Genomic DNA, 57671 nt, shown 5'->3' on the forward strand with positions numbered 1-57671 from the left:
GCCCGCACTCGCGGAACTGGCCGCCGAGCGCTGGGACGACGGCAACGAATACTTCCCGCCCACCACCTGGCAGGTGTCGAACCTGCACGGCGGCACCGGCGCGACCAACGTGATCCCGGGCCACGTCACGCTGCTGTTCAACTTCCGCTTCTCGACGGCCAGCACGGTCGAAGGCCTGCAGTCTCGCGTGCATGCGATGCTCGACAAGCACGGCTTCGACTACGAACTGAAGTGGTCGATCAGCGGCCACCCGTTCCTGACGCCGCGCGGCGAGCTGTCGACGGCGCTCGAGAACGCCATTCGCGACGAAACCGGCCTCACCACCGAACTGTCGACCACCGGGGGCACCTCGGACGGCCGCTTCATCGCGCGCATCTGCCCGCAGGTCATCGAATTCGGCCCCCCCAACGGTTCGATCCACAAGATCGACGAGCATATCGAGCTGCGCTTCATCGACCCGCTGAAGAACGTTTACCGCCGTGTGCTCGAACAACTGATCGCCTGACGCAACGGAACCCGCCATGACATCTTCTGCCACGCCCGCCACCACCTTCACGACGATCCGCGATGTGGTGCGCTATGCGGTGACGCGCTTCTCGGCCGAACAGCTGTCGTTCGGCCATGGCTCGGACAATGCCTACGACGAGGCCGTCTACCTGGTGCTGCACGCGCTGCACCTGCCGCTCGACACGCTCGAACCGTTCCTCGACGCGCGCCTGCTGCCCGACGAGCTCGATGCGGTGCTGCAACGCGTCGAGCGCCGCGCCACCGAACGGCTGCCGGCCGCCTACCTGACCAACGAAGCGTGGATGCACGGCCACCGCTTCTATGTCGACGAACGCGTGATCGTGCCGCGCTCGTTCATCGGCGAGCTGCTCGACGACGGCCTGCAACCGTACGTGGCCGACCCGGAACAGGTGGGCGCGGTGCTCGAACTGTGCACCGGCTCGGGTTGCCTCGCGATCCTGGCCGCCGAAGCGTTTCCGAACGCCGACATCGATGCGGTGGACCTGTCCGAGGAGGCGCTGGAAGTGGCCGAGATCAACGTGACCGAATACGGCCTCGACCATCGCATCGCGCTGCATCACGGCGACCTTTACGCGCCGCTGCCGACCGAACGGCTCGACAACCCGGACCTGCGCTACGACGTGATCCTCAGCAATCCGCCGTACGTGAACGCCGAATCGATGGCCGCGCTGCCCGAGGAATACCGCCACGAGCCCGAAATGGCGCTGGCCGGCGGCGAGGACGGCATGGACATCGTGCGCCGCCTGCTGCGCGAGGCGAAGAAATGGCTCAAGGACGACGGCGTGCTCGTCGTCGAAATCGGCAACGAGCGGCACAACGTCGAAGCCGCGTTCGGCGGGCTCGACCTGATCTGGCTGCCGACCAGCGCCGGTGACGACAGCGTGTTCCTGATCCACGCCGCCGATCTGCCCTATTCGGCCTGAGCGTGCGCCGAATCGGCCGCGTATCTGCAGAAAATCCGCCGTGAATTCGCTGTGAACCCGGCCAAATCCGCCACCACACGGGCGGATCCGGCCGCCGGTTCTGCATCGGGCCGCCCGGTTCGCTAAGATGCCGCAGGCGGGCGGCACGGCGCGCTTCGCCGCCGGGGCCGCCCGCCGCCCGACACCGCAACCGTCACGAACCGCTCGGAACTCACGCAACGATGCATCTCGACTGGCTCCATCTCGGCACTCTCGTCGCACTCGCCCATTTCCTCGGGCTGATCGCCGCCTGCCACGCGATCCTCAATACCCGCACCTCGCAGGGCGCGATCGCCTGGGCGGTGTCGCTGACCGCGATGCCCTACCTCACGCTGATCCCCTACCTGTTTCTCGGCCGCAGCAAGTTCTCCGGCTACGTGGACGCGCGCCGCACCGAAACGGCCGCGCTGCGCACGCACTCGCGCCCGGCCGGTTGGGACACGCACGGCAGCTCGCTCGGCGTGCCCAGCGACATGCTCGGCGCCTCGCCCGTGCGTGCGCTGACGCAACTCGGCGGGATGCCGTTCGTGGGCGGCAATGCCGTCCGGCTGCTGGTCAACGGCGAGGCCACTTTTGCGGCGATCCTGTCGGCGATCGAGGGCGCCCGCCACTACGTGATCGTGCAGTTCTTCATCGTGCGCGACGATGCGCTCGGCGCGATGCTGCGCGATGCGCTGCTGGCCTGCGCCGCGCGCGGCGTGCGCTGCTACCTGCTGTACGACAGCATCGGCAGCTTCGACCTGCCGCACCGTTACGTGAACGCCTTGCGCGCGGGCGGCGTGGAAGTCCACACGTTCGCCACCAACAAGCGTTTCGTGAATCGCTTCCAGCTCAACTTCCGCAACCACCGCAAGATCGTGGTGGTGGACGGCGAACGCGCATTCGTGGGCGGCCACAACGTGGGCGTGGAATACCTCGGCGGCAACGTGAAGCTTTCGCCGTGGCGCGACACACACATCGAGCTGCGCGGACCGGTGGTGGCGAACGTGCAGTACGTGTTCGCCGAGGACTGGCACTGGGCCACGCAGTCGCTGCCGGTTGGCGCTCCCGCGCAACCGCCCGTGGGCGACGAGGACATGCATTGCCTGGTCGTGCCGATGGGGCCGGCCGACAAGCAGGAAACCGGTTCGCTGTTCTTCGTCGAGGCGATCCACGCGGCGCACGAGCGCGTGTGGATCACCACGCCCTACCTGGTGCCCGACGAGGCCGTGATCTCCGCCCTGAAGCTGGCCGTGATGCGCGGCGTGGACGTGCGGATTTTGATTCCGAGCCGGCGCGACCACTACGTGGTGTTCGAGGCCTCGAAACTGTATGCGCGCGATCTGGTGGATGCCGGTGTGCGGATCTTCCGCTACCGGCCCGGCTTCCTGCACCAGAAGGTGGTGCTGATCGACGACGCGGCCGCCGCGATCGGCAGCGCGAATCTCGACAACCGCTCGTTCCGGCTGAACTTCGAAATCATGGTGCTGACGGTGGACGCCGGCTTTGCGGCCGACGTGGACGCCATGCTCGAACAGGATTTCGCACTGGCCGACGAAGTCGACCTCGGCGAACTCGATCGCACCGGCGCCTGGCGGCGCGTGGTGATGCACGTCGCCCGGCTGTTCGCGCCCATCCTCTGAACGTCGACGCCGCCGTTCGGCGGCGATGCGCCGCGCGGTGGCTCAGAGCAGCGCCTCGATGTCGGCCGCCACATCCGCCGGCTTGGTGGTGGGTGCATAGCGCTTGATCACCTTGCCGTCGCGACCGATCAGGAATTTCGTGAAATTCCACTTGATCGCCTTCAGGCCCAGCACGCCCGGTGCCTCCTCGGTCAGCCAGCGAAACAGCGGATGTGCCTGGTCGCCCTTGACATCGATCTTCTCGAACAGCGGAAAGCTCACGCCGAAACGCTGCTCGCAGAACGCGCCGATCTGCGCGGCGTCGCCCGGCTCCTGCTTGCCGAACTGGTTGCACGGAAAACCGAGCACGGCCAGGCCGCGGCTGCCGTAACGCGTATACAGCTCCTGCAAACCGGCGTACTGCGGCGTGAATCCGCATTCGCTCGCGGTATTGACGATCAGCAACACCTTGTCGCGGTAATCGCCGAGCGACACGTCGCGGCCGTCGAGCGCCTTCGCGGTAAATGAATAAACGGTATCGGTCGGCATCGGATTCTCCGGGGCACAGGTTCGGTGGGTGGGTTCTGGCGTGCTGCAAGCCACCGCGGCAGTCTATGCGAAACCGCCGCAGCGCGTGAGTCGTCCGAACGGACAGTGCCCCGCGCCGGGCTGCCGGTCTAGAATAGCGGTTTTCCCTTGCCCTTCCCGTCGTGATTCGTTTCAACCAGTTCAGTCTTGCGCGCGGCACCAAGCCGCTGTTCGAGGGCACCACCTTCGCGCTCAACCCCGGCGAAAAGGCCGGCCTCGTCGGTGCGAACGGCGCGGGCAAATCCACGCTGTTTTCGGTGCTGCGCGGCGAATTGCACGCCGACGGGGGCGATTTCTCGATGCCGCCGTCTTGGCAGATCGCGCATGTGTCGCAAGAAACGCCGGCCGTCGATCGCACCGCACTCGATTACACGCTCGACGGCGACGCCATGCTGCGCCGCATCGAGGCCCGTATCGCGGCGGCCGCCGCCGCGCACGACGGCTCGGCCGAAGCCGAGGCGCACGTGGCGTTCGCCGATGCGGACGGCTACACCGCGCCGGCGCGCGCCGAGGCGTTGCTGCTCGGGCTCGGTTTCACGCTCGCGCAAACGCGTGAAAGCGTGGCGAACTTCTCGGGCGGCTGGCGCATGCGCCTGAATCTCGCGCAGGCGCTGATGTGCCGCTCCGACCTGCTGCTGCTCGACGAACCGACCAACCACCTGGATCTCGACGCGATCGTCTGGCTGGAAGATTGGCTGCACCGCTACGCGGGCACGCTCGTCGTGATCTCCCACGATCGCGAATTCCTCGATGCGATCTGCAACGTCACGCTGCATCTCGAAGCGCGCCAGGTGAAGCGCTACGGCGGCAACTACTCGCAGTTCGAAGTGCTGCGCGCGCAGCACATGGCGCTGCAACAGAGCGCCTACGACAAGCAGCAGAAAACCATCGAGCACCTGCAAAGCTTCATCGATCGCTTCAAGGCCAAGGCCTCGAAGGCCAAACAGGCGCAAAGCCGCGTCAAGGCGCTGGAGAAGATGGAGCGGCTCGCGCCCACCCAGGCCGGGTCGGCGTTCAGCTTCGAATTCCGCACGCCCGATTCCGCACCGAACCCGATGCTGATCATGGAAGACGTGGTGTGCGGCTATCACGGCAACGACGGCACGGCGCTGCCGATCGTCGAGCGCGTCGCACTGTCGATCCAGAACGGCCAGCGCATCGGCCTGCTCGGCGCCAACGGCCAGGGCAAATCCACGCTGATCAAGACCCTGGCCGGCACGCTCGAACCGCTCGCCGGCGACGTGCGCGGCGGCAAGGGCCTGACGATCGGTTATTTCGCCCAGCATCAGCTCGAAACGCTGCGTCCCGACGATTCGCCGCTCGCGCATCTGGCGCGCATCGCGCCGGACACCCGCGAGCAGGAGCTGCGCGATTTCCTCGGCGGCTTCAATTTCTCGGGCGACATGGCGTCGTCGCCCATCGCGCCGTTCTCGGGCGGCGAGAAGGCCCGGCTCGCGCTGGCGCTGATCATCTGGCGCAAGCCGAATCTGCTGCTGCTCGACGAACCCACCAACCACCTCGATCTCGAAACGCGCGACGCACTCACGCTGGCGCTCGCCCAGTTCGACGGCACGCTGATCCTCGTCTCGCACGATCGTCACTTGCTGCGTGCCACCACCGACCAGTTCATGCTGGTTGCCAAGCACCGTATCCAGCCGTTCGACGGCGATCTCGACGACTACCGCGACTGGCTGCTGCAACACGCGGCCGACCAGCGCGCGGCGGCGCGCGGCGATGCCGCCGCGGCGGCCGACAGCGGCGCCGGTGCGGCGAACCGCAAGGATCAGAAACGTCAGGAAGCGGAAGCGCGGCAACGCCTGTCGCAGGTCAAGAAACCGCTGCAGACGAAGGTCGCGAAAATCGAGAAGGAGATGGAAAAGCTCAATGCCGACAAGGCGCAGCTCGATGCCTTCGTGGCCGATGCGGGCAGCTATGCCGCCGAGAAGAAGGCCGAGCTGACCGAAACGATCCGCAAGCTCGGCGATGTCAACGCCAAGCTCGAAGCGCTGGAAATCGACTGGCTCGATCTGCAGGAGCAGCTCGAACAGATCGGCTGACGCACCAAGGCCAGGCGCGTCAGCCGCGGCAGGCCGGCGGTATCGGCCCGCGCGCCGTTCAACGGCGCGGCAAGGTCTCGCGCGGCATCTGCTCGTCGTCGTGCATCAGGTAGCGGCGCCCGTCGAGCGGGCGGCGGATGGTCTCCACCACTTCGGCTTCGGTCACATGCTCGGCCACCACGCGCCGCGCGATCCGCCCCTCGTCATCGACCCACTCGATGATCCGGCAGCCACCGCCGAACGGCGGCCGGATTGGCTCCGAAACACGGCAGCCACGCAGATTGTAGAGGCGCTGATCGATGATTTGCTGGAGCTGTTTCAAGGCGGGATCTTCCATTCACACCTGCGGGACGCATTGCGGCCAAGCATAGGGGAAAACCACCGCGAGACGAGTTACAGCCCGGCCCGGAAACGTTACATGGAGTTACGCGTGCAGCAGGGCTGCGATGGCCCTCATTCGAGGCCGCGCACGCGATCGATGGCCTGCTCGATGCGCTCGACCGCAATCACGGTGAGCCCCTCGATCGGCTGCTTGGGCGCATTGGCCTTGGGAATCAGGGCGGTGGTGAAGCCCAGCTTGGCGGCCTCGCGCAGCCGGTCCTGACCCCGCGGCGACGGCCGGATCTCGCCGGCCAGGCCCACTTCCCCGAACACGACCAGCCCCTTCGGCAACGCTTTGTTACGCATCGACGAGTGGATCGCCAGCAGCACCGCGAGGTCGGCCGCCGGCTCGGTAATCTTGACGCCCCCAACAGCGTTCAGGAACACGTCCTGATCGAAGCAGGCGATGCCCGCATGACGGTGCAGCACGGCGAGCAGCATGGCGAGCCGGTTCTGTTCGAGGCCGACCGCGAGCCGGCGCGGGTTCGGCACGTTGGCCGTGTCGACCAGCGCCTGCACCTCGACCAGCAGCGGCCTCGAACCTTCCTGCGTCACCATCACGCAGGAGCCGGGCACCACCTCTTCATGCTGCGACAGGAACAGCGCCGACGGATTCGACACGCCGCGCAGGCCGCGCTCGGTCATCGCGAACACGCCCAGTTCGTTGACCGCGCCGAAGCGATTCTTGATCGCGCGCACCAGCCGGTAGGACGAATGGGTGTCGCCCTCGAAATACAGCACGGTGTCGACGATGTGTTCGAGCACGCGCGGCCCGGCCAGCGCCCCTTCCTTCGTGACGTGGCCGACCATGATGATCGCGGTGCCCGATTGCTTGGCGATGCGCGTGAGCTGCGCCGCGCATTCGCGCACCTGCGCGACCGAGCCGGGCGCGGAGGTCAGCGCTTCCGAATAGACGGTCTGGATCGAATCGATCACGGCCACGTCGGGCCGCTCGGCGGCGATCGTCGCCTGGATCTTTTCGAGCTGGATTTCGGCAAGCAGCTTGAGGTCGGCCGCATCGCCGCCGTGATCGAGCAGCGCCAGGCGCTGCGCGCGCAGCGCGATCTGGGCCGCCGATTCCTCGCCGCTGATATAGAGCGCGCGGCGTTGGCTGGCCAATTGCGCCAGAGATTGCAGCAGCAGCGTGGATTTGCCGATGCCCGGGTCGCCGCCGATCAGCACCACGCCGCCGGCCACGAGGCCGCCGCCCAGCACGCGATCGAATTCGCCGATGCCGGTCGAGAAGCGCGGCACGTCGGCTGCGTCGATGTCGGCCAGCCGCTGCACCGGCGCGCTCTTGGCGAGCGCCTGAAAACGGTGCGTGGAAGGCGCCTCGGACGCCGATTCGACCAGCGTGTTCCAGGCATGGCAGGACGGGCACTGGCCGGCCCACTTCGGCGACTGTCCGCCGCATTCGGTGCAGGTATAGACGGTTTTCTGTTTCGCCACGGATGCGCCCTTATTCCGCACGCACGGGCACGCGCGGTGCGACGGCGCACATCAGCTCGTAGCCGACCGTGGAACAGTGCGCGGCGACGTCGTCGATCGGCAGCGCCTCGCCCCACAGCTCGACGCGCGCACCGATGCCGGCGCCGGGCACCGGTGTCAGATCGACCGTGATCATGTCCATCGAGACGCGGCCGACGATCCGGGTGCGCACGCCGTCCACCACGATCGGCGTGCCTTCGGGCGCGATGCGCGGATAGCCGTCCGCATAGCCGCAAGCCACCACGCCGATCCGCATCGGCGCGGGCGCGACGAACGCGCCGCCGTAGCCCACCGCCTGCCCCTTCGCGATGTTCTGCACCGCGATCAGTTGCGAGGTGAGCGTCATGGCCGGCTGCAGACCCGCGCCGGCGATATCGGCCGCGCGGCCCGACGGCGAGGCGCCATAGAGCAGGATGCCGGGCCGGACCCAGTCGAAATGCGTGTCGGGATGCCACATCACGGCGGCCGAATTGGCCAGGCTGCGTGCGCCGGCGATGCCTTCCGCGCCGCGCGAGAAGGCGGCCATCTGGTCGGCCACGCCGCGCTCGCCGTCGGCGTCCGCGAAATGGGTCATCAGGGTGATCTGGCCGATGCCGGGGCAGGTGCGCGCCCGCTCCCAGGCGGCACGGTATTTCTCCGCGCCGTAGCCGAGCCGGTTCATGCCGCTGTTCATCTTCAACTGGATATTGACGGGCTTGGACAGCCGCGCCGTTTCGAGCATCCGCAGTTGATCGTCGTTATGGACCGTGGTGGTCAGGCTGTAACGGTCGATCACGTCCACGTCGGTGGAGCGGAAGAAGCCCTCGAGCAGCAGGACCGGCCCCGCCCAGCCCAGTTCGCGCAGCCGCACCGCCTCTTCGAGGTCGAGCAGGCCGAACCCGTCGGTGCCGCGCAGGCCCGGGAACGCTCGCGCGAGGCCATGCCCGTAGGCATTGGCCTTGACGACGGCCCACACCTTGGAACGAGGGGCGAAGCGGCGAGCTGCCGCGAGATTGTTAACGAGTGCAGCAGTGTGAATCGTGGCGGAAATCGGGCGCGGCATAGGGAAATTTCATAAACACGCAGGCGAATCAGCAGCTTACCGCACCTTGTGGGTGCCGTGCCGTGACGAACCCGGAGCGATCGGGGATTCTTGCTAGTCGGATTTGACGTATTTTCGTGATATAAAGCCGTGCGCACAACCTATTTTGCACGGGATAGTCCGAATGCACGGCCCCTGCGGCCGAGCCGCAGCGAGGAAAGCATCGCTTCAGATGAAAAAAGGTTTTTACTCCATCATGGCCGCGCAGTTTTTCTCGTCGCTGGCCGACAGTGCGCTTCTCATCGCCGCCATCGCCCTGCTGAAAGATCTGCATGCGCCGAACTGGATGATTCCGCTGCTCAAGCTGTTTTTCGTCCTGTCGTACGTGGTTCTGGCCGCCTTCGTCGGCGCGTTCGCCGACTCACGGCCGAAGGGCCGCGTGATGTTCATCACGAATTCGATCAAGGTGGTCGGTTGCCTGATCATGCTGGTCGGCGCACATCCGTTGATCGCCTATGGCATCGTCGGCTTCGGCGCGGCCGCCTATTCGCCCGCCAAATACGGCATCCTGACCGAACTGCTGCCGCCTGACCGGCTGGTTGCGGCCAATGGCTGGATCGAGGGCACCACGGTCGGTTCGATCATTCTCGGCACGGTGCTCGGCGGCGCGCTGATCAACCCGCATATCGCCGCGCACGTGATCGCCTACACGCCGGCCGCGGTCAATACGCCGGCCGAAGCCGCGATGCTCGTGATCATGGCGATCTACGTGGTGGCCGCGCTGTTCAATCTGCGCATTCCCGATACCGGCGCGCGCTACCCGAAGCAGCAGCAAAGCGTGATCCGCCTGGTGACCGATTTCGCCGAATGCTTCAACGTGCTCTGGCACGACAAGCTCGGCCAGATCTCGCTGGCCGTCACCACCCTGTTCTGGGGCGCCGGCGCCACGCTGCAATTCATCGTGCTGAAGTGGGCCGAGGTGTCGCTCGGCATGTCGCTGTCCGAAGGCGCGATCCTGCAGGCGGTGGTGGCGCTCGGCGTGGCCGGCGGCGCCATGGCCGCTGCCAGCAAGATCCCGCTCAAGAAATCGCTGAAGGTGCTGCCGGTCGGCATCGTGATGGGCCTGGCCGTCATGATGATGGCGTTCTACACGCGCGATCTGCTGCCGCATCACTGGGTGCTGCATTTCGGCAGCATCCGGATTCCCGGCTATCTGATGATCGCCTACCTGTTCCTGATGATAGTGGGCGCGCTGTCCGGCTTCTTCGTGGTGCCGATGAACGCGCTGCTGCAGCATCGCGGCCACGTGTTGCTGTCGGCCGGCCATTCGATCGCGGTGCAGAACTTCAACGAGAACCTGTCGGTGCTCGTGATGCTGTGCCTCTACGCGATGCTGGTCTGGCTCGATGTGCCGGTCGGCGTCGTGATCGTGCTGTTCGGCACCTTCGTGTGCCTGACCATGTGGCTCGTGATGCGTCGCCATATCGCCAATCAGCGGCAGTTCGATTCGGTCGCGCTGATCGGCGAACCACGCCACTGAGCCACCGCTGTTCACCCGGCGCGGCGCCGCTCGCCGCGCCGTCCGATCCTGCTTCCTGCAGCCGGCCTGCCCGGCCGGCACCCCAGCGATGACCCGCTCGCCCATCCCGAACGCCCTGACCATCGCCGGCTCCGATTCCGGCGGCGGGGCAGGCATCCAGGCCGATCTCAAGGCCTTTTCCGCACTCGGCGCCTACGGCGCGAGCGTCATCACCGCGCTGACCGCGCAGAACACGCGCGGCGTTACCGCCGTGCATGCGCCCGACGCCGGTTTCGTGACGGCCCAGCTCGACGCCGTGTTCGACGACATCCGCATCGACACCGTCAAGATCGGCATGCTGGCCAATGCCGATATCGTCCGCGCGGTGGCCCAGGCGTTGCAACGCCATGCGCCGCCGTTCGTCGTGCTCGACACCGTGATGATCTCGAAAAGCCGCCATGCGCTGCTCGCGCCCGAAGCCGTGGCCGCGCTGCGCGATACGCTGCTGCCGCTCGCCGACCTGGCCACGCCGAACCTGCCCGAAGCCGCCGCGCTGCTCGGCTGCGCAGAAGCCACCGACGAAGCGCAGATGATCGAGCAAGGCCGCGCGCTCGTCGCCCGCGGCGCGACGGCCGTGCTGATGAAGGGCGGCCACCTGCCCGACGCGGCCCGCAGCCCCGACTGGCTGATTCGCGCCGGCGACGAGCAACGCATCGACGGCGCGCGGATTCCGGTCGCGCATACGCACGGCACCGGCTGCACGCTGTCGGCCGCGATCGCGGCGCTGCGCCCGCAACGCGACGATCTGACCGGCGCGGTGGTCGACGCCAAGCACTATCTGGCCGGCGCGATCGCCGCGAGCACGCAACTGAGCGTGGGCCACGGCGTCGGGCCGGTTCATCATTTCCATCGTTGGTGGTAAGCGGGCAAGCCGGTAAGCGAGCGGGCGCCCGGCCGGAACCTCAGCGCGCGACCTGCGCGAATGCGCCGGCGCGTTGCGGCCAGTCGTCGTCGACGATGAAGCCGCGACGCGTCTCGTGCCAGACACCATGTTCGCCCGGCACCAGCGCCGCAACGAGCGACGGCGCGGCGCGCGCCGCCACGGCGTCGAACAGCGCGGACGCCTCGACCGGCGCCAACGGATCACCGGCTTCGAGGCGCCGTGGCGCGAGCCACGCGAGACGCGGCAACACCACCCAGCGCGTCGCCACCGGTTCGCGCGCCGCCAGCGCCGGCCAATCGCCGCGCGTGGCCCAGAAGCCGCGCGGGTGCGCCGCGTCGAGTTCGGCCGGCGACGCCGGTGCGCTGCCGTCGAGCGCGACGCCGTCATCGCGATAAAACAGCCAGCCCTTGACGAACATGCGCGCCGCCCACGGCCCGGGCTGCCCCGCGAACGCGAACTCCTCGCGCGCGCTGAGCGGCAATTGATGCTCGACGAGACGCCGGAACTTGAGATCGAAACGGTCCGCCAGATTCGGGCCGACATAGTCGCGCAACGCGGCCTCGCCCACCGTGGCGGCACACAGATAGCACTTCACCGCCAGCTCCCAATGCAGCCGTTCGCCGTCGGGCGCGACCAGCAGGAAATCGCATTCGCCGAGCGTGCGGCCGCTGACGCGCACCGGCAGGTTCGCGGCCACCAGCGTCCAGGCGGGGCCATGCGCGGCAAAGAACGCCAGCAGCGTTTCGGCGTAACGGCCGAGGCGGGTCGGCTGCGCGGCTTCGACGGCCTGCCGCAGCGGCGCCGGCTCGGCATCGAGGGCGGCAAGCCACGCCAGCACGCGCGCGGCCTCGGCATCGCCCTGCCACGGCCGGGCCAGCGGCGCGGCGGCCGAGTCCGTCAGCAGGTCGGCACTGGCCAGCAGCCACGCGAGATCGCGCACCGCCACATCGCGCAGCCCCACCCACGGTGCGGACCGCGCGGCCTCCGTCATGCGTCGCCCGGGTGGCCGTCTTGCGCGGCGCTGCCGGCCTGGCCCGCGTCGCGATAGGTATCGCGCGCGAGGCACAAGTCGGCCCAGGATTTGGCCTTGTCCGGCAGGCTGCGCAGCAGGTAGGCCGGATGGTAGGACACGATCACCGGCACGCCTTCGTACCGATGCACGCGCCCGCGCATCGAGGCGATGCTGGCGTCGGATTTCAACAGGGTTTGCGCGGCGAAGCGGCCCAGCGCGACGATCAGCTTCGGCTTGACCAGCGCCACCTGCCGTTGCAGATACGGCTCGCAGCGCGCCACTTCGTCCGGCTCGGGATTGCGGTTGCCGGGCGGCCGGCACTTGATCACGTTGGCGATATAGACGTTCTCGCCACGCTTGAGCGACACCGCGTGCAGCATGCTGTCGAGCAGCTTGCCGGCCTGGCCGACGAACGGCTCGCCCTGCTTGTCCTCGTTCTCGCCGGGCGCTTCGCCGATCAGCATCCAGTCGGCCTCGCGATCGCCCACGCCGAACACCGTCTGCGTGCGCTTCTCGCAGAGACGGCAGCTCTCGCAGGCCGATACGCGCGATTCGAGTTCGTCCCAGCCGAGATCGGCGACCGATGCACGCGCGGCGGACGGACGGACTGGCTCGGCCGGTTCGAAGCCATGCGGCGGCAGATCGGTAGCGGGGGCGAGATCGAACCAGGCGGAATCGTCGGGTGCGGGCTCGGCCCCTGCTTCGGGCATGGCAGGCTGGGCGCGGCGTGGTTCCGGTTCGGCCTGGCGCGGTGCAGGTTCGGCATCGCGGCGCGACGTGGCGGGCATCGGTGCGCGATCCTGCGGCGCTTGCGCCCTGTCGCCCTGCGGGACATCGCCATCGCGCGCGGCCGGCAGCGGCTCCCGGCGTGGCGTGGCTTCGCGCGAGGCCGGCTGCACTGCGGCGACGCGCGCGTCGGCAACCACCGCCGCATCCGCGGCAACCGCCGTGTCGCCGCCGTTTTCCGCCCCGTCCACGCGACGCACCCAGCGCGGCCCGAGGCCCATTTCGTCGAGCGCCGAATCAAGCCAGGTCATGCGCGCCTCCTTGCGAGCCAAATGACAGCCGCATCACGATCGCATCCTCGCGCGTGCGGTGCCGGGCCGGGTAATAGTTCTTGCGGCGGCCGATCGTCTCGAAGCCGAAGCGTTCGTAGAGCCGGATCGCTCGCGGGTTGCTGGGTCGCACTTCGAGCAACACGCTGTCGAGCCGCTCGGCGCGCGCGATCCGCACCGCGTCGCGCAGCAGCGCCAGCCCGCAGCCGCCATGTTGCGCGGCGGGCGCCACGCACAGATTGAGCAGATGCATCTCGTCGACCACCGGCATCAACACGCAATAGCCGATCAGCGTGCCGGTCACGTGCCGCATGCAGACGCCGAAATAGCCGTTGCGCAGCGAATCCTCGAAATTGCCGCGCGACCACGGGAATTCGTAGGCCGCCTGCTCGATCACGACCACTTCGTCGAGATCGGCATCGGTCATCGGCGCGAGATAACGATCGGTCATCAGCACGCCGCTCATCGCTTCGCCTCCTGCGCCGCGCGCGCGGCGAGCCGTTCGGCCGTGGTTTGGGCGACCTTGTTGCGCACGTATTCGGGCGCGGCCTGATCGGCCGGCACCGCGCGGCCGGCGCGGAACGCGCGCAGCGCGACCTGCGCGACCGGCACCGCGTGCGGCAACGCCGCGCCATCCACCCGCGCCGCGCGCGTGGCGGCCGACAGCCGCTCGCCGAACGCCGCGGCGGCGTTGCCGGCCAGCGTGAACGGCGCGTCGGGCATGACGAGCGCATCGGGCGCGTCGAGCGAGGCCGGCTGCAGCGTGCGCCAGTCGCCGGCGGCGGCATCCCAGGCGTAATCAGCCCAGTAGGCTTCGTCCATGCGCGCGTCGAGCGCGGCCAGCACGCGCACGGGGGGCGCTTGGCCGGCGGCAAGCGCGTTGAGCCGCGCGTGTTCGGCGCAGGCCAGCAGCGTGCCGACCGGCACCACCGGCAGATCGCGGCCGAACGCGAGCCCCTGCGCCACGCCGGTGGCGGTGCGCAGGCCCGTGAACGAACCCGGCCCGGCGCCGAACGCGATCGCGGCGCAATCGGCCAGCGTGAAGCCGGCCTCGTCGAGCAATTCGCGCACGGCCGGCAGCACGCGCGTGCTGGAGACGGCGCCCGTTTCGTCGTGACGGAACCAGATGCGGGGGGCGGAAGAAGCGCTCGCGTCGGCGGGCGCGGCGATCAGGGCGACCGAGCAGAATTCGGTCGAGGTATCGATGGCGAGGAGCACTGTTTGCGTCATGGCCGACATTGTAATGCGGCGCCCCGCCGGTTCGGGCGTTTCCGGACAGCCGGCCGCACACGCGCCTCGCACCGGTTTGGAAGGAACGCTCGACCCGCCGCGCGGCGCCGCTTGCTACCATCTGCCGACCTGAAAACCCACGGAGACACCGCATGAGCGACATCACCGCCCAGTTCAAGCAAGCCCAGGACGACGTCCAGCAACTGACCGAGCGCCCCGGCAACATGACGCTGCTGCGCCTCTACGCGCTCTACAAGCAAGGCAGCGAAGGCGACGTGCACGGCGACAAGCCGGGCTTCACCGATATCGTCGGCAAATACAAGTACGACGCCTGGGCCGCGCTCAAGGGCACCGCGCAGGAACAGGCCCAGCAGCAGTACGTCCAGCTCGTCGAAGACCTGAAGAACGGCACCGCCTCGTAAGCCGCCGCGGTACGACGCCGCTGATGTGCGACATAAGTGGCGTCAAACGTAAGCAAACGTGTCGAACCGGCGCGCAACGCGCCGGCATTTCACAAAAACGCCATCCAGCAGTGGCGCGCCGCAGCAAATCCCGCTATACTCGCCTCCGCATCACGCACTGGCCGGCCATGTGCTCCCACCGCCTGATGCCTCGTACGTTTCGCTCCAATCCAGTTTAGAACCTGTCCCCTCCTGCCTCTCTGGGCCCCTGCGGCCATCAAAGTATCAGGCTGGCGGCGTGTTCGGCGATGTCCGGTTTCCGGGCTCCGCCGTGTGCCGCACCCGAAACAGCTTCTTGACGCCCCCGTGAGTGAGTCTGCGTTCTCCGAACGCGGACGTCCGTCACGTTCCCGATTTGCTCGATGCACTTGTCGACTTGGGCATGCACGATTGGCGCCGACGTTTAACCTACCGTGTTTCAAGGATTGATATGACTTCGAGCCAACCCCAAAGCCCCCTCACCGCGATTGCAGACGAAGCACTCGGCGTGACGACCCCCGACGCGCCGGCGCCCGTCGAGGCAGCCGCGCAACCGGTGATCGACGGCCCGACCTTCGAATCGCTCGGGCTGTCGCCGGAGATCGTTTCCGCACTGCAGGCCGCCGGCTATGTGAAGCCGACGCCCGTTCAGGAGCGTGCGATCCCCGCCGGCATCGCTGGCCGCGACTTGCTGGTGTCCAGCCCGACCGGTTCGGGCAAGACCGCCGCGTTCATGCTGCCCGCCATCGAGCGCTTCGCCCAAGTGCAGAAGACGCAGGCGCAACAGCCGCGTGAGCCGCAATCGGCCGACCGCCGCCAGCGTCGCCCGCAGCCGGTCGCAAAGCCGCAACTGCTGGTCCTCACGCCCACCCGTGAACTCGCGATGCAGGTCACCACGGCCGCCGCGAACTACGGCAAGCACCTGCGCCGCCTGCGCACCGTCAGCATTCTCGGCGGCGTGGCCTACGGCCAGCAGCTGATGCTGCTCGCCAAGAACCCGGAAATCCTCGTCGCGACGCCGGGCCGTCTGCTCGACCACCTCGAGCGCGGCCGTATCGATCTGTCGGATCTGAAGATCCTGGTGCTCGACGAAGCCGACCGCATGCTCGACATGGGCTTCATCGACGACATCGAAACGATCGTCGCGGCCACGCCGGCTTCGCGTCAGACGATGCTGTTCTCGGCCACGCTCGACGGCAAGATCGGTTCGCTGACGGGCCGCCTGCTGAAGGATCCGGAACGCATCGAAATCGTCCAGAAGCTCGAAGCGCGCACCAACATCGCCCAGACCGTCCACTACGTCGACGACCGCGATCACAAGGATCGTCTGCTCGATCACCTGCTGCGCCACGAGTCGCTCGACCAGGCGATCATCTTCACGGCCACCAAGATCGACGCCGACAACCTGGCCGGCCGTCTGGCCGACGCCGGTTTCGAATCGGCCGCCCTGCACGGCGACCTGCCGCAAGGCGCACGCAACCGCACGATCCGCGCCCTGCGCGAGCGCCGTGTGCGCGTGCTGGTCGCCACCGACGTGGCCGCGCGCGGGATCGACATCCCGGGCATCACGCACGTGTTCAACTACGACCTGCCGAAGTTCGCCGAAGACTACGTTCACCGTATCGGTCGTACCGGCCGTGCCGGCCGCACCGGCACCGCGGTGAGCCTGGTGCACCACGCCGAGCAAGGCGCGCTCAAGCGCATCGAGCGCTTCGTGCGTTCGCCGCTGCCGGTCAACGTCGTCGAAGGCTTCGAGCCGCGCAAGGCGCCCCCGCGCAATGGCGCGCCGAGCGGCGGCCGTGGCCGTCCGGGCAACGGCAATGGTGGCCGCCGCTTCGGCAGCGGCGCCGGCAAGCCGGCCGGCAGCCGTGAAGGCGGCTACGCTGGCGGCAACCGCGAAGGCGGTCGCAGCTATGGCAGCGGCAACGGTGGCGGCAATGGCGGCGGCTGGAGCGGCAAGTCGGCCGGCGGCAACCGTGAAGGCGGCTTCGGCGGCGGCAATCGCGAAGGCGGTTACGGTGGCGGCAACCGTCGCAGCGACGGCCCGCGCGGCCCGCGTCGCGGCACGGCCTGAGCGAATGCACGGGTGAACGAGCGGCCCTGAACGGCCCTCGCCTCGCCCGTCTCGCGGCTCGCGAATGAACAACCGGTGCTTCGGCACCGGTTTTTTTTCGCCCGCGCTCGAAATTTCACGATGCGGAAAATTTTTTTGCCTCGTAAAAAATCATGTTGCGTGGCACAAGGACGCGATTGCGAGATGGGAAAAGGCATTCCTCATTGCGAAACGAATCACACAAGCAATTGATTCATAACGATTAAATAATTTAGAGAGACGCATCCAAGCCGCTATCACCGCGCCCGCCGCTTCCCTAGACTCTTCTACAAGAGTTCACGAAACGCGGCGCCCGGTTCTCCACCCCGCCCGCCGACGTGACCCCGGATTCGATACTCATCCCGATTCACCCTCATTCAAGGAGTCGATCATGTCGCGTCAACAACAGGCGAAGGAACTGCAACAGAAGTGGGAAACCGATCCGCGCTGGAAGGGCATCAAGCGCGCCTATACGGCTGAAGACGTGATCCGCCTGCGCGGTTCGATCGAAGTCGAGCACACGCTGGCCAAGCGCGGCGCCGAAAAGCTCTGGAGCCTCGTCAACGACGAGCCGTTCGTCAACGCGCTCGGCGCGCTGACCGGCAACCAGGCCATGCAGCAGGTGAAGGCCGGCCTCAAGGCGATCTATCTGTCGGGCTGGCAAGTGGCGGGCGACGCGAACGTGGCCGGCGAGATGTACCCGGATCAGTCGCTGTACCCGGCCAACTCGGTGCCGCTGGTCGTCAAGCGCATCAACAACACGCTGACACGCGCCGACCAGATCCAGTGGTCGGAAGGCAAGAACCCGGGCGACGAAGGCTATGTCGACTACTTCGCGCCGATCGTGGCCGATGCCGAAGCCGGTTTCGGCGGCGTGCTCAACGCGTTCGAGCTGATGAAGGCGATGATCGAATCGGGCGCCTCGGGCGTGCACTTCGAGGATCAACTGGCCTCGGTCAAGAAGTGCGGCCACATGGGCGGCAAGGTGCTGGTGCCGACCCGCGAGAACGTCGCGAAGCTGACCGCCGCGCGCCTGGCCGCCGACGTGATGGGCACGCCGACCGTGCTGATCGCCCGCACCGACGCCGAAGCGGCCGACCTGATCACCTCCGACGTCGACGACAACGACAAGCCGTTCCTGACCGGCGAGCGCACCGTGGAAGGCTTCTACCGCACCAAGCCGGGCATCGAGCAGGCCATCTCGCGCGGCCTCGCCTATGCGCCGTACGCCGACCTGGTGTGGTGTGAAACCGGCAAGCCGGATCTCGAGTACGCGAAGAAGTTCGCCGAGGCGATCCACAAGCAGTTCCCGGGCAAGATGCTGTCGTACAACTGCTCGCCGTCGTTCAACTGGAAGAAGAACCTCGACGACGCGACGATCGCGAAGTTCCAGAAGGAACTCGGCGCGATGGGCTACAAGTTCCAGTTCATCACGCTGGCCGGCTTCCACTCGCTGAACTATTCGATGTTCAACCTCGCGCACGGCTACGCCCGTTCGCAGATGAGCGCGTTCGTCGAGTTGCAGCAGGCCGAGTTCGCTGCCGCCGACAAGGGCTTCACGGCGGTCAAGCATCAACGCGAAGTGGGCACCGGCTACTTCGACGCGGTCACGCAGACGGTCGAGCGCGACGCTTCGACCACGGCGCTGCATGGCTCGACCGAGGACGAACAGTTCTTCGACAGCAAGAAGGTCGCCTGAACGGCTGACCGGCAAGGAACCCGCTGGCACGGGTCAGGCGCATCCCCGATGCGCCGTTTCAGGGAGCGACAACAACAAGCCAGGACAAGCCGGGCGCGCGATGCACGCGTCCGGCAACGGAGACGCCCGACACGGGCCAATCCAGTTTCAAGATCGTTACGACCCGCGCGCCGGCTTCGGCGCGCGGTTTTTCCGTTTACGCCGCCGCAGCCATGCGACCGCGCCTGCCGACCCTCGCCGTCAGCCCCAGTATCCGGGCCGTTCGTAGGTGTGCTTGAGGAAATCGAGAAACAGGCGCACGCGCAGCGGCAGATGGCGGCGCTGCGGAAACACCGCGTGGATGCCGATCGGCGGCGCGGCGAACGCGTCGAGCACGCTGACCAGCCGGCCCGCCGCGATATCCGCGCCGACCTCCCACCACGAGCGCCACGCCAGCCCCTGCCCGGCCAGACACCATTCGTGCAGCACCGCGCCGTCCGAGCATTCCATCGTGCCATTCACGCGAATCGACACGGTCCGCTCGTCCTGTTGGAACACCCAGCCGCGCTGCTGGTTGGCGTTGGCGGCCAGCGCCAGACAGTGATGGCGCGCCAGATCGTCGAGCGTGGCCGGCGTGCCGGCCCGCGCCAGGTAGCCGGGCGAGGCCACGCACACGCGCCGGTTCTCGCCGAGCTTCAGCGACACCAGCGACGAATCGGGCAGCTCGCCGAGCCGCACCGCGCAATCGAAGCCCTCGTTGACGAGATCGACCACCCGATCCGACAGATCGAGCGTGATCGTCACGTCGGGGTGCGCGCCCGTGAACGCCGGGATCAGCGGCGCGACGTGCCGGCGCCCGAAGCCGGCCGGCCCCGACACGCGCAGATGGCCGCTCGCCTTCACGCCGCCGGCCGACACGCTGGCCTCCGCGTTCTGCATGTCGTGCACGATGCGCTGGCAATCCTCGAGGAAGGCCGAGCCCTCGAACGTCAGCGTGAGCTTGCGCGTCGTGCGCACCAGCAGCTTGACGCCCAGCCGCTCCTCCAGCGCATCGAGCCGGCGGCCGATGATGGCCGGCGCAACCCCCTCGGCGTTGGCGGCGGCCGACAGGCTGCCCTTCGCGGCAACGGAGATGAAAGTCTCGATCTGCTTGAAACGGTCCATGAGGAAAAACGGAAGCGGAAAGGAAGCGCGGAACGTCGCGCCCGCGATGACCGCCAGACTAGGTTGGTAAAAGTAAAAGATCAAGTGATCGTTAGCCGCCTTTTGAGCCGCTCGCATCACGAATAGAATCGGCTTCCGACCTCTCACCGGAGCGCATGGCCATGTCGCCCATCGCGGCCCCCTTCCCCAAAGCCATCCTGTTCGACGCCTACGGCACGCTGTTCGACGTGCACGCCGTGGTGGCCGCAGCCGAGCAATTGTTCCCGGGGCGCGGCGAGGCGCTCTCGCAGCTCTGGCGGCGCAAGCAGATCGAGTACACGCAGTTGCGCACGCTGTCGGCGCCGGACGGCGCGCGCTACCGCCCGTTCTGGGACATCACACTCGATGCGCTGCGCCATGCCGCGCGCTCGCTGGGCCTCGCGCTCGGCGCATCGGCCGAGAAGCGCCTGATGGACGAATACGCCTGCCTGTCCACCTATCCCGACACGGTGCCCGTGCTGCGCCGCCTGCGCGCACTGCCCGGCGCGCCGCGGCTGGCGATCCTGTCGAACGGCGACACGCGCATGCTCGACATCGCCGTGAAAAGCGCCGGCATGGCGGGCCTGTTCGATCGCGTGCTGTCGGTGGAAGCCGTACGCGCCTACAAGCCGGCCGCGGCCGCCTACCGGCTCGGCACCCGCGCATTCGACGCCGAGCCGCATGAAATCGCGTTCGTCTCGTCGAACGGCTGGGATGCCGCCGGTGCGGGCTGGTTCGGCTACACCACGTTCTGGCTCAATCGCAGCGGCGCGCCGGGCGAGGAACTCGGCATCGCGCCGGCCGCCACCGGCGCCGGCATGGACGACCTGCTCGCCTTCGTGACCGGCCTCGCCGCCTGAAGGCCACGCGCATCGCGCGGCAGCGCTCTTACAATGGCGGTCCGCCTTCGTTGCCCGACCGCATTCGATGAACCCGTCCGACGCCTCGATCACGATCGACATCCCGCCCGAATTCGCGCCCACGCCCGAGCACCCGTTGCGCGTGCGGCCCCGGCCGATGCCGGCCGCCACGCGCATCCCGCAGCACACGCACGCCTGGGCGCAGCTCGCCTACGCACCGCGCGGCGTGCTGCGCGTGACGACGGCCGGCACCACCTGGATGGTCCCGCCGTCGCGCGCAATCTGGACGCCGCCGCACGTCGCGCACGAGATCGTGGTGGTCGAGGACGCGTTCCTGCGCACGCTCTATATCGACGAATCCGCGATTCCCGACGGCCTCGCCGATTGCCGCGTGGTGGAAGTGTCGGGGCTGCTGCGCGAGTTGATCGTCGCGCTCGATGCGCGCGACCTGCCGCAGGCGCGTGAACGGATGCTGACCGCGCTGATCCTCGACGAACTGACACGCAGCGAGCCGTTGCCGCTTGCCGTGCCGATGCCGACCGAAAAACGGCTGCGCGCGCTATGCGAGGCCGTGCTCGCGCATCCGGCGCAGGCCGAATCGCTCGACTACTGGGCCGCCCACGTGGGCGCGAGCACGCGCACCATCGCGCGGCTGTTCCGTCAGGAGTTGGGGGTAAGTTTCACGCAATGGCAGCAGCAGGCGCTGCTCGCACGGGCGATCCCGCTGCTGAACCAGGGGCGGCCGATGTCGCACGTCGCGCAGGAGCTGGGCTATCAAAGCCAGAGCGCGTTCTCGGCGATGTTCCGGCGCGCGTTCGGAAAAAGCCCGCGCGCCTTCATGCTCGGCGACGCGGGCGCGCCGCCGCCCGATCCTGAAGATCCCGCCGCACAGGCCGAACTGGCCGCGCGCGACGATACGGACTGAGCACGCTCACGACGGCATCGGGATTGTCCTCGCCGCGCGTTCAGTTCACGCGCCGCACCATGTGACGAATCGAACCGAGTTGCGCGAGCCGTGGCCCCGCGAGCCGATAGCCCATGCGCAGATAGAGTTTGGCGGCCGGGTTGTCCACGAACACGCGCAATTGCGTTTCGCGCAGCCCGCGCGCCTGCGCCCAGCGATGCGCCGTGTCGAGCAGATAGCTGCCCGCGCCGAAGCCGCGATGCCCTGCGCTGATCTGCACGTCGCGGATATGCAGCGAATCGCCCTCCTCGGTCAGCCGCATCATGCCGACGCGTGCGCCGTCGCGCTCCAGAATGAAGTTCTCCGATTCGCACCAGCTCAGATAGAACAGATCGGCGCGCCACTGCAAACCGTGGCGGCGGTAGTAATCGCCCATGTTGGCGTGCGTGAGCATTTCGGCGAATTCGAAATCCGCCGGCTCGGCCGGGCGAAGCTGAAACAGCAGTCTGACGTCGATGGGATCGAACATGGCATCGTGAAATATCCCGGATCCCCGCCACGATAACCTAGCGCGCCGCCGATGCAATGCCGGATTGCCCCGATTTGCAGCGGCGCGCGAAATTCGGCGACAGAGCCGGCTTGCCCGAACGGCGTACCAAAGCAAAAAGCCCGTTCAGGACATCCTGAACGGGCTTTGCATTCTGGCGGAGCGGACGGGACTCGAACCCGCGACCCCCGGCGTGACAGGCCGGTATTCTAACCAACTGAACTACCGCTCCAGCTTTTCACTACCACCAGCAGGCGTTGGTCGCTCCTGCCGGCACATCGATCGAATCAATCTCGAACGACGCCTGTGTTTGGCGTCCCCTAGGGGATTCGAACCCCTGTACTCACCGTGAAAGGGTGATGTCCTAGGCCTCTAGACGAAGGGGACTGCGTACTGCTTCTATTGCCGCGTTGTTGGTGGAGGTAAGCGGGATCGAACCGCTGACCTCTTGCATGCCATGCAAGCGCTCTCCCAGCTGAGCTATACCCCCATGCACCGCGACAGCACTACTACCTGCTCATTTACAACAAAGCCCGTTCAACGAACAGCCGAACGGGCTTGACGTATCTGGCGGAGCGGACGGGACTCGAACCCGCGACCCCCGGCGTGACAGGCCGGTATTCTAACCAACTGAACTACCGCTCCAGCTTTTCACTACCACCAGCAGGCGTTGGTCGCTCCTGCCGCCACATCGATCGAATCAATCTCGAACGACGCCTGTGTTTGGCGTCCCCTAGGGGATTCGAACCCCTGTACTCACCGTGAAAGGGTGATGTCCTAGGCCTCTAGACGAAGGGGACTGCGTACTGCTTCGACTGCTTGCACCTTTAACGATAAAGCCCGTTCATCGAAACAGCCGAACGGGCTTTGCGTGTTGGTGGCGGAGCGGACGGGACTCGAACCCGCGACCCCCGGCGTGACAGGCCGGTATTCTAACCAACTGAACTACCGCTCCACACTATGCTTCCCGACTGACCGGCGCATTCTGCTGCCGGCCCATCAACATCGCGCCAACCGGGCACGACGCTTTAACTGGCGTCCCCTAGGGGATTCGAACCCCTGTACTCACCGTGAAAGGGTGATGTCCTAGGCCTCTAGACGAAGGGGACAAAATCTTTGCAGATTTGTCTTGCTGCTGGTTTTTGCTGTTTTGCGCATTCAGCAAAGACCGAGATTCTTACTGATTTTCAGCGTTTTGTGAAGGATTTTTTTCAACCCGTTCACGACAAGCGCTTTAACCAAGATACTGCATAAAACACTGTTCTGTTGGTGGAGGTAAGCGGGATCGAACCGCTGACCTCTTGCATGCCATGCAAGCGCTCTCCCAGCTGAGCTATACCCCCTTGCAGAACAGAAACGAGATTATAGAGAGCGACTTGGGGTTTGTAAATACCCTTTTTATCGGGATCACAAAATTTCCACCCCGCGTTCAGCCCGGAAACCGCCCGCCTCAAGCGCAGGCGACGGCCTCCGAAACCGCCCTCACCTCACGCCGCGAGACGCGACACGACGGCATCGCGATCGAGCAGCGCCAGCACCGCATCGATCGACGGCGTGTGCGTGGTGCCGACCACCAGCAAGCGCACCGGCATCGCGAGTTGCGGCATCTTCAGGCCGTGCGCGGCCAGCGCGCCTTTCAGCGCCGCGGCGATGCCTTCCTTGGTCCACTCGGCCGTTTTCAGCGCGGTGGCGAGATCGGCCAGCGCGGGCTTCACGGCGTCGGTCACGCGCTGCGCGAGCTCTTCCGCATCGGGCGCCGGCACGCGGTAGAACATCGCGGCGCCCTCGACGATTTCCTTGATGGTCGAGGCGCGATCCTTCATCAGGCCGATCACGGCCGGCAACGCCGCGCCGTTCTCGAGCGTGGCCTCGTCGATGCCGAGCGCCGCGAAGAACGGCTTGGCCAGCTCGGCCAGGCGCGCGTTGTCCGCTTCCTTGATGTAGTGGTTGTTGAGCCAGTCGAGCTTGGCCTGGTCGTACTGCGCCGGCGACTTGCCGAGGTGCGCGAGGTCGAACCACGACACGAACTGTTCGCGCGAGAAGATTTCCGCGTCGCCGTGCGACCAGCCGAGGCGCGCCAGGTAGTTGAGCACCGCTTCCGGCAGATAGCCTGCGTCGCGGTAGCCCATCACGCTCATCGCGCCGTGCCGCTTGCTCATCTTTTCGCCCTGCTCGTTCAGCACGGTGGGCAAGTGGGCGTAGACCGGCTCCTGGCCGCCGAGTGCGCGCAGGATATTGATCTGGCGCGGGGTGTTGTTGACGTGATCGTCACCGCGAATCACGTGCGTGATCTGCATGTCGAGATCGTCGACGACAACACAGAAGTTGTAGGTCGGCGTGCCGTCGGGGCGCGCGATCACGAGGTCGTCGAGTTCCTCGTTCGAGATTTCGATCGTACCCTTCACCGCGTCGTCCCACACCACCGAGCCGGTCAGCGGGTTGCGGAAACGCAGCACCGGCTGCACGCCGGCCGGCGGCTCGGGCAGCACCTTGCCCGGCTCCGGGCGCCAGGTGCCGTCGTAGCGCGGCTTTTCGCCGGCCTCGCGCTGGCGTTCGCGCAGCGCGTCCAGTTCCTCGCTCGACATGTAGCACGGATAGACGAGCCCCTTTTCGACCATCTGCGCGAGCACCTCGCGGTAACGATCCATGCGCTGCATCTGGTAGAACGGGCCTTCGTCGAAATCGAGGTCGAGCCACTTCATGCCTTCGAGGATCGCGTCCACCGAGGCTTCCGACGAACGCTCGACATCGGTGTCCTCGACGCGCAGCACGAACACGCCCTGCGTGCTGCGGGCGAATGCCCACGGATAGAGCGCGGAGCGGATGTTGCCGAGGTGGATGAAGCCGGTCGGGCTGGGCGCGAAACGGGTACGGACAGGACGGGTCATGGGCGGAAACTCGATGGCCGCTTGCGCGGCTCGGATGACAAGGCTCGGATGACAAACGACGCGGCCACGGCGCACGGTGCGCGCCATGCGCGCGGGCGCAGCCGGAGCCGGAACGAAATAAAAACGATCCGGAATTATACCCGCCGCGCGCCGGCTTCGAAGGGCTGGCGGACTGGGCCGAACGGCCAGGCCGAACCGGCGCGCGCAGCCGCCCTCGCCCTTCGCCGGTTCCCGCCCGCGCCCTGCCGCTTGATTTATGATGTGCGCGCCGCGGCGGGTCCGCCGCGCGCGAGGTCCGCCCGGGCGCCGTCAAGGCGCAGCCGCCTCGCCGTGTGTCCGCCTGCCCGCGCCTTGCCTGCGCCACCGTTCTAGCCGGAGAATCCGCCGATGTCGTCGTCCCCTCGCCTGTCCCGCCGCCAGTTCTCGCTGGCCGCGATGTCCGCCTCGCTGACCGCCTGCACCTCGTTCGGCGGCAAGTCCGACAACGGCAACACCCCGCCGCCGGCCGCCGCGACGCAGCGCCGCCCGCTCAAGGTGGCCGTCGCGCTCGGCGGCGGCGCGGCGCGCGGCTTCGCGCACATCGGCGTGCTCAAGGGCCTGGAAGCGCACAGCATTCCGATCGACATGGTGGCCGGCACCAGCGCCGGCTCGGTGGTGGGCGCGCTCTATGCGTCGGGCATGAACGCCTTCGACATCAACAAGCTGGCGCTGACGATGGACGAAGCCTCGATCAGCGACTGGGCGCTGCCGTGGCGCTCGCGCGGCCTGCTGATGGGCGTGGCGCTGCAAAACTACATCAACAAAACGCTGAACAACCGGCCGATCGAGAAGATGGCCAAGCCGCTCGGCATCGTCGCGACCGACCTGCAAAGCGGCCAGCCGATCCTGTTCCAGCGCGGCAATGCCGGCCTGGCGGTGCGCGCCTCGAGCAGCGTGCCTTCAGTGTTCGAGCCGGTGAAGATCGGCTCGCGCGAATACGTGGACGGCGGCCTCGTCAGCCCGGTGCCGGCCTCGTTCGCGCACAAGATGGGCGCCGATTTCGTGATCGCGGTCGACATCTCGGCCCGCCCCGAAGGCGCGGCCACCAACAACCCGATCGAGTTGCTGCTGCAGACCTTCACGATCATGGGCCAGACCATCAAGGCCTACGAACTCGACAAATACGCCGACATGGTGATCCGCCCGAACCTGGCCGCGATGAGCGCCAGCGATTTCACGCAGCGCAACGCCGCGATCCTGGCCGGCGAGGAAGCGGCCGCGAAGATCATGCCCGAGTTGAAGAGCAAGCTGGCCGCCGCTCAAGCGCGCGCGACGGCTTGAGCACGCCAAAGCACAAAACCCCGGGCTCCTTGCGGAGGCCGGGGGTGATTCGGAACCGATCCTGAACTCGGAACGACTGGCCGGGACGATCGGGAGGTCGACTGAAAACCTCCCGCGCGACCCTGCGCCTTATTGGTTGCCCGTGTTGAAATCCGAGCCGCTGACGCCGAGCGTCGCGCTCACGCGCTGACGCAGGTCGTCGGGCTTGCCGTCGAATTGCGATTCGATCCGGCGCGCGCCGTCGAAACGCTTCACCCAGTAGCTGTTTTCCATGTCGTCGACACGGATCGTGCTGCCGGTGGACGGCGAATGCACGAACTTGTTGTCGCCGATATAGATGCCGACGTGCGAGGCCGCACGGCGCATCGTGTTGAAGAACACGAGATCGCCCGGCTTCAGTTCGCTGACGCGAACCTTTTCGCCGACGCGGCTCATTTCCTCGGCGCGGCGCGGCAGCGACATGCCGAGCGTGTCCTGGAACACGTAACGCACGAAGCCGCTGCAATCGAGGCCCGAATCCGGCGAATTGCCGCCCCAGCGGTAACGCACGCCGATCATGTTCAGCGCGCCGACCACCACGTCGCCGGCCTTGCCGGCCATGCCGGACAGGAACGACTTCGCGCTGCTCGTGCTCGACGAGGCGGCAGCTTGCGTGGCGGGGGTATTTTGGGAGGCGGAAGACGAACCCGACGGGTTCGTGAGCGTGACATCCTGGCTTAAACGGACAGTATCGTCGGCGAACGCGCCGGAAGATGCCGAAACCAGAACGCCGACGACTAGCCCAGCGACGGCGCGCTTGCAGGCTTGAGTAAGAGATCGATGCTGCATCAGTCGGTAATTTTGTGCTTAAAAATCAGCTGATTGGCGGAAATTTCGGTCGATACTAGCTAGACGGTATTTGTTTGTCAAAACGAATTGAAAAAATCAATCACAATCTGCACATCATTGGGGCAACCCAGTCAAATCAACGGCTTCCAACAGCTTTCGCGTATAAGCATGTGACGGTTTCGTGAAGATTTTTCCGACTTCGCCGGTTTCGACGATCACGCCGTCCTGCATCACCGCCACGCGGTGCGCCATCGCCCCGATCACCTCGAGGTCGTGGCTGATGAAAACGTAGCCGAGGTTGTATTTCTGCTGGAGGCCGGCCAGCAGCTTCAGCACCTGCTGCTGGATCGACACGTCGAGCGCGCTGGTGGGCTCGTCGAGCACCAGCACGCGCGGCTCCAGCACCAGCGCGCGGGCGATCGCGATGCGCTGGCGCTGGCCCCCCGAGAATTCGTGCGGATAGCGGTGCAGCAGCGTGCGGTCGAGGCCCACCTCGCGCAGCACGGCCACCACGCGGTCGCGCCGCGCCGCCTCGGACAGCTCGGGGCGATGCAGCGCCAGGCCCTCGCCGACGATGCGCTCGATCGTGTGACGCGGCGACAGCGAGCCGAACGGGTCCTGAAATACCACCTGCATGCGCGCGCGCAACCGGCGGGCGTCGGTGCCGCGCCAATCGGCCAGCGGCCGGCCGTCGAACTCGATCGCGCCGCCCGCGATCGGCTGCAGGCCGAGCAGCGCCATCGCCAGCGTCGATTTGCCGGAACCCGACTCGCCGACCACCCCGAGCGTCTCGCCCTGCCGCACCGACACGCTCACGCCGTCGACCGCCGTGAAGCTGCCGCTGCGAAACCAGCCGCCGATGCCGGGCAGCTTCTGCCGGTAGCGCACCGTCACGGCCTGCGCGTCGAGCACCACCGGCGCGATCGGCAGCACCGGCGCCACCGTGCGCCGCGGCCGGCTGTTCAGCAGCTTGCGCGTGTACGGATGCTCCGGGTCGGCGAAAATCCGCTCGACCTCGCCCTGCTCGACCAGCCTGCCCTTTTCCATCACCGCCACGCGCTGCGCGAAGCGCCGCACCAGGTTCAGGTCGTGCGTGATCAGCAGGATCGCCATGCCGCGCGTCAGTTCGGCGTCGCGTTGCAGGTCGAGCAGCAGCTCGACGATCTGCGCGCGGATCGTCACGTCGAGCGCGGTGGTGGGCTCGTCGGCCAGCAGCAGGCGCGGCCGGCAGGCCAGCGCCATCGCGATCATCGCGCGCTGGCGCTGGCCGCCCGACAACTGATGCGGATAGCTGTCGACGCGGCGTTCCGGCTCGGCGATGCCGGTGCGCCCGAGCAGCGCGATCGCGCGGGCGCGCGCCTCGCGCTTCGACACGCCGTCGTGCAGCACGATGGTTTCCATGATCTGGTCGCCCACCGTGTAGAGCGGATTGAGCGCCGTCATCGGCTCCTGGAAGATCATCGCGATCTCCGAGCCGCGCAGGCCGCGCATCGCGCGTTCGCCGGCCGTGGCCAGATCGCGCCCGTCGAAACGGATGCGGCCCGTCACCTCGGCGTCGCGCAGCAGCCGCAGGATCGCCAGCGCCGTCACGCTCTTGCCCGAACCCGATTCGCCGACCAGCGCGACGCGCTCGCCGCGGCCGATCGCGAGCGACACGCCATCGACGGCGGCCGTCTCGCCGAAGCTCACGCGCAGGTCGTCGATCGACAGCAGCGGCTCGGCGGCGGGCGCTTGAACCTGCCCCTGCATGGGCGCCGGCGTCATCGCGCACCTCCCGCCGCACGCGAGGTGTCGGCGATCCGCGAATCAAGCGCATTGCGCAGCGCATCGCCCATGAAGGTCAGCAGCAGCAGCGTCAGCACCAGCACCACGAACGTGGCGAGCGAGATCCACCAGGCATCGAGGTTGGCCTTGCCCTGCGCCAGCAGCTCGCCGAGGCTCGGGGTGGGCGGCGGCACGCCGAGGCCGAGAAAGTCGAGGCTGGTCAGCGCGATGATCGAGCCGCTCATGCGGAACGGCAGGAACGTGATGACCGGCGTGAGGCTGTTCGGCAGCACGTGCCGCCAGACGATCTGCCAGTTCGACAGGCCCATCGCGCGCGCCGCGCGCACGTAATCCTGGGTGCGGTTGCGCAGGAATTCGGCACGCACGTAGTCGGACAGCCCGATCCAGCCGAACACCGACGCCAGCACGATCAGCAGCAGGAAGCTCGGCTCGAAGATCGACGCGAAGATGAACAGCAGGTACAGCTCGGGCATGGCCCCCCAGATCTCGATCAGGCGCTGGCCGACGATGTCGATGCGCCCGCCGTAGAAGCCCTGCACCGCGCCGGCCGCGATGCCGAGCAAGGTGCCGATCAGCGTGACCACCAGCCCGAATTCGACCGACACGCGAAACCCGTACACCAGCCGCGCGAGCAGGTCGCGGCCCTGCGCATCGGTGCCGAGCCAGTTGTCGCGCGACGGCGGCGCCGGGTTCGGCAGCGCCGAGAAGTAGTTCAGCGTGGTGTACGAATAGCGGTTCGGCGGATAGATCACGAAGTTGCCGGGCGCGTCGAGCTTGCGGCTCACGTACGGATCGAGATAATCGGCCGGCGTCGGGAAATCGCCGCCGAAGGTGGTTTCGGCGTAATCCTTGACGATCGGGAAGTAGTAATGCCCGTCGTAGCGCACCACCAGCGGCCGGTCGTTCGACCAAAGCGGCGCGGCGAGGCTGGCGGCGAACGCCACCACGAAGATCACGAGGCTCCAGTAGCCGAGGCGCTGGCTGCGGAAACGCCGCCAGACACGGCGGGCGGGCGACGGCGAGACGCGCGCGCGCGCCGCGTCGATCCGGGGGGAGACGGCGGCTCGGCTCACGTCATGACTCCAGTCGGTCGAATTGGATGCGCGGGTCGACCCACACATAGCAGAGGTCGGAAATCAGCTTGGTCACGAGGCCGATCAGCGTGAACACGTACAGCGTGCCGAGCACCACCGGGTAATCGCGGCGGATCATCGATTCGTAGGACAGCAGGCCGAGCCCGTCGAGCGAGAACAGCGTCTCGATCAGCAGGCTGCCCGAGAAGAACGCGCCGACGAACGCCGCCGGAAAGCCCACGATCAGCGGCACCAGCGCGTTGCGGAACACGTGCTTCCACAGCACGCGCCGCTCGCCGAGGCCCTTGGCGCGCGCGGTCAGCACGTACTGCTTGCGGATCTCGTCGAGGAACGCGTTCTTGGTCAGCATCGTGATGGTGGCGAAGCTGCCCACCACCGAGGCCGCGATCGGCAGCACCAAGTGCCAGAGGTAATCGAGGATCTTGCCGCCCACGCTCAGTTGCGCGAAGTTGTCCGAGGTCAGGCCGCGCAGCGGGAACCACTGCCAGAACGAGCCGCCCGCGAACAGCACCAGCAGCAGCACGCCGAGCACGAAACCCGGAATCGCGAAGCCGGTCAGCACCACGAGGCTCGACGCCACGTCGAACGGCGTGCCGTTGCGCACGGCCTTGGCGATGCCGAGCGGCACCGAGATCAGGTAACTGAGCAGAAACGTCCACAGGCCGATGCTGATCGACACCGGCAGCTTCGACACCACCAGCGACGCCACGCTCTGATGGTGGAAATAGCTCTGGCCGAGATCGAAATGCGCGAAGCGTTCGAGCATCAGGCCGTAGCGTTCGAGCGGCGGCTTGTCGAAGCCGTACAGCACCTTCAGTTGCGCGAGCTGCTGCGGATCGACGCCCGAGTAGCCGCGCAGGCCGAACGGCGCATGGCCCTGCTCCGCGCCCTTGCGCAGCTCCTGCGCCGCCTGTTCGACCGGGCCGCCCGGCACGAACTGGATCACCGCGAACGTGATGGTCAGCACGCCGAGCAAGGTCGGAATCATCAGCAGCAGGCGTTTGAGGATGTAGCTCCACATAGGCGAGATCGGGCGCGGTTGACTCAGGGTTGGCGGGACGACGGCCACGCGGGCCGCCCAGGGAACGAGACAACGACGGGGCAAGGCAAAGCGGTCGCGGCCATCGCTCAGTCGCCGGACGGCTGGCCGTGGGCGGGCGTGGCCCACCACATCGACGCGATCCAGTCTTCGGCGGAATAGTACAGCGGCAAGCTCGCCGGATAGGCCAGCGTGCGCTTGTAGGCAATCCGATGCACGGTGCTGTACCACTGCGGGATCGCGTAATAGCCGTGCATCAGCACGCGGTCGAGCGCGTGGGTGGCGTCGAGCAGTTGCGGGCGTGTCTGCGCCTGCACGAGCGAGCCGAGGATCGCGTCGACGCCCGGCGATTTCAACCCGATCATGTTGTCCGAGCCGGGCTGATCGGCATAGCGGCTCGCGAAGCGCGCGACCTGCTCGCTGCCCGGCACCTGCACGCCGGGGTAGCGCACGGTGGTCATGTCGTAGTCGAACGCGTCGAGCCGTTTTTGCAGCAGCGCGAAATCGGCCGCGCGGAAGCTCGCCTCGATGCCGAGCTTGGCGAGATTGCGCTGATAGGCGGTGACCACCGGCGCCATCGCACTGCCCGAATCGTCGAGGATCTCGAAGCGGAACGGCTCGCCCTTCGCGTTGCGCAGCGCGCCGTCGCGGTAGGTCCAGCCGGCGTCGGCCAGCAGCGCGCGGGCCTTCAGCAGATTGGCGCGCAGCGAGCCGGGCGCAGCGGTGGACGGCTGCTCGGGCATCGGCCCGAACACGGCCGGATCGAGCTGCTTGCGCAGCGGTTCGAGAATCGCCAGTTCGCCCTCGCCCGGCGTGCCGGTGGCCTGCAGTTCGGTATCGGCGAAATAGCTGTTCAGGCGCGTGTAGCCGCCGAAGAACAGTTGCCGGTTCAGCCATTCGAAATCGAACGCGAGGTCGAGCGCCTCGCGCACGCGCACGTCCTGGAACAGCGGCCGGCGCAGGTTCATGAAGAAGCCCTGCATGCCCGCGCCGTTATGCTGGCGGAATTCGCGCTTGACCAGCTCGCCGCTGTCGAAGCGCTTGCCGATGTCGCGCCGCACCCAGTTGCGCGCGATGTATTCCACCATCGCGTCGTATTCGCCGGCCTTGAACGCTTCGAGGCGCGCGACGCCGTCGCCGTACAGCTTGTAGACGATGTGCGCGAAGTTGTTGGTGCCCACCCGCACCGGCAGGCCGGCGCCCCAGTAGTTCGGATCGCGCCGGTAGTCGATGGTGCGGCCGCTGTCGTAGTGGTCGATCAGATAGGGGCCGCTGCCGATCGGCGTCTCGAACGCGAGCTGGTCGAACGCCACCTGCGAGCCATCCGGCTTGCTCCCCCACTTGCGAGAGAACACCGGAATCGCGCCGGCGATCAGCGGCAACTCGCGGTTCGCGCGCTTGAACTCGAAGCGGACCGTGGCCGCGTCCACCGCCACCGCCTGCGAAATATCGGAGAAATAGGCCGCGTATTGCGGGGCGGCCTTCGGGCTTTTCAGCGTGTCGAACGAATACTTCACGTCGGCGGCCGTGACCCGATCGCCGTTCGAGAAGCGCGCGCGCGGGTTGATGTGGAACGTCACCGACATCCGGTCCGGCGCGATCGCGATGTCGTCGGCCAGCAGGCCGTAGGCGCTGGCCGGTTCGTCGGCGCTGCCGGTAGTCAGGCTCTCGAACAGCATGCCGATGCCCGGCGCCGGGTTGCCGCGCAGCGTGAACGGGTTGAACTTGTCGAAGGTCGTGAGCCGGCTCGGATTCGCGAGCACCAGCGTGCCGCCTTTCGGCGCATCGGGGTTCACGTAGTCGAAGTGCTTGAAGCCGGCCGGATATTTCGGCTCGCCGTATTGCGCGATCGCGTAGACGGCATACGCGGGCTGCGCGGCGCAGGCGGCCAGCGCGAGCAGCCAGGCCGCACGGCGCGGGGCAACACGGCGGGCAGCCTGGCCCGTCACGGCATCGGCATCGGCCCCGGCCGACCGGGCCATCGCGGCGCGGGCTTTGGCGACATCGAACAGCGTGGCAAGCGCCACGGCGGCAGGTGCGACACGGCGGGACGCGGCGGTCCGGAACGACGAAATCGGCATGAGGCGGAATCGCTCGTGGATCGGTGGCTGTGTCGCGCATTCTACCGAGTCCGTTCCGGCGAGGGGGCGCATTCGCGCGCGCAGCGCGGCCGCCCGGCGCGCGCCCAAAGAAAAACCGCCCGGCATGCGGGCGGTTGCGGGCGGTTTTTTGATCAGGCGCGGCGGATCGTGCAACCCGCCTTCAGGCCTGACGGGTGAGGCAACCCACCCTGCCGGGCTTAACGGCGCCAGCCGTCGTGGCCGCCGCCGTGCCAGCCGCCACCACCGCCATGCCAGCCGGGGCCGCCGCCATGCCAGCCGCCGTGATGACGGTTCCATTCCTGACGGCCCCAGTAGCGGCGGCCATCCCAATAACGATCGCCATGCCAGCCGATGATGATGGCCGGCGGCGGCGCATAGACCGGCGCCGGTTGATAGTACGCGGGCGGCGGCGGTGCATAAACGGGTGCGGGCGCATACATCGGCGCGCCGAGGTTGATACCGACACTGACGCCAGCCATTGCGGCGCCCGATACGCACAGTGCGGCCAGACCGGTCACGAGCGAAGCAACACGCAAGCTTTTCATGGAGTCCCCTTCCGGTGGTTTCATTGAGTGGTTTGACTATAACGACTCAGCCCGCGTCCGCATATTTCCACTTTGTAAGAACTGATGCGCGGAATCGCATGATCGGTGCATCGCTAACGTCTTGTTACATTTGACGGCGCAATGGCAACGACGATGCGGGGACGGCGGGGCATGGGCCGAACGCGGCGCGCGTATTGTAGCGGCGCTTCGTGAAACCGCGTCGGGAAGCCGCCTTGCGATACGGCCCGGCGGCGCGTGAATGCGGCGCAGCGGCACCGAATCGGGACGCACGGCGCGGGTAGTGATACCGCGCGATATGGCGCGACGACGCGGCATGGCGCCGCTGCGCGATCGGGCGACGACCGCGCCCGTCTCTCGTTGCGCGTTGCGCTCAGGTGTTGCGCGCGTTCACCAGCGCATCGATCTCGGCGGCAAGCGGCGCCGTGGCCGGCCCGAAGCGCGTGACGGCCAGCGCGGCGGCGGCGTTCGCGCGACGTGCCGCGGCGAGTGGTGCATGGCCCTGCGCGAGCGACGCCAGCAGCACGCCGGTATGCGCATCGCCGGCGCCGTTGCTGTCCACCGCCTCCACCTCGAACGCCGCCACGCGCGTCACCGCGCCGCCCGATGCGACGAGGCAGCCGTGCCCGGCATCGCGCACCAGCGTCAGCCCATCGTCGCGCAGCTGCGCGGCGATCGCGGCCAGCGCCGCCTCGGCCGTCGCGCAGCCGGTGTGGCGCAGCGCCTCCTCGCGGTTGCCGGTCCAGATCCGCGTGCGCCGCATCACGCGCGCGAGCAGCGCGGCGTCGATCGTATCGACCAGCGGCCCCGGATCGAACGCGACCGGCACCGCGTCGTCGAGCGATTCGAGCCAGCCCGCCAGCACCTCGCCCTTGTCGGGCAGGCACAGCGCGTAGCCCGACACGTACACCACGTCGTGCGGCGTGACCGCCAGCGCATCGAGCACCGCGCGTTCGAGCACGGCCTCCGCGCCGAGATGCGTGACGAACGTGCGCTCGGCGGTGGCGTCGACGATCGCGACGCATACGCCCGTATCGCGATCCGCCACACGCGGCGCGGCCAGCTCGACGCCCTCGGCGGCCAGCGCCTGTCGCGCCAGCTCGCCGAAGCGCCCGGTGCCGTGGCCGCCCGCATAGACGCAGGCCATGCCGCTGCGCCGCGCGGCGGCCAGCACGTTGAAGCCGCCGCCCACCTCGAAGCGCGCCTCGGAGGCCAGCACGTCGCCGCCCGGCGCCGGCAAGGCGCCCACGCGCATGATCAGGTCGACCAGCACCTGTCCGGTATGAATCAAGCGGGGAACCGCCGCCGTCATGTCGTGCGCTCCTGCAGGCTGCGCGTGCGACGCGCGCCGCCGAGCAGCGCGTACAGGCCGCCGCCCACCACGAACGTGACGACCCAGCCGAGCCCGTTGCGGCCGAGCCAACTGCCGGCGAACGGCCCGTGGAACCCATGCTCGCCGATCGACAGGAAGCAGGCCCCGAGCACGATCGCGATCGCCCACGCACCGAACGCGCGCCATTCGATGCCGCCGCGATACCAGTAGGCGCTGGCCGGGCTGACGTCGAGCAGCGCGTCGGCCCGGTAGCCGTCACGGCTGGCCAGATCGACGATGAAGATCCCCACCCACGCCGTGATCGGCACCGCGAGCAGCGAGATGAAACCGATGAACGGGCCGTAGAAGCTGCCCTCGATCAGCATGAAGTAGACCGAGCCGGTCGAGATCACCACGATGTCCACCACCACCGCCTGCACGCGCTTGACCTTGAGACCGAGCGTCAGCGTGGTCAGGCCGGCCGAATACACCGACAGATAGTTCGACAGCAGCAGCCCGCCGAACGCGGCGATCAGATACGGAATCGCCATCCAGTGCGGCAGCAGATCGCGGATCGCCGCGATCGGATCGGTGGCCGAGGCCAGCGTGTCGTTGCCGACCGACAGCAGCGCGCCGAGCGTGACCAGCAGCACCAGCGGAATGCCCGCGCCGAACGCGGCCGACGCCACCAGCGCGCCGCCCTTCACGTCGCGCGCCTGGTAGCGCGACATGTCGGCGCCCGCGTTGGCCCAGCCGATCCCGGTGCCGGCCGCGATCGTGCCGATGCCGATGATCACCGCGCTGGCCGGCGCCGGCGCGGCCGCGAACACGGCGTGCCAGTCGATCGACTGCGCGAGGAAGCCGGCCACGATCAAATTCAGCGCGCCGAACACCCATGTCGACCACTTCTGGATCACCAGCAAGGTGGCATGGCCGAGGCCCGACACCACCAGCGTGGCGGCCACGAAGATCGCGATGAACACCAGCGTCAGCACCGGCTCGGCTTTGGCGTCGGCCGACGAGCCGAACAGGATCGAGCACAGCGACAGCAGCACGTAGGCGCCGGTGGTGGTGTTGACGGTTTCCCAGCCGAGCCGCGACAGCAGCGAGACGATGGTCGGCCCGATGTTGCCGCGCACGCCGAACACCGCGCGCGACAACGTCAGGCTCGGCGCATGGCCGCGCCGGCCGGCGATCGAGATCACCCCGACCAGCGCGAACGAGCCCGCCGCGCCGATCACCGCCACCAGGATCGCCTGCCAGATCGCGAGATGCTGGAACGCCACCAGCGTCGCGCCGAGCGGCAGCCCGAGGATGCTGATGTTGGCGGCGAACCAGACCCAGAACAATTGCAGCGGATGGCCGCGACATTCCTCGTCGGGCACGGGTTCGATGCCGCGCGCTTCGATCTTGCCGGCGGACGCGGGTTTGCGGGACGAAGCCATCTGTCGATCTCCTGGGTCGGGTCATGAGGTGCGCCGCGGCCGGGCAAGGCAGGCGCGGCCGCGTGAATCAGCCGTATCAGCCGCGCGTGGCGCGCAGCGTCAGCAATTGCAGGCACAGGGCATCGAGATCGAGCGCGCTCACGCGCCGCATCGTCGCCACCGCCTCGGCCGGCAGCGCGTCGTAGCCGGCGCAGGCGCCGAGCATCGCGCCGAGCATCGCGGCGATCGTGTCGGTGTCGCCGCCGAGGCTGGCCGCCGTGGCGAGCGCCGCCTCGATGCCGGTGCCGTGGCGCGCGGCGTCGTGCGCGAGCGCGAACGCCGCGACCACCGATTCCTGCGAGGCCACCGAGGTGCCGACCACCTCGTAGAGCCAGTCCGCCAGCGGCGCGCCGGTCAGCGTCGCGCCGGCCTCGGCCACCCAGCGAAGGCGGGCGCCGATGCGCGCGCCGGCCACCCAGTAGCCGCGCGTCTCGCCCAGCTCGGCGAAGCGCGCGCCGGCCTCCAGCGCCTCGGCCAGCGTCGCGCCGGCGATGCCGGCCGACACGGCCGCCGCCACCGCCGCCGCGCTCGCCACGCCGAGCGTGGTGTGATGCGTGACGAGGCACGACGCGAGCACCGCGTCGACGAACGCCTGCGGGTCGTCGAGCGGCGTGGCGATGCCGACCGGCGTGACCCGCATCGCGGCGCCGTTGGTGGTGCCGAAGCGGCCCGCGAGCGCCACGTCCTCGCCGTCGACGATCGCCTGCGTGGCGCGCCGCGTCGACGGCCCGAGCAGGTCGAGCGAGCCGCGCGCCTTCATGTCGGCTTCCCAGGCGATCAGCCGCCGCGCGAATTCGAGCGGTGCGATCGCGCCCTGCCCGTCCACCAGCAACTGCGCGACCAGCACGGCCTGTTCGGTATCGTCGGTGATCGCGCCGGCCGGCATGTTCGGCGCGATCGGCTGATCGGGGCCGGCCTCCGTCAACTGCGTGATGCGGCCGAAGCGCGCGCGGATCGTCTCGCGGCTCAGCGCCTGGGTCGGCATCCCGAACGCATCGCCGAGCGCAAGGCCGTAGAACGCGCCGCGCGCGCGGTCGAGCCGGGCCGCATGGTTCGAATCGGCGGGTGCGGCAGCGGGTGCGGCGGGAGCAGCATCGGTACGGGAGATCGACATCAGAATTCCAGGTGAAGTGCAAAGTGGGCCGGGTCGAGCAGGCTGACGACGTACTCGATGATCCGGTCGTCGCGATCGCGCGTGAGCCGCCGCGAGCGCAGGAACGGCGTGCCGGCGCGGCGCTTGAGCAGCTTCGCGTCGTCCGCCGCCAGGCCGACCACCTCGGCCCATTGCTCGCCGTGATCGGCCACCATGCCGTGCTCGGCCAGCGTGCGGTTCAGCGAGCCGCCCACCAGCCCTTCGAGCGGCAGCGCGGCGAGATCGTCGGAGAACGGCAGGCGGCTGCGCTCCAGCGAAATATGCGTGGCCGCCTCGCCGGTCACGCGCATCCGGTCGATCGCCACGAAGCGCGGCTGCGCGAGCCCGAGTTCGGCGGCCAGCGCCTCGTCCTCGATGATCGCGATCTGCAGCAGCCGGGTTTGCGCGCTGCCGCCGGCCTGCTCCAGCGCCGTGGTCCAGCCGAGCGAGCCGTCGATGGTCTGCCCGTGGAACGTCACGAACGAGCCGATGCCGCCGCGCCGCGTGATCAGCCCGCTGGTGGTCAGCAGGTCGAGGCCCTTGCGCACGGTGTTGCGGCTCACCGCGAAACGCTCGACCAGTTCGCTCTCGCTTTCGAGCTGCTGGCCGTACGGCAGCCGCCCGCTCAGAATGTCGCGTTCGAGCGCCGCCGCGACCTTGTGTGCCTTGGAACGCCCGACGTCGGACGCCTTGGCCGAGTTACGCACCATCTTCAGTCTCCTGTCAGCACGCGCCGCGCCCGCGCACCGGCTCGTACCCGGCGGCGCGGATCGCGTCGCAAAAGGTACAAGTATGCACAGGTTTGATCGCGGACGGCGGCGCGAGGCGGATCGGCGGGCGGACATGGCGATGGGGGGCAGGGGCGGCGCGTTCAGAAACGGTGGACGATGCCGAGCTGCACGCCGCGCGCATCGGCGCCGGGATAGGCCAGCGGCAAGCCCGCGTTGGCCGATCCGGCCAGCCGGTACGACGCGTTGCCGCGGTTCTGCAGGAACGACAGCGTGCCGTACAGCGTGGTGCGCTTGGACATCGTGTAGGTGTAGAGCGCGGCGATCTGCCTGGCGTTCGCGCCCTGGCCCGTTTCGTCGTGCAGGTAGGTGCCGCCGAGCGAGACGGCTTGCGCGCCCGTCACCTGGTACAGCGCCGACACGCCGTAGATGTTCGCGTCGAGGCCGATGTCGGCCCACTTCGCGCCGGCCCAGCCCACGTACACGGTGGTCTTGCCGAGCTGATACGACGCGCCGGCTTCGGCCGTGCGGTCGAGCGTGCCGTTGTCGGCGCTGCGCACGGCCTGCGCCGCCGCGATCGCGGCAAACGCGCCGTGCGTGTAGGTCACGTCGGCCTGATAGCTGGCGCCGCCCGAGCGCAGGCCGCCCGCGTCGCCGAAGCCCACATACACGCTGAATTGCAGGCCCGACAGCAGCGGCGACGTATAGGACACCGTATTGCTGGTGCGCACCGCGTAGGTTTCCATGTTGCTGAAACCGGAGGCCTGGGTGGCCGCGCCGAACGCGTCGAGGCCGCCCTGATCGTTGAACAGCGGCGAATTCTGGCGGCCGACGCGCAGTTCGCCCCAGTCGCCGCCGAGGCCCACCCAGGCCTGCCGGTTGAACATCGAGCCGGCCGACGCGAAGCTGCCGTCGTTCGGGTTGAAGCCGTTCTGCAGATCGAAGCCGACGTAGTTGCCGCCACCGAGATCCTCATGGCCGCGCAGGCCGATCCGGCTCGCCCACTGCCCGGACGAGCCGATCGCGGCCGTATAGCCGCTACCCGTGTTCACGTACTGGAAGAACTCGTCGACGATGCCGTACAGCGTGACGCTGCTCGAATCGGCATGGGCGACGAGCGGCAGCACGCCGAGGGCGAGCGCGAACGCGAGGCGCGACAGACGGAAGGACATCGTGGAATCCCGGTCGGTTGAAAGCGGTCGCCGAAACGACTGGCCTGTTCCCATAAAAAGAACATGTAGGAACAGGCGCAAAATTAAGGTTCCAATTTGAACAAGTCAAGCGCGAATCGATAGGGGAAAACCTGTGGTGCGCGAGGCGCAGAGACGATGGCGGGAGATCGGAACGTGGTACGCAGTCATCTGCCCCGGCGGCAACCGGTATCTCGATCTTTCATACCCGACGGCCTGATAAGATGCATATCATTTACCTGTTATTGCCGATATCGCCTTCCCCAACCCATTCAGAGGACTCGCCATGCCACGTTCGCTTTCCACTGCCCTGACCCGCCAGCTCGGCATCGCGCTGCCGATCGTGCAAGGCCCGATGAACGGCGGTTCGCCGCCGGGCATGGTGGTGGCCGTGTCCAACGCGGGCGGCCTGGGCTCGATCGGCGCGGCCGGGTTCTCGCCCGAAGCGCTGCGCCAGCAGGTCGCGACGATCCGCGCCGGCACCGCGAAGCCGTTCGCGGTCAACCTGTTCGTGCTCGATACGCCCGCGCCCACCGAAGCCGCCGTGCAGCGCGCGCTCGCGCAACTGCAGCCGTTTCGCGACGAGCTCGGCCTCGCGCCGATGCAGCCGCCGGCCCGCTACAGCGAGGATTTTCGTGAGCAATTGGAAGCGCTGATCGACTTGAAGGTGCCGGTGGCCAGCTTCACGTTCGGCCTGCTCGACGCGGCCTCGGTCGAGCGGCTGCACGCGGCGGGCAGCTTCGTGATCGGCACGGCCACCAATGTGGCCGAGGCGCGCGCCTGGGAAGCCAACGGCGCCGATGCGATCTGCGCGCAGGGCGCCGAGGCCGGCGGCCATCGCGGCACCTTCCTCGGCCATCCCGACGCCAGCATGATCGGCACGCTCGCGCTGGTGCCGCAAATCGCCGACGCGGTGCGGCTGCCCGTGATCGCGGCGGGCGGCATCATGGACGGCCGGGGCGTCGCCGCCGCGCTGGTGCTCGGCGCGCAGGCCGCCCAGCTCGGCACCGCGTTCCTGACCAGCGCCGAATCGCCGATCCATGCCGGCTGGCGCGAGCGGATCCGCGAATCGACCGACACGTCCACTCGCACCACGCGCACCTTCTCGGGCCGACCGGCGCGCGGCATCGTCAACGAATTCATGCTGCGCATGGCCGAATACGAAGTGGAAGTGCCGGCATACCCGGTGCAGAACGCGCTGACGACCGAGATCCGCAAGGCGGCCGGCGCGGCCGATCGGCCTGAGTTCCTGTCGCTGTGGGCCGGTCAGGCGGCCGGCCTGAGCCGGCGGCGCGAGGCCGGCATTCCGGCCGCTGCGCTCGTGCAGGCGCTGGCCGAGGAAACGGCGGCGGCGTTCGGCTGAAGCCGGCGCGGGGGCCGGTGTTGCGGCTGCCACGCTCGTGCGTGCGCTGGCCGAGGAAACCACCGTGGCACCCGGCCAGTTCACGACGCGGCGCGCACGAGGCCGGCTCAGCGGCCTCTCCCCGCTAGCCTCTCCCATCCCCTTTCCCCTCCCGCCCCTCCCCCGCGCACCAGCGCCGCTCCCGCTGCCCGCCACGAACCGCAAGCGCGGCAGCGAGGGTTACCGCTTATGCAACTTTACGTATTGTTGTTGACACGTCTGACCATTAGTCTTGTGCGCGCCCGTGTACCCCGGCTCCAGGCGCCTGCCTGAGGCCGCGCGCCCGACTACGCATCCCGTCCAGAACAAACCGCCATCACGGAGGAGACCCCGGTGATCTCTCGCATTTCCCGTTTTTTCACGCAAATCGTCCATCGGGTCCTGCCCGACCCGCTGATCTTCGCGATCTTCCTGACCGTCGTCACGTTCGTGCTGGCGTTCTCGCTGACGCCCAAGCCGCCCGCCGAGCTCGTGCTGCTGTGGGGCAGCGGCTTCTGGAACCTGCTGGCCTTCACCATGCAGATGGCGCTGATCCTCGTGACCGGCCACGCGCTGGCCAGCTCCGGGCCGGTCAAGCGCCTGCTGGTGGCGCTCGCCAGCGCCCCGAAAACCCCGGCCGGCGGCGTGATGCTGGTGGCCTTCGTGGCGTCGGTGGCCTGCGCGATCAACTGGGGCTTCGGCCTGGTGCTCGGCGCGATGCTGGCGCGCGAGGTCGCGCGGCGCGTGCGCGGCTCCGACTACCGGCTGCTGGTCGCCTCGGCCTACATGGGCTTCCTGACCTGGCACGGCGGCCTGTCCGGCTCGGTGCCGCTGGTGGCGGCCACCAAGGGCAATCCGATGGAGAAGGTGATCGGCCTGATCCCCGTCTCGCAGACCATCTTCACCGGCTACAACGCGTTCATCACGATCGGCCTGATCGTGCTGCTGCCGTTCCTGGCGCGGATGATGATGCCGAAGCCGCATGAGGTGGTGTCGATCGATCCGAAACTGCTCGAGGAAGAGCCGAGCTTCGAGCGCAAGCTCGGACCGGGCGCGAGCTGGGCCGAGCGGATGGAGGAAAGCCGCCTGCTGTCGCTGCTGGTGGCGGTTCTGTGCGTGGTGTTCCTGGTGATCCGCACCCGCGCCAAGGGCTTCATGCTCGACATCGACACCGTCAACCTGGTGTTCCTGGCCGCGGGCCTCGTGCTGCACAAGACGCCGATGGCCTATGCCCGCGCGATCGGCGCAGCCGCGCGCGGCGCCGGTGCGATCATGATCCAGTTCCCGTTCTACGCCGGCATCCAGGCGCTGATGGATCATTCGGGGCTTGCCGGCGTGATCACCAAGTGGTTCGTCGACATCGCCAACGTCCACACCTTCCCGCTGCTGGCGTTCCTGAGCTCGGCCGTGATCAATTTCGCGGTGCCGTCGGGCGGCGGCCACTGGGTCGTGCAGGGGCCGTTCGTGATGCCGGCCGCGCAGGCGCTCGGCGCCGATCTCGGCAAGTCGGCGATGGCGATCGCCTACGGCGAGGCCTGGACCAACATGGCGCAGCCGTTCTGGGCGCTGCCCGCGCTCGCGATCGCCGGGCTCGGCGTGCGCGACATCATGGGCTATTGCGTGACGGCGCTGCTGTTTTCGGGCGCGGTGTTCATTGCGGGGATCTATCTGTTCTGAGTGGCCCCCGGGCCGGGTGATGTCCTGCGCGACAGAGGCGATCGCCTCGCCCGGCCCGATGAATTGATCCGAACCGACCGGCGGGCTCGCCGGTCGGGCAGGCGCCGAGGCCTCGCGACGGCAACGCCCCCCGGCTTCCAGTTGCTTTGGCGCTTGTCGGCTGCTTTCCGGCTGCCCGTCCGGTGCTTGCCAGTGCTTGCCAGTGCTTTCGGCAGCTTGCTGCCGGCTCTTGTCGGTGCTCGTGGGCAACTTGCCGCCGGCATCCTGCGCCCCGGCCCCTTTCTCCCCCTCCTGCCCCTTCCCGCCCCATTTCCCCCCGCCACATCCGGCCCGGTCGCCCGCCGCCTCGCCATCAAACAAATTGACGGCGCTTTTGCCGTCATCTCGCGGCTTGGCCGCGAGCCGGCGCCCACGATAATTTGACAATCGATAACTATGTGCCGCCACCATGCCCAGCACGCTTGACTCCCTCGCGCGCGCGGTCGAGAAGCTCTCGTCCGACAGGTTCGACCCCGCCGTATTCGCGGAAACCGGCGTGTTCGTGATGCGCAATGCGATCCCGGCCGACGTGATGCGCGGCTGGCAGGCCGCCTGGCGCGAGTTCTACGACGCCCGGCTGCGCGAAAGGCGCGATGTGAGCCGCCGCAACCCCGTGTCGCTGACCGAGGACTTGCCCGACGCACTCGCCCACATGTACCGCGAGCCGGTGTTCGCCGACACGGTCAAGCAGATCTTCGGGCCGCACGTGGCGCTCTACAACCATCGCTTCGTGATCAAGGATCAGTTCAGCCCGGCCAGCGTGTTCCTGCACCAGGACAGCTGCTACCACCTCGGCAACCTGAACAAGTGCAGCCTGTTCGTGGCACTGAGCGAGGTCAACGAGGCCAACGGTGCGATGAGCTTCTACCCCGGCTCGCACCGGCTCGGCGTGCTCGGCGACGCCGGCGAGATCGACCCCGACGCGTTCGACATCCAATGGCCGAAAATCACGCCCGAACTGGCGCCCGGCGATTTCGTCGTGATGAACAGCTCGGTGTGGCACGAGTCCAGCCCGAACACCTCGGGCGTCGACCGGATCCTCGCCGACACGATCGTGCAACCGGCCGACGATCCGACCGGCATCGACCTGCTGTGCGGCGAATGGCAGACCGACATCTTCTATTCGCACCAGAACCATATCCGGTACTTCAAGAATTCACGTATCCACAAGCTGATCAAGTACGAGAAAGAACGCAACGCGGGCTGAGCGCACGTCGGGCCCTCCCTTACACGACAACGATCTGAGAGACCTCATGGCTCCCCAATCCAATACCACGCAGTCACGCCCTTCGGGAATGAGCCATATCCGTCCGACGCAATTGTTGTCGATTCCCGACGACCATCCGGAGGAGATCCGCTTCTTCATGCCGCCCGCGCAAGGCGCCGGCTCGCTGACGTCGCTCGAATCGATCGTGCTGCTCAAGCTGATGCGCGTGGTCGAACCGGCCCGGCTGTTCGAATTCGGCACCTACAAGGGCTACACCACCCGGCTGCTGGCCGAGAACCTGACGCCGCACGACGCCCAGGGTGAACGCATCTACACGCTCGACCTGCCCGATCTCGACGACGTGGCGTTCCAGGGCGACGATCGCCATCTCGCCAACGAAGCGCTCGGCTTCGAGCGCAAGTATCTGAAATCGTCGAACCGTCATCTCGTCAAGCAGGTATTCCAGGATTCGATGAAGCTCGACCCGGCGCCGTACGCGGAACAGTTCCAGTACGTCTTCATCGACGCCAATCACGAAGTCAACTACGTCCGCAAGGACACCGAGAACGCCCTGGTGATGCTGGCCCCGGAAGGCCGCGCCTGCATCGCCTGGCACGACTACGGCAATCGTCAGTTCCCCGAACTGACGCAATACCTCGACGACCTCGCTCACGACATGCCGCTGTATCACGTCGAGAACACCATGATCGTGTTCCATCTTCGCGATGTCGCCGTGCCGGAACGCAAGACCCCACCCAACCCAGCCTCGTGACGCACAGGCAAGCAGCCCGCAACGACAGGTAACCCCATGGCCATTCCTTCGCAATTCGACAACGACACCTTCTCGCTGGCGCGCGACCACCTCGCCGCCTTCGTGCGGCGCACCGCGCAGAAGCTCGCCGGCGAGCCCGGCCGCCTGCTGGAAGTCGGCCCGCAGGATCGCACCTTCGTGCGCGAGTGCTTCGGCAACTTCGCGGTCGACACGTTCGACGTGGTGGATACCTACGCGCCCGACATCGTCGGCGACATCACCCGCCCGAACGTGCAGATCGCCGACAGCACCTACGACTGCGTGGTCTGCATGGAAGTGATCGAGCACACGCTCAATCCGTTCGAGGCAGTCAAGGAAATCCGGCGCGTGCTGCGCCACGAAGGCTGGCTGCTGATTTCCGCGCCGCTGAACTGGCGCATTCACGGGCCGACGCCCGATTGCTGGCGCATCACCGAGCACGGCTGGAACGCGCTGCTGCGCGACTTCGATATCGTCGAGATCGACATCCTCGAATCGCCGGGCCGCGAGTTGTTCCCGATCCGCTACAACGTGCTGGCGAAGTGCAACAAGTTCAAGCAGAGCAAGGACAGCGACCTGACGTTCCGCTGGATCTGAACGGGGGAACGGGACGGGCGACGCCTGGCGCAACCCTTCGCGACACGTCACAATACCGGCGACGTCACGCAAGCGAAGGAGAACGCCTCTTGGATGCCCTCACCCCCACCCTCCCGCCGCTGGGCCAGCAGTTCGCCTTTCTCGCCGAGCTGGACAAGCTCAAATCCGTGCTGCGGCAATCGCCGCTCGTCAATCGCACCCGCAAGGAAAATTCGGCCGAGCACTCGTGGCATCTGGCGATGTTCGCGATGACGCTCGCGCCGCAGTACGCCGATGGCGCCGACGTCATGCACGTGGTGAAGCTGCTGCTGGTGCACGACATCGTCGAGATCGACGCGGGCGATCACCCGTTCCATGCGCCCGGCGCGGGCGCGAACGACATCGAGGCGCAGGAGCACGAAGCAGCCGCGCGCATCTTCGGGCTGCTGCCCGAGGCGCAGGGCGCGGCGCTGCGCGCGCTATGGGAAGAATTCGAGGCGGCGCGAACGCCCGAGGCAATCTTCGCCAAGGCGCTCGACCGCCTGCAACCGCTGCTGATCAACACGCTGACCGACGGCGGCACCTGGCGCGAAAACGGCATCACCGAGCAGCAGGTGATCGAGCGCTACGGCCCGGTCATCGCGCGCGGCTCGCCGGCGCTGTGGGACGCGGCCCGCGAGCGCGTGCGCGCGCATTTCGCCACCCGCTGAACGCGCCCACGTCGGCCATCGCGCATTAGCCCTTCGGCCTGGCGCGATACAGCCCGATCACCGACGAGAAATCCAGCCCCCCGCTGCCCCCGGCGCTGTGCGCCTGGTACAACTGCTGCGCGAGCGCACCCAGATACGCCGGCTGCCGCACCGATTTCGCGGCGTCGGTGGCCAGGCCCAGATCCTTCAGCATCAGGTCCGTGCCGAAACCGCCGCTGTAGCCGCGCGAAGCCGGCGCCGTCTCCACCACGCCCGGGAACGGGTTGTAGGTGTCCGAGCTCCAGCAGCGCCCGGTGGAGCTGTCGACGATGCCGGCCAGCACCTTCGGATCGATGCCGAGCGCCTCGCCGAGCGCCATCGCTTCCGACACGCCGGCCATCGTGATGCCGAGGATCAGGTTGTTGCAGATCTTCGCCACCTGCCCCATCGACACGCCGCCGCACGGCACGATATTGCGTCCCATCGCGGCCAGCAACGGCTTGAGCGCATCGAATTGCGCGCCCGCCGCGCCGACCATGAACGTCAGGGTGCCGGCCGTCGCGCCGCCGGTGCCGCCCGACACGGGCGCATCGACGAAGCCGTTGCCGCGCGCGGCGGCGGCCTGCGCCATCGCCTTGACGGTGGCCGGATCGATCGTGCTGCAATCGACGATCGTCACGCCCGGCGCGATCCCCGCCAGCACGCCGTCCTCGGCGCCGATCACGTGACGCACGTGCGCGGCCGCCGGCAGCATCGTGATCACGCATTCGACATCGCTCGCGGCATCCTTCGGCGATGCCGCCGCGCGCGCGCCGGCACCGGCCAGCGCCTGCACCGCCGCCGCGTCGAGGTCGAACACGCGCAGCGCGTGCCCGGCCTTCAGCAGATTGCGCGCCATCGGCGCACCCATGTTGCCCAGCCCGATGAATCCGATCTTCATGATGTGCGGTCCTCGTGCGGGTTCAGCGCAGGCTGATGGTGGTGTTCACGCCGTCGTTGACGGTGGCGTCGTCGAACCAGCGCGCGGTGACGGTCTTGGTCTGCGTGTAGAACTGCACGACCTGCTTGCCGTACGGGCCGAGGTCGCCGAGCTTCGAGCCGCGCGAGCCGGTGAAGCTGAAGAACGGCACCGGCACCGGAATCGGGATGTTGATGCCCACCTGGCCGACGTCGATCTCGTTCTGGAACTTGCGCGCCGCCGCGCCGCTCTGCGTGAACAGGCCCACGCCGTTGCCGAACGGATTGGCATTGACCAGCGCGATCGCCTCGTCGAGCGTGTCGGCGGTCAGCACCACCAGCACCGGCCCGAAGATTTCCTGCGTGTAGATGCGCATGTCGGTCTTCACGTCGGTGAAGATCGTCGGGCCGACGAAGTTGCCGTCGGCGTAACCGGGCACCTTCACGTCGCGGCCATCGAGCAGCAGCGTCGCGCCTTCCTGCACGCCCGATTCGATCAGCTCCAGGATGCGCGCCCGGGCCGCCTTCGACACCACCGGCCCGACGTCGGTGCCGGCCTCGTGGCCGGCGTTGACCTTCAGCGTGCGCGCCTTGGCCGCGAGGTCATGCACCCAGTCGCGCGCGGCGCCCACCAGCACCACCACCGAGGTGGCCATGCAGCGCTGGCCGGCCGCGCCGAAGCCCGCGCCGGCCAGCGCGTTGAGGGTTTGCTCGCGGTTCGCGTCGGGCAGCACCACGGCGTGATTCTTCGCGCCCATCATCGATTGCGCGCGCTTGCCGTGCTCGCTGGCGAGCCGGTACACGTGCGTGCCGACCGCCGTCGAACCGACGAACGACACGGCCTGCACATGCCGGTGCGTGCACAGCGCATCCACCGCCTGCTTGCCGCCATGCACCACGTTCAGCACGCCCTTCGGCACGCCGGCCTCGATCGCGAGCTTGACCAGCTCCATGGTGGACAGCGGGTCCTGCTCCGACGGCTTCAGCACGAACGTGTTGCCGCACACGATCGCCATCGGGAACATCCACAACGGGATCATCGCCGGGAAGTTGAACGGGGTGATGCCGGCGCACACGCCGATCGGCTGGCGCAGCGTGTAGGTATCCACGCTGCCAGCCACGTTCTCGGCGAATTCGCCCAGTTGCAACGTGCCGATCGAGCACGCGTGCTCGACCACTTCGAGGCCGCGGAAGATGTCGCCTTCGGCATCGGGCAGCGTCTTGCCCTGCTCGGCCGTCAGCACCGCCGCGATACGCGACATGTGCTCGCGCACCAGCGCCTGGAAGCGCAGCATCACGCGCAGCCGCGTGCCGAGCGGCGTGTGCCGCCAGGTGGCGAACGCGGCGTGTGCGGCCTCGATGGCCGCGTCGATCTCGCCGGCCGTGGCGAACGGCACGCGCGCCAGCACCTGCTGGGTGGCCGGGTTGACGATGTCGCGCCACTCGGTGCTGGTCGATTCGACGAATTCGCCGTTGATCAACAGCGGCACGTTCGGCACGCCTGCTACGTTATCCTGAATGACTGCATTCATGTTCGACTCTCTGCGGTTGCCGATGCGAGCGCCTCGACGGGTCGGGCGCTGCGCACCGGGTAAATGGATGGGGTTATTCCTTGCCGTCGCGCAGGCATAGCGCGCAGGCAATCGCGATCGCGCCGAGCACGACCATGTAGGCCACCACGTAGCGCGGGTTGCCGCCGCCCGCGGCGAGCAGCGCGGTGGCGATCATCGGCGCGATGCCGCCGCCCAGCACGCCGGCCGCCTGCACCGACACCGAAATGCCGCTGTAGCGCACCTGCGCCGGGAACTGCGCGGCGAAGAACTGCGATTCGGGCGCGTAGAGGATCGGGAACACCACGCCCACGCCGAGCACCATCGCCCACCACACGGCCAGGGCGTGGCGCGTTTCGAGCATCAGGAAGAACGGCGCGGCGAACAGGCACATCACCACCAGCCCGATCACGAACAGGCGCTTCTGCCCGATCACGTCGCTCAGGTAACCCGACAGCGGCATCGTGACGATCGACAACGCCGCGCCGGCGGTGATCGCGTGAAGGATCTGCGCTTTCGGAATCGACAATTGATTGGCCGCATAGGACAGCGCGAACGCCACCACCAGATAGAACCAGGTGTTCTCGGCGGTGCGCGCGCCGATGATGGCGAGCAGCGCACGCGGGTGACGCACGATCACCTCGGCCACCGGCGATTTCACGCGCGCGCCTTCCTGCTTGAGCTTTTCGAAATCGGGCGACTCGGGCACGCGGGTGCGGATATACCAGCCCACGATCAGCAGCACCACGCTGGCCAGGAACGGCACGCGCCAGCCCCACGACAGCAGCGCCGGCTCGGGCAGCGCCGCGACGATCGCCATCGCGCTCGACGACAGAATCAGCCCGAAGCCCACGCCTGTTTGCGGCAGGCTGCCGAACAGCCCCTTCTTGCCCGGCGGCGCATGTTCGACCGCCATCAGCGCCGCGCCACCCCACTCGCCGCCCACCGCCATGCCCTGAATGAAACGCATCGTCACCAGCAGCCCGGCGGCCCAGTAACCGATGCTCTGAAACGACGGGATCAGGCCGATCGCGATGCTCGGAATGCCCATCATCAGCAGCGTGGCCATCAGCATCGACTTGCGGCCGATCTTGTCGCCGAAGTGGCCGAACACGATGCCGCCCATCGGCCGGCCGATGAAGCCCACGCCGTAGGTGGCGAATGCGGCCAGCGTGCCGAGCACCGGGTCGAGCGTGGGGAAGAAAACCTTGTTGAAGACAAGCGCGGCGGCGGTGCCGTAGAGAAAGAAGTCGTACCACTCGATGGTGGTGCCCGCCATGCTGGCCCAGCCAGCCACGACGTAATCCTTCGCGGACCGGCGCGTGGCCGGTGGCGCCGCGGCGGCGGTCGAATGCAGTTCCATGTTGTCTCCGGTGTTCTTGTCCAATGAGGGGAATCCCTATTGCGCGTCGCACTTTGCGGCGACGTCCCGGCGAGTATAGTTCTTTGATTTTCCACACGAAATACCGCTAATAACCCATCCGTTATGCAAAAATCCACAAGCGAAATGCGTCGGATCAACTGGGACGATCTGCGTTATTTCCTGGCCGTCGCCCGGCTGCAAACGGCCAGCGCGGCGGCGCGCCGGCTCGGCGTCGACCACACCACGGTGGCGCGGCGCGTGCGCGAGCTGGAGGCCTCGCTGGAGGCGGTGCTGTTCGAGAAATCGCGGGCGGGGGGCTTCGTGCTGACCTCGGAAGGCCAGCGGCTGCTGACCTATGCCGACGAGATCGAAAGCGCCGTGCAGTTGGCGGGGGAGCAATTCAAGGGCGGGGCGAACCTGCTGTCGGGGCACGTGCGGATCGGCTCGACCGAGGGCTTCGGCTCGTTCTTTCTCGCGCCGCAACTGGCGCATTTCGCGCGGGCGCATCCGGAGATCTCGATCGACCTGCTGCCGGTGCCGCACTTCGTCAGCCTGTCGAAGCGCGAGGCCGACCTGGCGATCGTGCTGGAGCGCCCCGAGCGCGGCCAGTACGTGCACACCAAGCTGTGCGATTACCGGTTGCAGTTGTACGGCACGCAGGCCTATTTGCAGCATCACCCGGTGTCGCCCCGGCTGGCCGACCTGCGCGAGCACGCATTCCTGAACTACGTGACCGACCTGGTGTTCAGCCCCGAGCTGCTGTACCTGGAGCGCACGGTGCCGGGCGCGGGCGCCAACCTGTCGACCACCAGCATCGTCGCGCAATACCACGCGGCGCTGCAGGGCACCGCGCTTGCGATCCTGCCCTGCTTCATGGCCGAACCCGATCCGCGCCTGATCCCGGTGTTCCCGGGCGAAGTCTCGATCACGCGGCACTTCTGGCTGTGCTGCCGCGAGGACATCCGCAACCTGCGGCGGATCTCGGCGCTGTGGGATTTCCTGCGCGATTCGGCCGTGCTCAATCGCACGTTCCTGCTCGGCCAGACGCCGGAGATGAAGTTCGCGGCGCTCTGAAGACGGGCCATGCGGACCTTGCCTGCCGCGCTCACGCTTGCCACGCGCCGAAAGATGTTGTATGTAATCCAAACGATCCAGACAGCCGCATCGCGCTCATGAGAAAGTCCAGACAGGAAACCGCCGAAACCCGCCAGCGCATCGTCGAAGCCGCCTCGCGCAAGTTCCGCGAGAACGGCATCGAGAGCACCGCGCTCAGTGACGTGATGGCCGAGGCCGGCCTCACGCACGGCGGCTTCTACAAGCACTTCGCCTCGAAAGACCAGATGGTGGTGGAATCGCTCAAGCTCGCCACGCAGAACGCGCGCGAGCACATGGCGGTCACGCTCGACGGCGCGCCGGGCAAACGCGGCCTCGACGCCACCATCGACCGCTACCTGTCCGCGCTGCACCTGGGCGGCAGTTGCAGCGAATGCGCGCTGGTCTCGCTGGCGAGCGAACTGGTGCGCGCCAGCGACGACGTGCGCAACGCCGCCGCCGACAGCACGATCGCGCTGATCGACCTGTTCGCGAGCCACCTGACCGACCTGAGCCCGGCCGCGGCGCGCAAGAAGGCCACGGTGATCGTCTCGACGATGATCGGCGCGCTGACGGTCGCGCGCCTCGTCAACGACGAGGCGCTTGCGGCCTCGGTGCTGCGCGAGGCGCGCAAGGCGCTTCAGCAGCCCTGAGGCAATCGACCGGCCTAGGCCGGGTCTCGGTCCGTCAACCGGCGGCCGACGCCGCCGGCTTCGGCAAGCCGCCCGATGACGACGCCGGCGCCGCCGCGTCCGCCGTCTGCCCGGTCGCCCATCCCCCACCCAAGGCCCGGAACACCGACACGGCCGCCCGCGCCGAATCGGCACGCGTCGCATCGAGATCGTCGCGCGCACTCAGCAGTTGCCGGTCGGCGTCGAGCACGTCGGTCAGCGTGATCGCGCCGGCCTTGTACGCCTTCTCCGAAAGATCGCGCGCGCGCGTGAGCGACACCACCTCGGCATCGAGTTCGCCCTGCCGCAGTTGCGTCTGCGTCAGCGTCACGAACGCGTTCTCGACATCCTCGGCCGCCTTCAGCACGGTCTGCCGATAAACAGCGAGCGCCTCCGCGTTCGCGCCGCGCGCCGACGCGACCTCGGCGTCCACCTTGCCGAAATCGAACAGCCGCCAGCGCAGCCCGGCCGTCACGGCCGGCTGGAACGCGCGCGCCGTGAACAACTGCCCGGCGTTGATGCTGTCGAAGCCGAGCAGGCCCGAGATCGACAGCTTCGGGTAGTAGTCCGACAGCGCCGCGCCGATCCGCTCGTTCGAGGCGGCCAGCCGGCGCTCGGCCGCGATCACGTCGGGCCGGCGGCGCAGCACGTCGGTGGGCGTCGCGCTCGCATCGACCGACGGAATACCCGGGATCTCGCCCGCCACCGCGAGCTGGCTCGCGTAGGTGCCGGGTTGCGCGCCCATCAGGATGTCGAGCCGGTTCAGTTGCGCGACGAGATTGGTCTGCAGCGTCGGGATCAGCGCGCGCGCCTGCCGCAGCAACGCGTCGGCCTGCGCGATCTCGCGCTCGTCGGCCGCGCCCGCACGGCGGCGCGCCTTCACGAGATCGAGCAGATGCGTATCGGTCTGCACCTGATCGTTGGCCACCGCGAGCCGCGCCTGGTAGCCGCGCACCTGGAGGTACGCATCGGCCGCATCGGCGGCCACCGTGACGCGCGTGCCGAGCCGGTCCGCCTCGGCCGCCTGCGCCTCGTTCGCCGCTGCCGACGCGTTGCGGCGCAGGCCGCCCGCCAGATCGATTTCCCAGCTCGCCGCCGCGCCGAGCGTGTATTCGCGCTGGCTGCGGCTGTAGCCGGGGAACGCCTTCGCGAGCGAGCCGGTGGGGCTCAGTTCGCTCTGGTGCTGGTCGCTCGCCGAGCCGTCGAGATCGACGGTCGGCAGCAGCGCGGCGCCCGCCGCGGAGGCCGCGGCGCGCGCCTGCCGCACCCGCGCGAACGCGGCGGCCAGGTCCAGGTTCTGCGCCAGCGCGCGATCGACGATCGACACCAGCACCGGATCGTGGAAGCCGGTCCACCAGCTGTCGAGCGCGGCGCTCGATGCGGGCGATGCGCCGGATTCCGCCTGCTTCGGCGCATGCTCGAACGGCACCAGCGTGTCGACCGGCGCGTGGTAATCGGGGCCGACCGCGCAGCCGGCCAGCGCGAACAGCAACGCCCCGGCGGCGGCAATCGCCGGCACGCGCGACGGGCGCGCCGCGCGCCAGGGTTTGGACGGCGACATCATGCTTCCTCCTTGCGACCGAACCAGGCTTCTTTCTTCTTCTGGCCGAAGCGGCGAATGAATACGTAGAACGCCGGCGTGAACAGCAGGCCGAAGCCCGTCACGCCGAGCATCCCGAACAGCACCGCGGTGCCGAGCGATTGCCGCATCTCCGCGCCCGCGCCGGTGGCCACGGCCAGCGGTGCGACGCCGAGAATGAACGCGAACGAGGTCATCAGGATCGGACGCAGGCGGGTACGCGCCGCATGCACGGCCGCCTCCGCCGCGTCCACCCCTTCGTCCTCCTTCTGTCTGGCGAACTCGACGATCAGGATCGCGTTCTTGGCCGCCAGCCCCACCAGCACCACGAAGCCGATCTGCGCCAGGATGTCGATCGGCATGCCGCGAATCGACAGCCCCGTGACCGACGCCAGAATGCACATCGGCACGATCAGCACGATCGCCAGCGGCAGCTTCCAGCTTTCGTACTGCGCCACCAGCACCAGGAACACGAACAGCGCGGCCGCGCCGAACACCACCAGCGTCGGCGTGCCCTTTTGCTGCTGCTGATAGGCCAGATCGGTCCATTCGAACGAGATGCCCTGCGGCAGCACGTCGTGCGCCAGTTCCTCCATGCGATGCAGCGCCGTGCCGGTGGCCACGCCCGGTGCGGCCGCGCCCTGCACTTCGGCGGCCGGATACAGGTTGAAGCGCGGCACGCGGTACGGCACGGTGCGATCCTCGAACGTCGCGACCGAGCCGATCGGCACCATCTCGCCGGCCTGGTTGCGGGTCTTGAGCCGCCCGATGTCCTCGCCGCTGTGGCGGAAGCTGCCGTCGGCCTGCACGATCACTTCGTAGGTCCGCCCGAGGTAGTTGAAGTCGTTCACGTACTGCGAACCCAGATAGACCTGCAGCGTCGAGAACACGTCGGTGGGCGTGATGCCGAGCTTCTGCGCCTTGACGCGATCGATATCCGCGAACACCGACGGCGAACCTGCGTTGTACAGCGTGAACACGCCGGCGAAATGCGGATCCTTGTTGGCCGCCGCCACCAGCGATTTGGCCGCCTTCACGAGCGCGTCCGGCCCGAGGCCCGCGCGATCCTCCAGCATCATCTTGAAGCCGCCCGCGCTGCCGAGGCCCTGCACCGGCGGCGGCGGGATCGTCAATACGTAGGCATCCTTGATGACCGACAGCCGGCGGCGCAGGTCGGCCAGCACGGTGCCGGCGGTGACGCCCGGCAGCGAGTGGTTGTAGAGCGACGGCAGGCCCGTAAACACCGTGCCCGAGTTCGAGGCGACCGTCAGCGTGGTCGCGTCCAGCCCGACGAACGGCGCCGCGTGCTCGATGCCCTTGGTGGACAGCGCGATGTCCGTCACCTGCCGCACCACCTTCTCGGTGCGTTCGAGCGAGGCGCCCGGCGGCAACTGGACGATGGTGATCAGGTAGCCCTGGTCCTGCTCGGGAATGAAGCCGGTGGGCGTGCGCGAGAACTCGACGCCGGCCACCGCGATCAGCGCGACATAGATCGCCAGCATCACCGTCAGACCGCGCACCAGCCGCCGCGTGAGGTTGCCGTAGCCGAACGAAATCCGGTCGAAGCCGCGGTTGAAGCTGGCGAAACCCGACTCCAGCATCCGCGAGACACGGCCCTTCGGCGCCGCTTCATGGCCCCCTTCATGGCCGGCCTGATGCGACTTGAACAGCACCGCGCACAGCGCCGGGCTCAACGTCAGCGACACGAAGCACGAGATCACCGTGGACGCCGCGATGGTCACCGCGAACTGCCGGAAGAACAGCCCCGAGATGCCCGAGATGAACGCCGACGGCACGAACACCGCGCACAGCGTGAGCGCGATCGACAGCAGCGCGCCGCCGACCTCGTCCATGGTGCGGTGCGCGGCCTCCACGGCCGACATGCCGGCGCGCATGTTGCGCTCGACGTTCTCGACCACCACGATCGCATCGTCCACCACGATCCCCACCGCCAGCACCAGCCCGAACAGCGAGAGGTTGTTCAGCGAGATGCCGAACGTCGCGAGCACGATGAACGAGCCGAGCAGCGACACCGGAATCGCCACCACCGGAATGATGGTCGCGCGCCAGTTCTGCAGGAACACGAACACCACGCCCACCACCAGCAGGATCGCGACGAAAATCGTCGTGATCACCTCGTCGACCGACTTGCCGATGAAGATCGTCGGGTCGTAGATGATCTGGTAATCGACGCCGGCCGGGAATTCCTTCTTGAGCCCTTCCATCGCGCCGAGCACCTCGTGCTCGACGGCCAGCGAGTTCGCGCCCGGTTCGGCGTAGATCAGCATCGCGGTGGCGTCGTCGCGATCCTTGAACGAGGTCGCGCCGTAATCGGCCGCGCCCACCTCGACGCGCCCGACGTCGCGCAGGTGCGTGACGCGCCCCTGCGGATCGGATTTCAGCACGATGTCGCCGAACTGCTCCGGCGTGGACAGCCGGCCCAGCGCCTCGACGTTGATCTGATAGGCCGAGCCGGTCGCCACCGGCGGCTGGTTCAGGATACCGGCCGACACCTGCACGTTCTGCGCGCGCAGCGCGGCCAGCACCTCGCTCGCGGTCAGGTCGTGCGCGGCCGCGCGATCGGGATCGATCCAGATCCGCATCGCGTATTCGCGCGCGCCCTGGATCTGCACGTCGCCCACGCCCTGCAGCCGCGCGAGCGTGTCCTTCACGTGCAGCGTCGCGTAGTTCGACAGGTAGAGCGTGTCGTGCGAGTGGTTCGGCGAGTACAGGTGCACCGCCAGCAGGATGCTCGGCGTGGACTTGCGCACCTGCACGCCGAGCCGCTGCACGTCTTCCGGCAAGCGCGGCAGCGCGTCCTGCACGCGGTTCTGCGTCAGCATCTGCGCGACGTTCAGGTCGGTGCCGATGCGGAACGTGACCGTCACCGTGAGCTGGCCGTTGCCGGTGGACTGGCTGCTCATGTAGAGCATGTTCTCGACGCCGTTGATCTGCTGCTCGAGCGGCGTCGCCACGGTGCGCGCGATCGTGTCGGCCGAGGCGCCGGGGTACGAGGTGGTGACCTGCACCGTGGGCGGCACGATCTCCGGATACTGCGCGACCGGCAGCACGAACATCGCGCCGAGCCCGATCAGCGTCAGGAACGCGCTGACCACCGTCGCGAAGCGCGGGCGGTCGATGAAGAAATGGGCGATTCTCATGACGTCGCCCCCTTATTGCGGCTGGGCCGCGTAGCTGATGGTGCCGTCGTGCGGCTTCACCTTCGAGCCGGGCGCCGCGAACGGCAGGCCGTCGATGATCACGCGATCGCTGTCGGTCAGGCCCGAGCGGATCACGCGCAGGCCGCCGCGCACCTCGCCCGGCTCGACCTGCTTGGGCACCACCGTGCCGTCCGCCGCCACCGTCAGCACGATGTGCTCGGACTGGTTCGGCAGCACCGACGCGTCGGGCACCAGCAGCGTGGGCGCCGGATGCGTGACGGCCACCCGCACGCGCGAGAACTCGCCGGGCGTGAAGCGGCCGTCGGCGTTCGGCACCGTGGCGCGTGCGTGGAGCGTGCCGCTGGAGCGGTCGAGCACGTTGTCGACGAAATCGAGCGTGCCCTGGCGGTCGTAGTTCGTCGAGCCGCCCGAGGCCAGCTCCACGCGGTCGGCCGGCAGGCCGGCGACGTTGCCGCGATAGCGCTGGAACGCTTCGTAGTCCGACTCGCTCATGTCGAAATCGAGGTAGATCGGATCGAGCGAGACGATCGTGGTGAGCAGCGTGGTCGGGCTGGCCGCATAGCGGCTGCCGGCGATCAGGTTGCCGACCGACACCTGGTGCCGGCCGATGCGGCCGGTAAACGGCGCGACGATGCGGCAGTGGTCGAGGTCGAAGCGCGCGTCGCGCACCTGCGCGTCGGCGTCGTCGAGCGTGGCCTGCGCGGCGTGCAGCTCGGAAGTGCGCTGCTCGGTGTTCTGCTGGGTGCCGGCTTCGGCGCTCTGCAATTGCTGCGCGCGCGCCAGTTCCTGCTTGGCCAGCACCAGCCGCGCGGCCGCCGTCTGCTGCTGCGCCTTGGCCTGCGTGTAGCGGATTTCGTAGGGAACCGAATCGATCGTAAACAGCAGGTCGCCCTTGTGGACCACCGCGCCGTCGCGGAAGTGGATGCCCGTCAGCGTGCCGCCCACCTGCGCGCGCAGCTCCACCTGATCGACCGCCGAGAATTGGCCGAGGAAACCGAGCCGCGTATCGAGATCGCGCACCAGCGGCCGGCTGACCGTCACGTCGTGCGGCCCCATCGGCGCGGCGGCGGCCGTACCCGCGCCGCCCTGCTGCGCATGATGGAACCACAACCCGCCGCCGATCACCACGATCGCGACCGCGATCGCCACGGCCCGCGCGCGCCGCTTCGGCCCGCCATTGCGGCCGCCGTCCACGTGCGCGCCGTCTTCGTCCAGTCTTGTCTTCGTATCCACTGCTTCACCCTGGAAAGCGTTGCGCCCGGCATCGTGCGCATGCGAACGAACCGGGCGATGTCGGCGCCGCGTAACCCCACCCGGCGGCCGGCCTCATTTTGGATGTCTATCGACATCCAAGTTGCGTTAGAT

The 57671-nt window shown here is 67.9% G+C and carries 48 protein-coding genes and 8 tRNA genes (1 of these 56 cut by a window edge); 20 read left to right on the forward strand and 36 right to left on the reverse strand.

Annotated elements, in window-relative coordinates:
• The 3 genes from dapE to cls form a co-directional block, all read left to right on the forward strand.
• On the forward strand, window positions 1-505 hold the 3' end of the coding sequence (dapE, locus tag AB4850_RS25160) for a succinyl-diaminopimelate desuccinylase (protein ID WP_414442201.1). It extends 635 nt beyond the left edge of the window; the window shows 505 of its 1140 coding nt (coding positions 636-1140); its start codon lies beyond the left edge, outside the window; the stop codon is at window positions 503-505.
• A 16-nt stretch (window positions 506-521) separates the two neighbouring features.
• A complete protein-coding gene (prmB, locus tag AB4850_RS25165) occupies window positions 522-1451 on the forward strand; it encodes a 50S ribosomal protein L3 N(5)-glutamine methyltransferase (RefSeq protein ID WP_414442202.1) in 930 nt (309 codons plus the stop codon).
• A 221-nt stretch (window positions 1452-1672) separates the two neighbouring features.
• Window positions 1673-3112, forward strand: coding sequence for a cardiolipin synthase (gene cls / locus AB4850_RS25170; protein ID WP_414442203.1), 1440 nt, complete (start codon window positions 1673-1675; stop codon window positions 3110-3112).
• A gap of 42 nt (window positions 3113-3154) precedes the next feature.
• On the opposite strand, the gene AB4850_RS25175 is transcribed toward cls, so the two are convergent.
• On the reverse strand, window positions 3155-3640 hold the full coding sequence (locus AB4850_RS25175; protein WP_414442204.1) for a glutathione peroxidase: 486 nt from the start codon (window positions 3638-3640) through the stop codon (window positions 3155-3157).
• Between the two features lie 161 nt (window positions 3641-3801).
• On the opposite strand from AB4850_RS25175, the gene AB4850_RS25180 reads away from it, so the two are divergent.
• On the forward strand, window positions 3802-5736 hold the full coding sequence (locus AB4850_RS25180) for an ATP-binding cassette domain-containing protein (RefSeq protein WP_414442205.1): 1935 nt from the start codon (window positions 3802-3804) through the stop codon (window positions 5734-5736).
• 58 nt (window positions 5737-5794) lie between these two features.
• Here AB4850_RS25180 and AB4850_RS25185 read toward each other — a convergent pair whose 3' ends face one another.
• The 3 genes from AB4850_RS25185 to alr form a co-directional block, all read right to left on the reverse strand.
• Window positions 5795-6073 carry a DUF2866 domain-containing protein gene (locus AB4850_RS25185; RefSeq protein WP_414442206.1) on the reverse strand — a complete coding sequence of 93 codons (279 nt, stop codon included), beginning with the start codon at window positions 6071-6073 and terminating at the stop codon, window positions 5795-5797.
• A gap of 116 nt (window positions 6074-6189) precedes the next feature.
• Window positions 6190-7566, reverse strand: coding sequence for a DNA repair protein RadA (radA, locus tag AB4850_RS25190; RefSeq protein WP_414442207.1), 1377 nt, complete (start codon window positions 7564-7566; stop codon window positions 6190-6192).
• Window positions 7567-7576: 10 nt separating this feature from the next.
• Window positions 7577-8647: an alanine racemase gene (alr, locus tag AB4850_RS25195; protein WP_414442208.1), complete on the reverse strand. Its 1071-nt coding sequence runs from the start codon at window positions 8645-8647 to the stop codon at window positions 7577-7579.
• 211 nt (window positions 8648-8858) lie between these two features.
• Between alr and lplT the strand changes: the two genes are divergently transcribed.
• Together lplT and thiD are read left to right on the forward strand one after the other, a co-directional pair.
• Window positions 8859-10166 carry a lysophospholipid transporter LplT gene (lplT, locus tag AB4850_RS25200; protein WP_414442209.1) on the forward strand — a complete coding sequence of 436 codons (1308 nt, stop codon included), beginning with the start codon at window positions 8859-8861 and terminating at the stop codon, window positions 10164-10166.
• Window positions 10167-10254: 88 nt separating this feature from the next.
• Window positions 10255-11067, forward strand: a complete 813-nt coding sequence (thiD, locus tag AB4850_RS25205; RefSeq protein WP_414442210.1) for a bifunctional hydroxymethylpyrimidine kinase/phosphomethylpyrimidine kinase — start codon at window positions 10255-10257, stop codon at window positions 11065-11067.
• Window positions 11068-11107: 40 nt separating this feature from the next.
• Here thiD and AB4850_RS25210 read toward each other — a convergent pair whose 3' ends face one another.
• Genes AB4850_RS25210 through tsaB form a run of 4 tightly spaced genes read right to left on the reverse strand, consistent with a single transcriptional unit; the run spans window position 11108 to window position 14394 of the window.
• On the reverse strand, window positions 11108-12079 hold the full coding sequence (locus AB4850_RS25210) for a DUF1853 family protein (RefSeq protein ID WP_414442211.1): 972 nt from the start codon (window positions 12077-12079) through the stop codon (window positions 11108-11110).
• A complete protein-coding gene (locus AB4850_RS25215) occupies window positions 12076-13137 on the reverse strand; it encodes a uracil-DNA glycosylase family protein (protein ID WP_414442212.1) in 1062 nt (353 codons plus the stop codon). Before AB4850_RS25215 ends, AB4850_RS25210 begins: the two co-directional genes overlap by 4 nt.
• Entirely contained in the window at window positions 13124-13621 is a 498-nt protein-coding gene (gene rimI / locus AB4850_RS25220; RefSeq protein ID WP_414442213.1) for a ribosomal protein S18-alanine N-acetyltransferase, read from the reverse strand. Before rimI ends, AB4850_RS25215 begins: the two co-directional genes overlap by 14 nt.
• Window positions 13618-14394, reverse strand: a complete 777-nt coding sequence (tsaB, locus tag AB4850_RS25225; RefSeq protein ID WP_414442214.1) for a tRNA (adenosine(37)-N6)-threonylcarbamoyltransferase complex dimerization subunit type 1 TsaB — start codon at window positions 14392-14394, stop codon at window positions 13618-13620. The genes rimI and tsaB overlap by 4 nt, the downstream gene beginning before the upstream one ends.
• Before the next feature lie 143 nt (window positions 14395-14537).
• Here tsaB and AB4850_RS25230 point away from each other — a divergent pair, with 143 nt between their 5' ends.
• The 3 genes from AB4850_RS25230 to aceA all read left to right on the forward strand — a co-directional run bounded on the left by AB4850_RS25230 (window position 14538) and on the right by aceA (window position 18616).
• Entirely contained in the window at window positions 14538-14807 is a 270-nt protein-coding gene (locus AB4850_RS25230) for an acyl-CoA-binding protein (RefSeq protein ID WP_414442215.1), read from the forward strand.
• Window positions 14808-15276: 469 nt separating this feature from the next.
• Entirely contained in the window at window positions 15277-16899 is a 1623-nt protein-coding gene (locus tag AB4850_RS25235) for a DEAD/DEAH box helicase (protein WP_414442216.1), read from the forward strand.
• A gap of 409 nt (window positions 16900-17308) precedes the next feature.
• Complete coding sequence (gene aceA / locus AB4850_RS25240; protein WP_414442217.1) at window positions 17309-18616, forward strand: isocitrate lyase; 1308 nt, start codon at window positions 17309-17311, stop codon at window positions 18614-18616.
• 240 nt (window positions 18617-18856) lie between these two features.
• Here aceA and AB4850_RS25245 read toward each other — a convergent pair whose 3' ends face one another.
• Window positions 18857-19759 carry a LysR family transcriptional regulator gene (locus tag AB4850_RS25245; protein ID WP_414442218.1) on the reverse strand — a complete coding sequence of 301 codons (903 nt, stop codon included), beginning with the start codon at window positions 19757-19759 and terminating at the stop codon, window positions 18857-18859.
• A gap of 161 nt (window positions 19760-19920) precedes the next feature.
• Between AB4850_RS25245 and AB4850_RS25250 the strand changes: the two genes are divergently transcribed.
• Together AB4850_RS25250 and AB4850_RS25255 are read left to right on the forward strand one after the other, a co-directional pair.
• Entirely contained in the window at window positions 19921-20637 is a 717-nt protein-coding gene (locus AB4850_RS25250; protein WP_414442219.1) for a haloacid dehalogenase type II, read from the forward strand.
• 67 nt (window positions 20638-20704) lie between these two features.
• On the forward strand, window positions 20705-21562 hold the full coding sequence (locus AB4850_RS25255) for an AraC family transcriptional regulator (RefSeq protein ID WP_414442220.1): 858 nt from the start codon (window positions 20705-20707) through the stop codon (window positions 21560-21562).
• 40 nt (window positions 21563-21602) lie between these two features.
• Here the strand turns inward: AB4850_RS25255 and AB4850_RS25260 are convergent, their stop codons facing one another.
• The 10 genes from AB4850_RS25260 to gltX form a co-directional block, all read right to left on the reverse strand.
• Entirely contained in the window at window positions 21603-22070 is a 468-nt protein-coding gene (locus tag AB4850_RS25260; RefSeq protein WP_414442221.1) for a GNAT family N-acetyltransferase, read from the reverse strand.
• 173 nt (window positions 22071-22243) lie between these two features.
• Window positions 22244-22320: transfer RNA gene (locus AB4850_RS25265), tRNA-Asp, on the reverse strand.
• Between the two features lie 79 nt (window positions 22321-22399).
• Window positions 22400-22475: transfer RNA gene (locus tag AB4850_RS25270), tRNA-Glu, on the reverse strand.
• Between the two features lie 27 nt (window positions 22476-22502).
• Window positions 22503-22578: transfer RNA gene (locus AB4850_RS25275), tRNA-Ala, on the reverse strand.
• 78 nt (window positions 22579-22656) lie between these two features.
• Window positions 22657-22733, reverse strand: a tRNA-Asp gene (locus AB4850_RS25280).
• A gap of 79 nt (window positions 22734-22812) precedes the next feature.
• Window positions 22813-22888 (reverse strand) — tRNA-Glu (locus AB4850_RS25285).
• Between the two features lie 78 nt (window positions 22889-22966).
• Window positions 22967-23043 (reverse strand) — tRNA-Asp (locus tag AB4850_RS25290).
• Between the two features lie 78 nt (window positions 23044-23121).
• Window positions 23122-23197, reverse strand: a tRNA-Glu gene (locus AB4850_RS25295).
• A 158-nt stretch (window positions 23198-23355) separates the two neighbouring features.
• A tRNA-Ala gene (locus AB4850_RS25300) sits at window positions 23356-23431 on the reverse strand.
• A 144-nt stretch (window positions 23432-23575) separates the two neighbouring features.
• Window positions 23576-24976 (reverse strand): glutamate--tRNA ligase, encoded by a 1401-nt coding sequence (gltX, locus tag AB4850_RS25305; protein ID WP_414442222.1) that lies wholly within the window; start codon window positions 24974-24976, stop codon window positions 23576-23578.
• Between the two features lie 387 nt (window positions 24977-25363).
• Between gltX and AB4850_RS25310 the strand changes: the two genes are divergently transcribed.
• Window positions 25364-26296 carry a patatin-like phospholipase family protein gene (locus tag AB4850_RS25310; RefSeq protein WP_414442223.1) on the forward strand — a complete coding sequence of 311 codons (933 nt, stop codon included), beginning with the start codon at window positions 25364-25366 and terminating at the stop codon, window positions 26294-26296.
• Window positions 26297-26425: 129 nt separating this feature from the next.
• Here AB4850_RS25310 and AB4850_RS25315 read toward each other — a convergent pair whose 3' ends face one another.
• The 11 genes from AB4850_RS25315 to AB4850_RS25365 form a co-directional block, all read right to left on the reverse strand.
• Window positions 26426-27124, reverse strand: coding sequence for a C40 family peptidase (locus AB4850_RS25315; RefSeq protein WP_414442224.1), 699 nt, complete (start codon window positions 27122-27124; stop codon window positions 26426-26428).
• A 114-nt stretch (window positions 27125-27238) separates the two neighbouring features.
• Entirely contained in the window at window positions 27239-28873 is a 1635-nt protein-coding gene (locus tag AB4850_RS25320) for an ABC transporter ATP-binding protein (RefSeq protein ID WP_414445607.1), read from the reverse strand.
• A gap of 11 nt (window positions 28874-28884) precedes the next feature.
• Window positions 28885-29982 carry an ABC transporter permease gene (locus tag AB4850_RS25325; RefSeq protein WP_414442225.1) on the reverse strand — a complete coding sequence of 366 codons (1098 nt, stop codon included), beginning with the start codon at window positions 29980-29982 and terminating at the stop codon, window positions 28885-28887.
• Window position 29983: 1 nt separating this feature from the next.
• Entirely contained in the window at window positions 29984-31024 is a 1041-nt protein-coding gene (locus AB4850_RS25330; RefSeq protein WP_414442226.1) for a microcin C ABC transporter permease YejB, read from the reverse strand.
• Window positions 31025-31131: 107 nt separating this feature from the next.
• Window positions 31132-33123: an extracellular solute-binding protein gene (locus AB4850_RS25335; protein WP_414442227.1), complete on the reverse strand. Its 1992-nt coding sequence runs from the start codon at window positions 33121-33123 to the stop codon at window positions 31132-31134.
• Window positions 33124-33341: 218 nt separating this feature from the next.
• Entirely contained in the window at window positions 33342-33689 is a 348-nt protein-coding gene (locus AB4850_RS25340) for a hypothetical protein (RefSeq protein WP_414442228.1), read from the reverse strand.
• Window positions 33690-34080: 391 nt separating this feature from the next.
• Window positions 34081-34998: a PfkB family carbohydrate kinase gene (locus AB4850_RS25345; RefSeq protein ID WP_414442229.1), complete on the reverse strand. Its 918-nt coding sequence runs from the start codon at window positions 34996-34998 to the stop codon at window positions 34081-34083.
• A gap of 17 nt (window positions 34999-35015) precedes the next feature.
• Entirely contained in the window at window positions 35016-36464 is a 1449-nt protein-coding gene (locus AB4850_RS25350; protein ID WP_414442230.1) for a purine-cytosine permease family protein, read from the reverse strand.
• Window positions 36465-36540: 76 nt separating this feature from the next.
• Entirely contained in the window at window positions 36541-37617 is a 1077-nt protein-coding gene (locus tag AB4850_RS25355; protein WP_414442231.1) for an ADP-ribosylglycohydrolase family protein, read from the reverse strand.
• Window positions 37617-38345, reverse strand: a complete 729-nt coding sequence (locus AB4850_RS25360; RefSeq protein WP_414442232.1) for a GntR family transcriptional regulator — start codon at window positions 38343-38345, stop codon at window positions 37617-37619. Before AB4850_RS25360 ends, AB4850_RS25355 begins: the two co-directional genes overlap by 1 nt.
• A gap of 161 nt (window positions 38346-38506) precedes the next feature.
• Window positions 38507-39535, reverse strand: a complete 1029-nt coding sequence (locus AB4850_RS25365) for a porin (protein ID WP_414442233.1) — start codon at window positions 39533-39535, stop codon at window positions 38507-38509.
• A 304-nt stretch (window positions 39536-39839) separates the two neighbouring features.
• Between AB4850_RS25365 and AB4850_RS25370 the strand changes: the two genes are divergently transcribed.
• The 6 genes from AB4850_RS25370 to AB4850_RS25395 all read left to right on the forward strand — a co-directional run bounded on the left by AB4850_RS25370 (window position 39840) and on the right by AB4850_RS25395 (window position 45933).
• A complete protein-coding gene (locus AB4850_RS25370) occupies window positions 39840-40916 on the forward strand; it encodes an NAD(P)H-dependent flavin oxidoreductase (protein ID WP_414442234.1) in 1077 nt (358 codons plus the stop codon).
• A 372-nt stretch (window positions 40917-41288) separates the two neighbouring features.
• Entirely contained in the window at window positions 41289-42611 is a 1323-nt protein-coding gene (locus AB4850_RS25375) for a TIGR00366 family protein (protein ID WP_414442235.1), read from the forward strand.
• A gap of 448 nt (window positions 42612-43059) precedes the next feature.
• Entirely contained in the window at window positions 43060-43857 is a 798-nt protein-coding gene (locus AB4850_RS25380) for a phytanoyl-CoA dioxygenase family protein (protein WP_414442236.1), read from the forward strand.
• A gap of 88 nt (window positions 43858-43945) precedes the next feature.
• Entirely contained in the window at window positions 43946-44629 is a 684-nt protein-coding gene (locus AB4850_RS25385; protein ID WP_414442237.1) for a class I SAM-dependent methyltransferase, read from the forward strand.
• A 36-nt stretch (window positions 44630-44665) separates the two neighbouring features.
• Window positions 44666-45244: a class I SAM-dependent methyltransferase gene (locus AB4850_RS25390; RefSeq protein ID WP_414442238.1), complete on the forward strand. Its 579-nt coding sequence runs from the start codon at window positions 44666-44668 to the stop codon at window positions 45242-45244.
• 89 nt (window positions 45245-45333) lie between these two features.
• Window positions 45334-45933, forward strand: coding sequence for an HD domain-containing protein (locus AB4850_RS25395; RefSeq protein ID WP_414442239.1), 600 nt, complete (start codon window positions 45334-45336; stop codon window positions 45931-45933).
• Between the two features lie 25 nt (window positions 45934-45958).
• Here the strand turns inward: AB4850_RS25395 and mmsB are convergent, their stop codons facing one another.
• From mmsB to AB4850_RS25410, 3 genes are all read right to left on the reverse strand, one after another.
• Window positions 45959-46852 (reverse strand): 3-hydroxyisobutyrate dehydrogenase, encoded by an 894-nt coding sequence (mmsB, locus tag AB4850_RS25400; RefSeq protein WP_414442240.1) that lies wholly within the window; start codon window positions 46850-46852, stop codon window positions 45959-45961.
• A gap of 22 nt (window positions 46853-46874) precedes the next feature.
• Window positions 46875-48401: a CoA-acylating methylmalonate-semialdehyde dehydrogenase gene (locus AB4850_RS25405; protein ID WP_414442241.1), complete on the reverse strand. Its 1527-nt coding sequence runs from the start codon at window positions 48399-48401 to the stop codon at window positions 46875-46877.
• A 73-nt stretch (window positions 48402-48474) separates the two neighbouring features.
• Complete coding sequence (locus AB4850_RS25410; RefSeq protein WP_414442242.1) at window positions 48475-49782, reverse strand: MFS transporter; 1308 nt, start codon at window positions 49780-49782, stop codon at window positions 48475-48477.
• Window positions 49783-49905: 123 nt separating this feature from the next.
• Here AB4850_RS25410 and AB4850_RS25415 point away from each other — a divergent pair, with 123 nt between their 5' ends.
• Together AB4850_RS25415 and AB4850_RS25420 are read left to right on the forward strand one after the other, a co-directional pair.
• On the forward strand, window positions 49906-50856 hold the full coding sequence (locus AB4850_RS25415; protein ID WP_414442243.1) for a LysR family transcriptional regulator: 951 nt from the start codon (window positions 49906-49908) through the stop codon (window positions 50854-50856).
• A 98-nt stretch (window positions 50857-50954) separates the two neighbouring features.
• Complete coding sequence (locus AB4850_RS25420) at window positions 50955-51527, forward strand: TetR/AcrR family transcriptional regulator (protein WP_414442244.1); 573 nt, start codon at window positions 50955-50957, stop codon at window positions 51525-51527.
• Window positions 51528-51561: 34 nt separating this feature from the next.
• Here the strand turns inward: AB4850_RS25420 and AB4850_RS25425 are convergent, their stop codons facing one another.
• Genes AB4850_RS25425 through AB4850_RS25435 form a run of 3 tightly spaced genes read right to left on the reverse strand, consistent with a single transcriptional unit; the run spans window position 51562 to window position 57539 of the window.
• The gene (locus AB4850_RS25425; RefSeq protein ID WP_414442245.1) at window positions 51562-53106 is read right to left on the reverse strand and encodes an efflux transporter outer membrane subunit; all 1545 of its coding nucleotides are present in this window, start codon (window positions 53104-53106) and stop codon (window positions 51562-51564) included.
• Window positions 53106-56285: an efflux RND transporter permease subunit gene (locus AB4850_RS25430; protein WP_414442246.1), complete on the reverse strand. Its 3180-nt coding sequence runs from the start codon at window positions 56283-56285 to the stop codon at window positions 53106-53108. The genes AB4850_RS25425 and AB4850_RS25430 overlap by 1 nt, the downstream gene beginning before the upstream one ends.
• A 12-nt stretch (window positions 56286-56297) precedes the next feature.
• Window positions 56298-57539, reverse strand: a complete 1242-nt coding sequence (locus tag AB4850_RS25435; protein WP_414442247.1) for an efflux RND transporter periplasmic adaptor subunit — start codon at window positions 57537-57539, stop codon at window positions 56298-56300.
• Between the last annotated feature and the right edge of the window lie 132 nt (window positions 57540-57671).

Origin of the sequence: Burkholderia sp. 22PA0106, assembly GCF_047497155.1 — a bacterium.
Lineage (GTDB): Bacteria > Pseudomonadota > Gammaproteobacteria > Burkholderiales > Burkholderiaceae > Burkholderia.

Excerpts from the sequence above, each read along its gene's own strand:
- AB4850_RS25250 (WP_414442219.1), top strand. The coding sequence starts at position 19,921 with ATGTCGCCCATCGCGGCCCCCTTCCCCAAAGCCATCCTGTTCGACGCC.
- AB4850_RS25255 (WP_414442220.1), top strand. The coding sequence starts at position 20,705 with ATGAACCCGTCCGACGCCTCGATCACGATCGACATCCCGCCCGAATTC.
- alr (WP_414442208.1), bottom strand. The coding sequence starts at position 8,647 with ATGCCGCGCCCGATTTCCGCCACGATTCACACTGCTGCACTCGTTAAC.
- AB4850_RS25310 (WP_414442223.1), top strand. The coding sequence starts at position 25,364 with ATGTCGTCGTCCCCTCGCCTGTCCCGCCGCCAGTTCTCGCTGGCCGCG.
- gltX (WP_414442222.1), bottom strand. The coding sequence starts at position 24,976 with ATGACCCGTCCTGTCCGTACCCGTTTCGCGCCCAGCCCGACCGGCTTC.
- rimI (WP_414442213.1), bottom strand. The coding sequence starts at position 13,621 with ATGAGCGGCGTGCTGATGACCGATCGTTATCTCGCGCCGATGACCGAT.
- cls (WP_414442203.1), top strand. The coding sequence starts at position 1,673 with ATGCATCTCGACTGGCTCCATCTCGGCACTCTCGTCGCACTCGCCCAT.
- mmsB (WP_414442240.1), bottom strand. The coding sequence starts at position 46,852 with ATGAAGATCGGATTCATCGGGCTGGGCAACATGGGTGCGCCGATGGCG.
- AB4850_RS25230 (WP_414442215.1), top strand. The coding sequence starts at position 14,538 with ATGAGCGACATCACCGCCCAGTTCAAGCAAGCCCAGGACGACGTCCAG.
- AB4850_RS25390 (WP_414442238.1), top strand. The coding sequence starts at position 44,666 with ATGGCCATTCCTTCGCAATTCGACAACGACACCTTCTCGCTGGCGCGC.
- thiD (WP_414442210.1), top strand. The coding sequence starts at position 10,255 with ATGACCCGCTCGCCCATCCCGAACGCCCTGACCATCGCCGGCTCCGAT.
- AB4850_RS25330 (WP_414442226.1), bottom strand. The coding sequence starts at position 31,024 with ATGTGGAGCTACATCCTCAAACGCCTGCTGCTGATGATTCCGACCTTG.
- AB4850_RS25425 (WP_414442245.1), bottom strand. The coding sequence starts at position 53,106 with ATGTCGCCGTCCAAACCCTGGCGCGCGGCGCGCCCGTCGCGCGTGCCG.
- AB4850_RS25360 (WP_414442232.1), bottom strand. The coding sequence starts at position 38,345 with ATGGTGCGTAACTCGGCCAAGGCGTCCGACGTCGGGCGTTCCAAGGCA.
- AB4850_RS25370 (WP_414442234.1), top strand. The coding sequence starts at position 39,840 with ATGCCACGTTCGCTTTCCACTGCCCTGACCCGCCAGCTCGGCATCGCG.
- AB4850_RS25320 (WP_414445607.1), bottom strand. The coding sequence starts at position 28,873 with ATGCAGGGGCAGGTTCAAGCGCCCGCCGCCGAGCCGCTGCTGTCGATC.
- AB4850_RS25175 (WP_414442204.1), bottom strand. The coding sequence starts at position 3,640 with ATGCCGACCGATACCGTTTATTCATTTACCGCGAAGGCGCTCGACGGC.
- AB4850_RS25430 (WP_414442246.1), bottom strand. The coding sequence starts at position 56,285 with ATGAGAATCGCCCATTTCTTCATCGACCGCCCGCGCTTCGCGACGGTG.
- AB4850_RS25410 (WP_414442242.1), bottom strand. The coding sequence starts at position 49,782 with ATGGAACTGCATTCGACCGCCGCCGCGGCGCCACCGGCCACGCGCCGG.
- AB4850_RS25185 (WP_414442206.1), bottom strand. The coding sequence starts at position 6,073 with ATGGAAGATCCCGCCTTGAAACAGCTCCAGCAAATCATCGATCAGCGC.
- AB4850_RS25420 (WP_414442244.1), top strand. The coding sequence starts at position 50,955 with ATGAGAAAGTCCAGACAGGAAACCGCCGAAACCCGCCAGCGCATCGTC.
- tsaB (WP_414442214.1), bottom strand. The coding sequence starts at position 14,394 with ATGTCGGCCATGACGCAAACAGTGCTCCTCGCCATCGATACCTCGACC.
- AB4850_RS25405 (WP_414442241.1), bottom strand. The coding sequence starts at position 48,401 with ATGAATGCAGTCATTCAGGATAACGTAGCAGGCGTGCCGAACGTGCCG.
- AB4850_RS25235 (WP_414442216.1), top strand. The coding sequence starts at position 15,277 with ATGACTTCGAGCCAACCCCAAAGCCCCCTCACCGCGATTGCAGACGAA.
- AB4850_RS25415 (WP_414442243.1), top strand. The coding sequence starts at position 49,906 with ATGCAAAAATCCACAAGCGAAATGCGTCGGATCAACTGGGACGATCTG.
- AB4850_RS25215 (WP_414442212.1), bottom strand. The coding sequence starts at position 13,137 with ATGACCTGGCTTGATTCGGCGCTCGACGAAATGGGCCTCGGGCCGCGC.
- AB4850_RS25315 (WP_414442224.1), bottom strand. The coding sequence starts at position 27,124 with ATGCAGCATCGATCTCTTACTCAAGCCTGCAAGCGCGCCGTCGCTGGG.
- lplT (WP_414442209.1), top strand. The coding sequence starts at position 8,859 with ATGAAAAAAGGTTTTTACTCCATCATGGCCGCGCAGTTTTTCTCGTCG.
- AB4850_RS25260 (WP_414442221.1), bottom strand. The coding sequence starts at position 22,070 with ATGTTCGATCCCATCGACGTCAGACTGCTGTTTCAGCTTCGCCCGGCC.
- AB4850_RS25340 (WP_414442228.1), bottom strand. The coding sequence starts at position 33,689 with ATGAAAAGCTTGCGTGTTGCTTCGCTCGTGACCGGTCTGGCCGCACTG.
- AB4850_RS25380 (WP_414442236.1), top strand. The coding sequence starts at position 43,060 with ATGCCCAGCACGCTTGACTCCCTCGCGCGCGCGGTCGAGAAGCTCTCG.
- aceA (WP_414442217.1), top strand. The coding sequence starts at position 17,309 with ATGTCGCGTCAACAACAGGCGAAGGAACTGCAACAGAAGTGGGAAACC.
- AB4850_RS25335 (WP_414442227.1), bottom strand. The coding sequence starts at position 33,123 with ATGCCGATTTCGTCGTTCCGGACCGCCGCGTCCCGCCGTGTCGCACCT.
- AB4850_RS25210 (WP_414442211.1), bottom strand. The coding sequence starts at position 12,079 with ATGACGGAGGCCGCGCGGTCCGCACCGTGGGTGGGGCTGCGCGATGTG.
- AB4850_RS25385 (WP_414442237.1), top strand. The coding sequence starts at position 43,946 with ATGAGCCATATCCGTCCGACGCAATTGTTGTCGATTCCCGACGACCAT.
- AB4850_RS25350 (WP_414442230.1), bottom strand. The coding sequence starts at position 36,464 with ATGGCTTCGTCCCGCAAACCCGCGTCCGCCGGCAAGATCGAAGCGCGC.
- prmB (WP_414442202.1), top strand. The coding sequence starts at position 522 with ATGACATCTTCTGCCACGCCCGCCACCACCTTCACGACGATCCGCGAT.
- AB4850_RS25365 (WP_414442233.1), bottom strand. The coding sequence starts at position 39,535 with ATGTCCTTCCGTCTGTCGCGCCTCGCGTTCGCGCTCGCCCTCGGCGTG.
- AB4850_RS25355 (WP_414442231.1), bottom strand. The coding sequence starts at position 37,617 with ATGTCGATCTCCCGTACCGATGCTGCTCCCGCCGCACCCGCTGCCGCA.
- AB4850_RS25245 (WP_414442218.1), bottom strand. The coding sequence starts at position 19,759 with ATGGACCGTTTCAAGCAGATCGAGACTTTCATCTCCGTTGCCGCGAAG.